The 57219-nt window shown below is 71.0% G+C and carries 47 protein-coding genes and 1 pseudogene (2 of these 48 cut by a window edge); 27 read left to right on the top strand and 21 right to left on the bottom strand.

The genetic code is table 11. From position 1 onward, the window contains the following. The 3 genes from glnII to AB0G47_RS01790 form a co-directional block, all read left to right on the top strand. Nucleotides 1–57, top strand: the 3' portion of a protein-coding gene (gene glnII / locus AB0G47_RS01800; protein WP_360762999.1) for a glutamine synthetase. 963 nt of this gene lie to the left of the window's left edge; the window shows 57 of its 1020 coding nt (coding positions 964–1020); its start codon lies off the left edge, out of view; its stop codon occupies nucleotides 55–57. A 335-nt stretch (nucleotides 58–392) separates the two neighbouring features. Then, nucleotides 393–971 carry a winged helix-turn-helix domain-containing protein gene (locus tag AB0G47_RS01795; protein WP_360762996.1) on the top strand — a complete coding sequence of 193 codons (579 nt, stop codon included), beginning with the start codon at nucleotides 393–395 and terminating at the stop codon, nucleotides 969–971. 84 nt (nucleotides 972–1055) lie between these two features. Continuing rightward, entirely contained in the window at nucleotides 1056–2051 is a 996-nt protein-coding gene (locus AB0G47_RS01790; RefSeq protein WP_360762993.1) for an NAD-dependent epimerase/dehydratase family protein, read from the top strand. A 111-nt stretch (nucleotides 2052–2162) separates the two neighbouring features. On the opposite strand, the gene AB0G47_RS01785 is transcribed toward AB0G47_RS01790, so the two are convergent. Beyond that, nucleotides 2163–4343 (bottom strand): MMPL family transporter, encoded by a 2181-nt coding sequence (locus AB0G47_RS01785; protein WP_360762990.1) that lies wholly within the window; start codon nucleotides 4341–4343, stop codon nucleotides 2163–2165. A 256-nt stretch (nucleotides 4344–4599) separates the two neighbouring features. Here AB0G47_RS01785 and AB0G47_RS01780 point away from each other — a divergent pair, with 256 nt between their 5' ends. The 3 genes from AB0G47_RS01780 to AB0G47_RS01770 all read left to right on the top strand — a co-directional run bounded on the left by AB0G47_RS01780 (nucleotide 4600) and on the right by AB0G47_RS01770 (nucleotide 8061). After that, nucleotides 4600–5871: a sensor domain-containing protein gene (locus tag AB0G47_RS01780; protein ID WP_360762987.1), complete on the top strand. Its 1272-nt coding sequence runs from the start codon at nucleotides 4600–4602 to the stop codon at nucleotides 5869–5871. After that, nucleotides 5856–6506, top strand: coding sequence for a response regulator transcription factor (locus AB0G47_RS01775; protein WP_266867722.1), 651 nt, complete (start codon nucleotides 5856–5858; stop codon nucleotides 6504–6506). The genes AB0G47_RS01780 and AB0G47_RS01775 overlap by 16 nt, the downstream gene beginning before the upstream one ends. A 64-nt stretch (nucleotides 6507–6570) precedes the next feature. After that, the gene (locus tag AB0G47_RS01770; RefSeq protein ID WP_360763920.1) at nucleotides 6571–8061 is read left to right on the top strand and encodes a DUF1996 domain-containing protein; all 1491 of its coding nucleotides are present in this window, start codon (nucleotides 6571–6573) and stop codon (nucleotides 8059–8061) included. A 40-nt stretch (nucleotides 8062–8101) separates the two neighbouring features. Here AB0G47_RS01770 and AB0G47_RS01765 read toward each other — a convergent pair whose 3' ends face one another. Further along, nucleotides 8102–8530, bottom strand: a complete 429-nt coding sequence (locus tag AB0G47_RS01765; RefSeq protein ID WP_360762984.1) for a hypothetical protein — start codon at nucleotides 8528–8530, stop codon at nucleotides 8102–8104. Between the two features lie 145 nt (nucleotides 8531–8675). Here AB0G47_RS01765 and AB0G47_RS01760 point away from each other — a divergent pair, with 145 nt between their 5' ends. Then, complete coding sequence (locus AB0G47_RS01760) at nucleotides 8676–11795, top strand: alpha-N-acetylglucosaminidase (protein ID WP_360762981.1); 3120 nt, start codon at nucleotides 8676–8678, stop codon at nucleotides 11793–11795. Nucleotides 11796–11865: 70 nt separating this feature from the next. After that, on the top strand, nucleotides 11866–13770 hold the full coding sequence (locus AB0G47_RS01755) for a hypothetical protein (protein ID WP_360763918.1): 1905 nt from the start codon (nucleotides 11866–11868) through the stop codon (nucleotides 13768–13770). A gap of 531 nt (nucleotides 13771–14301) precedes the next feature. Here the strand turns inward: AB0G47_RS01755 and AB0G47_RS01750 are convergent. Genes AB0G47_RS01750 through AB0G47_RS01735 form a run of 4 tightly spaced genes read right to left on the bottom strand, consistent with a single transcriptional unit; the run spans nucleotide 14302 to nucleotide 17594 of the window. After that, nucleotides 14302–14826, bottom strand: a complete 525-nt coding sequence (locus AB0G47_RS01750) for a GNAT family N-acetyltransferase (protein WP_360762978.1) — start codon at nucleotides 14824–14826, stop codon at nucleotides 14302–14304. 26 nt (nucleotides 14827–14852) lie between these two features. Further along, nucleotides 14853–15551 carry a TetR/AcrR family transcriptional regulator gene (locus tag AB0G47_RS01745; protein WP_360762975.1) on the bottom strand — a complete coding sequence of 233 codons (699 nt, stop codon included), beginning with the start codon at nucleotides 15549–15551 and terminating at the stop codon, nucleotides 14853–14855. A 56-nt stretch (nucleotides 15552–15607) separates the two neighbouring features. Continuing rightward, nucleotides 15608–16678, bottom strand: coding sequence for a PDR/VanB family oxidoreductase (locus tag AB0G47_RS01740; RefSeq protein ID WP_360762972.1), 1071 nt, complete (start codon nucleotides 16676–16678; stop codon nucleotides 15608–15610). A 1-nt stretch (nucleotide 16679) separates the two neighbouring features. Then, nucleotides 16680–17594: a metal-dependent hydrolase gene (locus tag AB0G47_RS01735; RefSeq protein WP_360762969.1), complete on the bottom strand. Its 915-nt coding sequence runs from the start codon at nucleotides 17592–17594 to the stop codon at nucleotides 16680–16682. A 180-nt stretch (nucleotides 17595–17774) separates the two neighbouring features. Between AB0G47_RS01735 and AB0G47_RS01730 the strand changes: the two genes are divergently transcribed. The 3 genes from AB0G47_RS01730 to AB0G47_RS01720 all read left to right on the top strand — a co-directional run bounded on the left by AB0G47_RS01730 (nucleotide 17775) and on the right by AB0G47_RS01720 (nucleotide 21434). After that, the gene (locus AB0G47_RS01730; protein WP_360762966.1) at nucleotides 17775–19424 is read left to right on the top strand and encodes a glycoside hydrolase family 13 protein; all 1650 of its coding nucleotides are present in this window, start codon (nucleotides 17775–17777) and stop codon (nucleotides 19422–19424) included. A 25-nt stretch (nucleotides 19425–19449) separates the two neighbouring features. Beyond that, a complete protein-coding gene (locus AB0G47_RS01725) occupies nucleotides 19450–20484 on the top strand; it encodes a LacI family DNA-binding transcriptional regulator (RefSeq protein WP_360762963.1) in 1035 nt (344 codons plus the stop codon). Between the two features lie 89 nt (nucleotides 20485–20573). Further along, nucleotides 20574–21434 carry a phosphatase PAP2 family protein gene (locus tag AB0G47_RS01720; RefSeq protein WP_360762960.1) on the top strand — a complete coding sequence of 287 codons (861 nt, stop codon included), beginning with the start codon at nucleotides 20574–20576 and terminating at the stop codon, nucleotides 21432–21434. Between the two features lie 72 nt (nucleotides 21435–21506). Here AB0G47_RS01720 and AB0G47_RS01715 read toward each other — a convergent pair. Together AB0G47_RS01715 and AB0G47_RS01710 are read right to left on the bottom strand one after the other, a co-directional pair. Continuing rightward, nucleotides 21507–21644 (bottom strand): annotated as a pseudogene (locus AB0G47_RS01715) (amidohydrolase); the annotation flags it as partial. 342 nt (nucleotides 21645–21986) lie between these two features. Beyond that, a complete protein-coding gene (locus tag AB0G47_RS01710) occupies nucleotides 21987–24980 on the bottom strand; it encodes a bifunctional [glutamine synthetase] adenylyltransferase/[glutamine synthetase]-adenylyl-L-tyrosine phosphorylase (RefSeq protein WP_360762957.1) in 2994 nt (997 codons plus the stop codon). 115 nt (nucleotides 24981–25095) lie between these two features. On the opposite strand from AB0G47_RS01710, the gene AB0G47_RS01705 reads away from it, so the two are divergent. Continuing rightward, entirely contained in the window at nucleotides 25096–25611 is a 516-nt protein-coding gene (locus AB0G47_RS01705; protein WP_360762954.1) for a pyridoxamine 5'-phosphate oxidase family protein, read from the top strand. 32 nt (nucleotides 25612–25643) lie between these two features. Next, nucleotides 25644–26078 carry a VOC family protein gene (locus AB0G47_RS01700; RefSeq protein WP_360762952.1) on the top strand — a complete coding sequence of 145 codons (435 nt, stop codon included), beginning with the start codon at nucleotides 25644–25646 and terminating at the stop codon, nucleotides 26076–26078. Between the two features lie 125 nt (nucleotides 26079–26203). On the opposite strand, the gene AB0G47_RS01695 is transcribed toward AB0G47_RS01700, so the two are convergent. Further along, on the bottom strand, nucleotides 26204–27565 hold the full coding sequence (locus AB0G47_RS01695) for a glutamine synthetase family protein (RefSeq protein WP_135335056.1): 1362 nt from the start codon (nucleotides 27563–27565) through the stop codon (nucleotides 26204–26206). 392 nt (nucleotides 27566–27957) lie between these two features. Beyond that, a complete protein-coding gene (locus AB0G47_RS01690; RefSeq protein WP_360763916.1) occupies nucleotides 27958–28929 on the bottom strand; it encodes a hydroxyacid dehydrogenase in 972 nt (323 codons plus the stop codon). 381 nt (nucleotides 28930–29310) lie between these two features. Here AB0G47_RS01690 and AB0G47_RS01685 point away from each other — a divergent pair, with 381 nt between their 5' ends. From AB0G47_RS01685 to AB0G47_RS01670, 4 genes are all read left to right on the top strand, one after another. Next, nucleotides 29311–30165 (top strand): ABC transporter permease subunit, encoded by an 855-nt coding sequence (locus AB0G47_RS01685; protein ID WP_360762949.1) that lies wholly within the window; start codon nucleotides 29311–29313, stop codon nucleotides 30163–30165. Nucleotides 30166–30233: 68 nt separating this feature from the next. Next, entirely contained in the window at nucleotides 30234–31097 is an 864-nt protein-coding gene (locus AB0G47_RS01680; protein ID WP_360763914.1) for a carbohydrate ABC transporter permease, read from the top strand. Between the two features lie 76 nt (nucleotides 31098–31173). Continuing rightward, on the top strand, nucleotides 31174–32811 hold the full coding sequence (locus AB0G47_RS01675; RefSeq protein ID WP_360762946.1) for an extracellular solute-binding protein: 1638 nt from the start codon (nucleotides 31174–31176) through the stop codon (nucleotides 32809–32811). 122 nt (nucleotides 32812–32933) lie between these two features. Beyond that, a complete protein-coding gene (locus AB0G47_RS01670) occupies nucleotides 32934–33983 on the top strand; it encodes a LacI family DNA-binding transcriptional regulator (protein ID WP_360762943.1) in 1050 nt (349 codons plus the stop codon). A 238-nt stretch (nucleotides 33984–34221) separates the two neighbouring features. Here the strand turns inward: AB0G47_RS01670 and AB0G47_RS01665 are convergent, their stop codons facing one another. After that, a complete protein-coding gene (locus AB0G47_RS01665; RefSeq protein WP_360762940.1) occupies nucleotides 34222–34986 on the bottom strand; it encodes an alpha/beta hydrolase in 765 nt (254 codons plus the stop codon). Further along, nucleotides 34983–35723, bottom strand: coding sequence for a DUF998 domain-containing protein (locus AB0G47_RS01660; RefSeq protein WP_360763912.1), 741 nt, complete (start codon nucleotides 35721–35723; stop codon nucleotides 34983–34985). The genes AB0G47_RS01665 and AB0G47_RS01660 overlap by 4 nt, the downstream gene beginning before the upstream one ends. A 72-nt stretch (nucleotides 35724–35795) precedes the next feature. On the opposite strand from AB0G47_RS01660, the gene AB0G47_RS01655 reads away from it, so the two are divergent. The 3 genes from AB0G47_RS01655 (at nucleotide 35796) to AB0G47_RS01645 (ending at nucleotide 40006) form a co-directional block, all read left to right on the top strand. Further along, nucleotides 35796–36317, top strand: coding sequence for a hypothetical protein (locus AB0G47_RS01655; protein WP_360762937.1), 522 nt, complete (start codon nucleotides 35796–35798; stop codon nucleotides 36315–36317). A 134-nt stretch (nucleotides 36318–36451) separates the two neighbouring features. Further along, complete coding sequence (locus tag AB0G47_RS01650) at nucleotides 36452–38137, top strand: multicopper oxidase family protein (protein WP_360762934.1); 1686 nt, start codon at nucleotides 36452–36454, stop codon at nucleotides 38135–38137. A gap of 117 nt (nucleotides 38138–38254) precedes the next feature. Beyond that, the gene (locus AB0G47_RS01645; RefSeq protein ID WP_360762931.1) at nucleotides 38255–40006 is read left to right on the top strand and encodes an NAD+ synthase; all 1752 of its coding nucleotides are present in this window, start codon (nucleotides 38255–38257) and stop codon (nucleotides 40004–40006) included. 18 nt (nucleotides 40007–40024) lie between these two features. On the opposite strand, the gene AB0G47_RS01640 is transcribed toward AB0G47_RS01645, so the two are convergent. The 4 genes from AB0G47_RS01640 to AB0G47_RS01625 form a co-directional block, all read right to left on the bottom strand. After that, on the bottom strand, nucleotides 40025–41236 hold the full coding sequence (locus AB0G47_RS01640) for an MFS transporter (protein WP_360762928.1): 1212 nt from the start codon (nucleotides 41234–41236) through the stop codon (nucleotides 40025–40027). A gap of 144 nt (nucleotides 41237–41380) precedes the next feature. Further along, entirely contained in the window at nucleotides 41381–42406 is a 1026-nt protein-coding gene (locus AB0G47_RS01635; RefSeq protein ID WP_360762925.1) for an endonuclease/exonuclease/phosphatase family protein, read from the bottom strand. A 173-nt stretch (nucleotides 42407–42579) separates the two neighbouring features. Further along, nucleotides 42580–43179: a TetR/AcrR family transcriptional regulator gene (locus tag AB0G47_RS01630; RefSeq protein WP_360762923.1), complete on the bottom strand. Its 600-nt coding sequence runs from the start codon at nucleotides 43177–43179 to the stop codon at nucleotides 42580–42582. Nucleotides 43180–43255: 76 nt separating this feature from the next. Then, nucleotides 43256–44848, bottom strand: coding sequence for an MFS transporter (locus tag AB0G47_RS01625; protein WP_360762920.1), 1593 nt, complete (start codon nucleotides 44846–44848; stop codon nucleotides 43256–43258). 195 nt (nucleotides 44849–45043) lie between these two features. On the opposite strand from AB0G47_RS01625, the gene panB reads away from it, so the two are divergent. The 3 genes from panB to AB0G47_RS01610 all read left to right on the top strand — a co-directional run bounded on the left by panB (nucleotide 45044) and on the right by AB0G47_RS01610 (nucleotide 48014). Beyond that, nucleotides 45044–45928, top strand: coding sequence for a 3-methyl-2-oxobutanoate hydroxymethyltransferase (gene panB / locus AB0G47_RS01620; protein WP_266867667.1), 885 nt, complete (start codon nucleotides 45044–45046; stop codon nucleotides 45926–45928). Between the two features lie 236 nt (nucleotides 45929–46164). Continuing rightward, a complete protein-coding gene (locus tag AB0G47_RS01615; RefSeq protein WP_360762915.1) occupies nucleotides 46165–47187 on the top strand; it encodes an ATP-binding cassette domain-containing protein in 1023 nt (340 codons plus the stop codon). Continuing rightward, nucleotides 47184–48014, top strand: coding sequence for an ABC transporter permease (locus AB0G47_RS01610; RefSeq protein ID WP_360762912.1), 831 nt, complete (start codon nucleotides 47184–47186; stop codon nucleotides 48012–48014). Before AB0G47_RS01615 ends, AB0G47_RS01610 begins: the two co-directional genes overlap by 4 nt. Before the next feature lie 29 nt (nucleotides 48015–48043). On the opposite strand, the gene AB0G47_RS01605 is transcribed toward AB0G47_RS01610, so the two are convergent. Beyond that, nucleotides 48044–51379 carry a BTAD domain-containing putative transcriptional regulator gene (locus tag AB0G47_RS01605; RefSeq protein WP_360762910.1) on the bottom strand — a complete coding sequence of 1112 codons (3336 nt, stop codon included), beginning with the start codon at nucleotides 51377–51379 and terminating at the stop codon, nucleotides 48044–48046. A 293-nt stretch (nucleotides 51380–51672) separates the two neighbouring features. On the opposite strand from AB0G47_RS01605, the gene AB0G47_RS01600 reads away from it, so the two are divergent. Next, nucleotides 51673–52476 (top strand): site-2 protease family protein, encoded by an 804-nt coding sequence (locus AB0G47_RS01600; protein ID WP_360762907.1) that lies wholly within the window; start codon nucleotides 51673–51675, stop codon nucleotides 52474–52476. A gap of 3 nt (nucleotides 52477–52479) precedes the next feature. Here the strand turns inward: AB0G47_RS01600 and AB0G47_RS01595 are convergent, their stop codons facing one another. From AB0G47_RS01595 to AB0G47_RS01585, 3 genes are read right to left on the bottom strand one after another with little or no spacing between them, the layout of a single operon-like run. After that, complete coding sequence (locus tag AB0G47_RS01595; protein WP_360762904.1) at nucleotides 52480–52728, bottom strand: hypothetical protein; 249 nt, start codon at nucleotides 52726–52728, stop codon at nucleotides 52480–52482. A gap of 13 nt (nucleotides 52729–52741) precedes the next feature. After that, nucleotides 52742–53446, bottom strand: coding sequence for an NADPH-dependent F420 reductase (gene npdG, locus AB0G47_RS01590; protein ID WP_360762901.1), 705 nt, complete (start codon nucleotides 53444–53446; stop codon nucleotides 52742–52744). 37 nt (nucleotides 53447–53483) lie between these two features. After that, entirely contained in the window at nucleotides 53484–54560 is a 1077-nt protein-coding gene (locus tag AB0G47_RS01585) for a sialidase family protein (protein ID WP_360762899.1), read from the bottom strand. A 79-nt stretch (nucleotides 54561–54639) separates the two neighbouring features. Here AB0G47_RS01585 and AB0G47_RS01580 point away from each other — a divergent pair, with 79 nt between their 5' ends. Then, nucleotides 54640–55242, top strand: a complete 603-nt coding sequence (locus tag AB0G47_RS01580) for a hypothetical protein (RefSeq protein WP_360762895.1) — start codon at nucleotides 54640–54642, stop codon at nucleotides 55240–55242. A gap of 43 nt (nucleotides 55243–55285) precedes the next feature. Continuing rightward, nucleotides 55286–56557, top strand: a complete 1272-nt coding sequence (locus tag AB0G47_RS01575) for an MFS transporter (protein WP_360762892.1) — start codon at nucleotides 55286–55288, stop codon at nucleotides 56555–56557. A 170-nt stretch (nucleotides 56558–56727) separates the two neighbouring features. Here AB0G47_RS01575 and AB0G47_RS01570 read toward each other — a convergent pair whose 3' ends face one another. Beyond that, entirely contained in the window at nucleotides 56728–56955 is a 228-nt protein-coding gene (locus tag AB0G47_RS01570) for a hypothetical protein (protein ID WP_360762889.1), read from the bottom strand. A gap of 58 nt (nucleotides 56956–57013) precedes the next feature. On the opposite strand from AB0G47_RS01570, the gene map reads away from it, so the two are divergent. Next, nucleotides 57014–57219, top strand: the 5' portion of a protein-coding gene (gene map, locus AB0G47_RS01565) for a type I methionyl aminopeptidase (protein ID WP_360762886.1). Its footprint extends 652 nt past the window's final position; 206 of the gene's 858 nt are visible here — the first part of the coding sequence; the start codon lies at nucleotides 57014–57016; its stop codon lies off the right edge, out of view.

Raw genomic sequence — 57219 nt, 5'->3', positions numbered from 1 at the left:
ACCCGACTGCTCGTCGACACCTGCTGCTCCGCCCTGGAGAAGGCCGGTCAGGTCTGACCCCATCCCGTACGTTCCTGAAGAGGGCGCCCGCCGATTCGGCGGGCGCCCTCTTCGGCACAGGGACCACGGGGAGCATGGGGAGACCGCTGCCCCTTCCCTCCGCCATCTGATTCAATGGGGGCATGGACAGCCACGGGAACGCAGCGACAGGTCGGCATCACGACCTCGAGCCGTTCTGGCCTTCCCGTCAGCACCATGACTTCGACCGGGTGTGTTGCCGCGCGATGAACGCGCGGGCCCTCTAAAGCCGTTCACCCGGCCTTCGCCTGACGCGCACGACGTACGTACGTCCTCGACGACTGACGACTCCTTCGCGCGAAAGCTGACCTCCCATGGCGAACTCCCGTTCCTTCTCCGCATCCACCGCCTCCTCCGCTTCTGTTTCGCCGCTCACCAGCCCCGCCCGTGGCCGGCTGCGGGCCGTCGATCCCGACGAGGTGGTGCAGCTCACCGACTTCCTGCCGCCGGGCGCGACCTGGCTGCCCGCACCCCAGCACACGCTGCCCACGCTGCCGGGCCAGCCACCGATGATCGGCTACCTGGTGCTCGTACCGGCCGGGCAGGAGGCCCCCGTCGTGGCCGAGCCCGAGGCGCGGCAGGAGGCGGCGGGGCCCGGGTCCGGGCCCGTGTGGATCGATCCCGTGCAGCGTGCCGCGCAGGTCGACGGGCGGCCGCTCGACCTCACCTATCTGGAGTTCGAGCTGCTCGCGCATCTCGTCGCGCACCCCCACCGGGTGCACACGCGCGACCAGTTGGTGACCACGGTGTGGGGGTACGGACACGTGGGCGACGGGCGGACCGTCGACGTCCACATCGCCCGCCTTCGGCGCAAGCTGGGTGCCGAGCACCGCACGACGATCCAGACGGTGCGCCGCGTCGGCTACAAGTACGCGCCGCCGGCACCGCGCTGACCTCCGGGTTCCCGTCCGGGGCCGGGCTCTGCCAGGAGCAGAACCCGGTTCCCACGGCGGCTCGCGGCGGGCAGAGTCGTCGCCATGAGACTTCTGATGCTTGGCGGTACGGAGTTCGTGGGGCGGGCCGTGGTCGATGCGGCGCTCGCGCGCGGCTGGGACGTGACGGTCTTCCACCGCGGGCGCCATGAGGCCCCCGCCGGTGTGACGTCCCTGCACGGGGACCGCACGGCCGACGACGGGCTCGCGGCGCTGTCCGCTTCCGACGCGGAGTGGGACGTCGTCGTCGACACCTGGTCGGGGGCGCCGAGCGCGGTGCGCGACGCGGCGCGGGTCCTCGCTGGGCGTGCGGGGCGGTACGTGTATGTGTCGAGCGGTTCGGTGTACCGATATCCGGGGGTCGCCGGGTCCGACGAGTCGTATCCGCTGGTGGAGGGCGATCCGGACGCGCAGTCCGTGGCGTACGCGGAGGACAAGCGGGGCGGGGAGCTCGCCGCCGTCGCGGAGTTCGGCGCTGAGCGGGTGGTCCTTGCGCGGGCCGGGCTGATCCTCGGTCCTTACGAGAACATCGGACGGCTGCCGTGGTGGCTGAACCGGGTGGCGCTGGGCGGGCCCGTACTGGCCCCCGGGCCCCGGGAGTCGGACATCCAGTACATCGACGTGCGGGACCTCGCCGAGTGGGTCCTGGACGCGGGCTTCGCGGGGCTGCACGGGCCGTACAACATCGTCTCGCCCATCGCGCACACCACGATGGGCGAGTTCCTGGAGGCGTGTGTCGCCGTGGCCGGTGCGGACGACGTGGAGCTGCGCTGGACCGAGCCCTCGGTGATCGCCGATGCGGGGATCGAGCCGTGGATGGAACTTCCCGTGTGGCTGCCGCCGGGGGAACTCCACGACACGATGCATCGCACCTCCACGGAGAAGGCGGTGGCCGCGGGGCTGCGGGCGCGGCCGGTCGCGCAGACCGTGGCGGATACGTGGGAGTGGCTGCGGTCGATCGGCGGGGTGGCCCCGCAGCGGCCGGACCGTCCGGTGGTGGGGCTGGCCGCGGAGAAGGAGGCGAAGGTGCTGGGGGTGTAGTCACCGGCTCCGCCGAGTTCGTCCTCAAACTCCCCCAAGCTCTTAAAGAGCAGGGAGGGACCCCCTCGACGGGCTGGATTTTCCATCCCGTCCGGCGTTTAAGGCCAGAAGCTACGCCCTGGCCGACGGCACCGGACGGGGCATCGGCTGGACCGAAGCCTCCTCGCCGTGCGAGATCCGCGGCAGCCACGAAAGCCAGCCCGGCGTATGCCAGTTGCGGTCCCCCAGGAGCGTCATCAGGGACGGCAGCAGGACCATGCGGACGAGGGTCGCGTCCAGGAGGACCGCCACGCCCAGGCCCACGCCCATCTGCTGCATGTCCTGCATGGACAGCGTCCCGAAGACCGCGAAGACCGCCACCATGATCACGGCCGCGCCGGTCACCGCGCCCGCGGTCCGTGTGATGCCCTCGCGGATCGCCGAGCGGTTGTCCAGGCCCCGGTCCCGCGCCTCGCGGATCCGGGAGACGACGAACACGTGGTAGTCCATCGACAGGCCGAAGAGGACGACGAGGACGAACAGCGGCATCCAGTTCTCGATCGCGCCGACCTTCTCCGAGCCGATCAGCTCCGCGCCCCAGCCGTGCTGGAAGACGGCGGTCATCACGCCGTACGCCGCGCCCACCGAAAGGAGGTTGAGGGCGATGGACGTCACCGCGATCACCACCGAGCGGAAGCTGAACAGCATCAGGAGGAAGGTCACCGCGGCGATGAAGACGAAGACCGGCACGATGCCCTTGCCGAGCTGATCGCTGAAGTCCTCGGACTCGGCCAGGTCACCGCCGACGTAGGCGTCGGCCGTGGGCACGCCGTCGAACGCCTCCGGCACGACGGTGTCGCGCAGCGAGCCCAGTGCCTTCTTCGACTCGGCGTCACTGCCGTTGCCGGGCAGCGGTACGTCGATCTCGGCGACGTCCGCGCCCTGGTGGACGGTGAGTTCGGCGCCGCGGCCCGCATCCCGCACCACCGCCGCGAGCGCGTCCCGCACCGGCTTCGCCTCGATGTCGTCCGCCTCGACGACCACCCGGGCGGGCGAAGGACCGCCGGGGAACTCCTCGGTGATCTTCTTGTACGAGACGGACAGCGGGGCGTCGGAGCCGAACTGCTTCTCCAGGCCGAGCTGTTCGGTCTTCATGCCGAGCGCGGGCGCGGCAAGCGCGAGCAGCAGCACCGTCGCGCCGACCGCGAAGAACTTCGGCCTGGCGAGGACCGGCCGAAGGAGCCGGCCCGCGATGCCGCCGCTGGCGTGCGCGCCCCGCTTGGAGCGGCGGTTCAGGAACGGGATGCGCCCGGCGTCGATGCGGTCGCCGAGCCCCGCGAGCAGCGCGGGGAGCACGGTCACCGAGCCGAGCATCGCCACGCACACCACGAGGATCGTGGCGACGGCGAAGCCCTTGAAGAGGAGGAGTCCGGACAGGAACATGCCGGCCATCGCGACCATCACGGTGAGCCCGGAGACCAGCACGGCACGGCCGCTCGTCGCCGCCGCTATCCGCAGCGCGGTGTCCGCGTCCGCCCCCGCGGCCCGCTCGTCCCGCTCGCGCCGCAGATAGAACAGGCAGTAGTCGACGCCGACGGCGAGGCCCATCAGGAACATCACCGAGTACGTCGTCTCGAAGAGGTGCAGTTGGTGGCTTGCGAGCGAGAGCAGGCCGAAGGCCGCCACGCACGCGGTCAGCGCGAGGCCCACCGGGAGCAGCGCCGCGACCACCGCGCCGAAGGCGACCAGGAGGATGCCCAGTGCCAGCGGCACCGCGGTGAACTCGGCCTTGGTGAGGTCGTCGGAGAGCAGGTCGCTCAGCTGCTTCTCGGAGCTCGCGTCGCCGAACTGGTAGACCGATACGCCCTGTCCGGCCCCGGCCTCGTCCGCCTTCTGCACAGCGTCGAGCACCGGCTGGACGCGGTCGGCTGCATCGTCGGACGCGCCCTTCATCTCGAAGCGGAGCAGCGCGTCCTTGCCGTCGTCGGAGGGCAGCGGCGCCTGGACGTCGCGTACATCCCCGGTCGCGGTCAGCGCCTTGGACAGGTCGCCCGCCACGTCCCGCCAGCCGTCCGGGGTCCGGGCGGCGACCATGACCAGCTCGCCCGCGGGCTCCTCGACCCCCGCCTCGTCGAGGATGCGTGCCGCCCGGCCCGAGTCGCCGACCCCCATCTCGTCGTCGGACGCGGTGACCATGCCCGAGGCCCCGCCGATGGTCGTGGCGAGCACGACGAACAGCAGCCAGCCCAGGATGGCCGTCTTGCGATGGTGTGCGCTCCACACACCCAGTCGTGCCGCGAGGTTTGGCCGCATGGCCTTTTCGCCCCCATAGGTAAGCGCCAGAAGCGCAAGCAAGTAAGCGTCGGATAAACCGCCTTGATGACGTCGACAACGCTAGAAATCCGGGGCGTCCCCACCCAGCCGCCGAAGCCCCCTCCCGCCGAAGCACAGGGCGAGGTGCGGGGGTGTCCTCAGGTACACCCCCTGCTCGGGTGCCGGACCCAATGACCCGCACCGATCTCAGCGGAGAGAATGTGGCCATGACGCTGGAAGAGATGGGGACGGAAAAATGACGAGGGTCCGTGAATCCGTGACAGCGGGAGCCCGAGGGCTCTACCTGTCGGTCATCATGCTCGCCGGTTCGATCACCCTCTTCGTGCTGTCGGTCCTGTCCATCGCTTTCATCCCGCTGGGGATAGGTGTCTTCACGACTCCGATGGCGCTGACCGGCGTGCGCAAGTGGGCCGACCTGCGCCGCGCCCAGGCCGGCGCGTGGTCGGACGTACGCATCCCGCGTCCTTACCGCCCCTTCCCCGCGGATCTGCGCTCCGGCGTCACCGGGCAGGTGGAGCGCACCACGCTGCTCCTGAAGGACCCGGCGACCTGGCGTGACCTGCAGTGGCTGCTCGTCGACATGACCGCCGGCTACATCACGGTGATCTTCGCGCCGATGCTGCTGCTCTACCCGCTGTACGGTTACGTCCTCGCCCTGGGCGTCTGGGAGCCGATCTACAACGCCGGCGGCGGCGACTGGTACGGCTTCGTCCACGTCACCTCGCAGGGCACCGCCAACTTGGCGGCCCTGCTCGGCACCGCCCTCGGTGTCATCGGCATCTTCGCCACCCCCGCCATCCTGCGCGGCCACTTCCTGCTCGCCAGGACCCTGCTCGCGCCGACCGCCTCCATGCGGGAGCGCGAACTGGCCCAGCGCGTGGACCGGTTGACCGAGACGCGGCACGACGCCGTGGACTCGTCGGCCGCCGAGCTGCGCCGCATCGAGCGGGATCTGCACGACGGCGCGCAGGCCCGTCTCGTGGCGATGGGAATGGACCTCGGCACCATCGAGGCGATGATCGAGAAGGACCCCGCGAAGGCCAAGGAGCTGATCTCCAAGGCGCGGCAGAACTCCGGCGAGGCGCTGACCGAGCTGCGCGACCTGGTGCGCGGCATCCACCCGCCGGTGCTCGCCGAACGTGGCCTCGGCGACGCGGTGAAGGCTCTCGCGCTGCGCCTTCCGGTGCGCACGGACGTCGACGTGGAGCTGGCGGGGCGGCCCGAGGCGCCGGTGGAGTCCGCCGCGTACTTCGCGGTCAGCGAGGCCCTGACGAACACCATCAAGCACGCGGGCGCGGACCACGTCTGGGTGGACGTGCACCACGCGCAGGGCATGCTGCGGATCGCCGTCACGGACAACGGCAAGGGCGGCGCGTCCATCGGGGCGGGGTCGGGGCTGAGCGGGATCGAACGCCGACTCGGTACATTCGACGGCGTACTGGCCGTCAGCAGTCCGGCGGGCGGCCCGACGATGGTGACCATGGAGATCCCTTGCGAGTTGTCCTAGCCGAAGATCTCTTCCTGCTGCGTGACGGTCTGGTCCGGATGCTGGAGGCATTCGACTTCGAGATCGCCGCCGCTGTCGAGACCGGGCCCGAACTCACCAAGGCCCTGGCCGAGTTGGAGCCGGACGTCGCCGTCGTGGACGTCCGGCTTCCGCCGTCCCACACGGACGAGGGGCTGCAGTGCGCGCTCGCCGCGCGGCGGGCACGGCCGGGGCTTCCCGTCCTGGTGCTCTCCCAGCACGTGGAGCAGCTGTACGCGCGCGAGCTGCTCGCCGACGGGAACGGCGGGATCGGCTATCTCCTCAAGGACCGCGTCTTCGACGCCGAGCAGTTCATCGACGCGGTACGCCGGGTCGCCGCCGGCGGCACCGCGATGGACCCGCAGGTGATCCAGCAGCTGCTCTCGCGGCGCTCGGCGGACCAGCCGCTCGGCAAACTGACGCCGCGCGAGCGCGAGGTGCTCGAACTCATGGCGCAGGGACGGTCGAACGCCGCGATCGCGGGGCAGCTCGTGGTGACGGAACGGGCGATCGCCAAGCACACGTCCAATATCTTCGGGAAACTGGACCTGCCGGTGTCCGACGACGACAACCGGCGGGTGCTCGCGGTCATCGCCTATCTCGATCAAGGCCGTTGAATCAGTCGTCGGAGAATTCCTGTTGTGATTGAACGCGGCGGACTCCTGTTGCGTACGTAGTCGCATGGGACGCACACCACGACGCACACAACGAAAACGATCAAAGCTCGCCGGGCGGGCGATCGCCGCATCGGCTGCGCTCATCCTGGGCGGCGGCGGAATGGTCGCGGTGAATGTCTACGCGAACGCCGAGGAAAGCACCGATCCACCTGTCTCCGCGCAGTCCGGCGAGCAGGGTTCCGGTCCCGGGTTTTCCACCATCAGCTGCCCGGATGTGGGAAATCAGCTGCCGGAAGTGCCGGACGGCGCTCGCGAGGACGTCGACCGGCGGCTCGCGGACCTGGACTCTCAGATCACCGCCGCCTACGAGAACTTCGCCGACGCGCAGGACGCCGAGCAGGCCCAGGCCGTGCTCGACCCGCTGGAGGAAGAGCGGCGGCCGGTCATCCAGGAGATCGGCTCCGCCATCGACCAGGCGGGCGGGCAGCCGCCCGACGGGCTCGACTCCATGGCGGCGTGCACCATGCGCGCCGGGGACGAGGGCGGGGACGGCGCCTGGGGCCAGCAGCCGCCCGAGGACGGGCAGGACGGCGGCGCCGAGCAGCCCCCGGAAGAGGGAGGTGACGGTGGACAGCAGCCGCCCGGTGACGGCGGGCAGCAGAACGGCAACGGTCCGGTGGCCGACGATTTCGTCGACATCAACTCCATTGAGCCCAATGTGAACCGCCCCGACAAGCAGGAGGGTGCATCGCGCGGAACGTTCACCACGAAATGCGGGACGAATGAGAACGGCAAGTTCAATCCGGACAATGTCATCGTCGCGCCCGGTGTGAGCAATGGCGCCCACCATATGCACGATTACGTCGGCAATCAGGCCAATGACGCCTTCGCAAGTGACGACGATCTCGCGAACGGCGACACCAGTTGCCAGAACCAGGGCGACAAGTCCACCTATTACTGGCCGGTCCTTCGACTGCAGAACGGACAGGACGAGGCCGACGCCGACGCAGATGGCGGCGGCAAGGACCAGAATGTCGGGGAGATCCAGACCCCGACGTCCGTCACCCTGAAATTCGTCGGAAGCCCGGTGGGCGACGTGGTCGAGATGCCGCGTTTCCTGCGCATCATCACCGGCGACGCCAAGGCGTTCACCAATGGTGACGCGAACGCCAACGCGTCCTGGAGCTGCACCGGGTTCGAGGACCGGCAGCTGAAGGACAAGTATCCGATCTGCCCCGACGGCAGCAAGGTCGTGCGGACCTTCAACTTCCAGAGCTGCTGGGACGGACAGAACACCGACAGCGCCAACCACCGTACGCACGTGGCCTTCGCCGACCAGGAGAGCGGCGCCTGTCCACAAGGGTTTCAGGCCATTCCGCAGCTGGTGCAGCGCATCGTGTACGACGTGCCGCCCGGCCCCGGATTCGCCGTCGACTCGTTCCCCGAGCAACTGCACAAACCCGTCACCGACCACGGCGACTTCATCAACGTCTTCGACGAGCAGTTGATGCAGCGCGTCACCGACTGCATCAACGAAGGTCAGCGCTGCACCTGATCCCGATCTGCCGCGCTGACCCCCCGTAACCGCTGCGCGGTCAGCTCGTGCGGTGACCGGAGTGGCCCGAGTGCCCCGGGCCAGAGTCCTCGTGATCCCCACCACCGCTACTCCCCGAGTGGTGCGAGGCCTCCTCCACCGTCCCGCCGAGCCGGCCGCGCAGCCGCGCGACCACCTTCTGGTCGCCGACGGCGATCCACTTCTTGCCGATGAGGTACGTGCCGCCGTAATCGGCCGCCTCGTCGAGCCATTCGGCCTGGCCACGGGCGTTTGTAAAGGTTACGAGGACATAGCGGCGGGCACCGTTCCCACAGGTGGCCTGCCGTAGTTCGGCCGCATCCGTCTGGATGTCGGGCTCGCACTGCGCTTTGGCCGCCAGTTGCTCCAGGCTGCCGCTCGCCGTCTTCGGTGCGTCGTCGCCGTCCGAGCCGCCGCACGCAACCAGCACCAGCAGCAGTCCCACACCCATGCCTCGCACACCCATGCCTCGCGCTGCCTTCATCGTCCCACCAGTCCCTTCAGGCGATGCGAACTCGCCTTCTCCGTATGCACCGTTGAGCACGGGCGACCGCACGGATACCGTGCGCCGCAGCATTCGACCCAGGGGGGTACACATGACCGACCCGTCCCGACGTTCCGTGCTTGGCACCGCCGGAGCCATCGGCATCGGCTGCGCCATCGGCGGTATGGCCGTTCCGTCCCACGCCGCCGAAGGGCCCGCCAAGGGCCCCGCCTTCGATACGGATTCCGCGCGCTCCGCGCTCAACAGACTCCTGCCGCATCACGCGGAACAGTTCCGCCTCAGACTGGTCCCCGCGCAGGGCGGGAGGGAACGCTTCCGCGTGACCGGTACCACCGGGAGCATCGAGGTCTCCGGTACGACGCCGGCCGTGCTGCTCACCGGGGTCCACTGGTATCTGAAGTACACGTGCGGCGCCCATATCACCTGGAACGGCAGCCAGTTGGACCTGCCGCGACGGCTGCCGGCGCCCGCGCGGCCGCTGGAGCGGTCGACCGGGCTGCCGCACCGGTTCGCCCTGAACGACACCAACGACGGGTACACCGCGCCGTACGCCGACTGGGCGTACTGGGAGCGCATGATCGACGTACTCGCCCTGCACGGCTGCAACGAAGTCCTGGTGATCGCCGGGGCGGAGGCCGTCTACCACCGGCTCCTGCAGGACTTCGGTTACAGCGACGCGGAGGCGCGCGCCTGGCTGCCCGCACCCTCGCACCAGGCGTGGTGGCTGCTGCAGAACCTGTCCGGGTACGGCGGCCCGCTCTCCCCCGAACTCATCGACAAGCGCGCCGAGTTGGGCCGCAGGATCGTGGACCGGCTGCGCGAGCTGGGGATGGCCCCTGTCCTGCCCGGCTACTACGGGCACGTCCCGGACGGCTTCGTGGCACGCAACGGCGGGGACGCGCGGGTGGTGCCGCAGGGCAACTGGCACGGCTTCAAGCGCCCCGACTGGCTCGACCCGCGGACTTCGTCCTTCGCCGAGGTCGCCGCCTCCTTCTACCGGCACCAGGAGCAACTCTTCGGCGCCGCCGAGCACTTCAAGATGGATCTGCTGCACGAGGGCGGCACCGCGGGCGACGTCCCCGTGCCCGACGCGGCGCGCGGCGTCGAGGCCGCCCTGCAGAAGGCCCGCCCCGGTGCGACCTGGGTGATCCTGGGCTGGGAGGCCAATCCGCTGCCCGAGCTGCTCGACGCGATCGACCGGCGCCGGATGCTGATCGTCGACGGGGTCTCCGACCGGTTCACCAGTGTCACCGACCGCGAGAAGGACTGGGGCGGCACGCCGTACGCGTTCGGGACCATCCCCAACTTCGGGGGGCGTACGACGATCGGGGCGCGGGCGCACATCTGGAACGAGAAGTTCTTCGCGTGGCGGGACAAGGGCGGCAGCGCGCTGGCCGGTACGGCGTTCATGCCGGAGGCCACGGACCGCGATCCGGCCGCCTTCGAGCTCTTCTCCGAACTGGCGTGGACCACACAGCGGTTGGACCTCAGGGCGTGGTTCGCGGACTACTCCGGCTTCCGGTACGGCGGCCGTGACCGGGACGCGTGGGCCGCCTGGCAGGCGCTGCACGACACCGCCTACCGGCACACCGCCGTCGAGCGCAGCGACCCGCACGACTCGCTGTACGCCGCCCGGCCCGACCTCGCGGCCAACCGCGCCGCCGAGTACGCGCCGCGCGCGCTGACCTACGACCCCGGGCGCTTCGACGCGGCGCTCGCCGGTCTGCTCGGGGTCGCGCCCGCGCTGCGGGGCAGCGCGGCGTACCGGTACGACCTGGTGGACGTGGCCCGGCAGGCGCTTGCCCATCGCAGCCGGCAGCTGCTTCCGCAGCTTCGGGCCGCGTACGGGAGGAAGGACCAGGAGACCTTCCGCGCCCTTTCGACGCTGTGGCTGCGGCTGATGCGCCTCTCGGACGACGTGACGGGCACCAACTCGGCGTTCCTGCTCGGCCCTTGGGTGGACGCCGCCCGGCGGCTCGGCACGAGCGACGCGGAGCGCGCCGAGTTCGAGCGGACCGCGAAGGTCCTGATCACCGTGTGGGGCGACCGGCCCACGTCCGACGGCGGGAAGCTGCACGAGTACGGCAACCGTGAATGGGCGGGCCTGATGGCCGACTTCTACGTCCCGCGCTGGCAGAAGTGGCTCGACGAGCTGGCCGACGCGCTGGCCGCGGGGCGGGAGCCGAAGGCGGTCGACTGGTTCGCGGTGGAGGAGCCGTGGACCCGCGAGCGCAAGGACTATCCGCTGCGGGCCACCGGCGATCCGTACCGGACCGCGGGGCGGGCCCGTGACGTCCTGGCCCGTGCCCCGTACCAGGGCTCCCTCGACGTGTCCGCGACACCGCCCGCCTTCCCGCCCGGCGGGCACGCGCGCGTGGAGGCCGTGTTCCGGAACGTCAACGGGCTGCGGGACACCGGCCGTGTCGACTTCGAGCTCACCGGGATCGAGGCGGAGCCGGAGGGCTCGGTGTCGCTGCCGCGGGTCGAGGCAGGGGGCTCCGGGAAGGTGGCCTGGCGAGCACGGGCTTCGGGCGAACCCCTGGACCAGCCCTTGCGGGCACTGCCGTACGAGATCGCCGTGCGGTACGGGCCACGGGGCGAGCCGCGGGTGCGGTCCGTCCACGAGGGGACGCTGTACGAGGCGGGTCCCGTGGGGCCGGCCTGGAAGACGTACACGAACAACGGCGCGGTCTTCGGCGAGCTGGAAGGGCGGTACGCGATCAACGGGGGCGGGGCCGACCTGTGGAAGGGCACGACGGAGTTCGGGGCGCTGTACCGGGAGGGGGCGCTGCGGGACGGGGCCTCGGTGACGGTCCGGGTGGACGCCCAGGACGCGACCGGTCCATGGGCCAGAGCGGGACTCATCGCCCGCAACAAGCTGGGCGATGCGGGCTCGCAGGGCTTCGTCAACCTCGCCGTGACACCGGCGAACGGGGTTGTGCTCTCGTACGACACCAATGGCGACGGGACGCTGGACACCTACAAGCGCATCACGGGGATCAAAGCGCCGGTGCTGCTGCGGCTCAGCAGGTCGGGGGACGTGGTGACGGGGGCGTGCTCGACGGATGACGGGGCCAGTTGGCGGGTGGTGGCAGGCGTGACGGTGACGGGTGTCGCGGGGGCGCAGGATGCAGGTCTGTTCATGAGCGCGACCAACGGGGGTGACGGGAGGCGCGGGACGGTGGAGTTCAGCGGGTGGGGGGTTGCTTGACGGGCCATGCCTCGCGGGGTAAAGCTCCGACGACAAGTGACCATCTGAGGATTCGCTCGTTTTGCTGAACGTGTCGTCGCATGTGCAGTCCTCGCCCCAGGATGCCCCCGGCATCGTAGATGTCGAGCAGGCCGAAGCCGCCCTCGTCGAGCACTACCCGCGTCTTGTGCGCCTCGCCTACCTGGTGCTGCCGCCCAGCCTCGGCCGCAACCGGCGGGTCCTGACCGCCCATTCGCTCACCCAGCGCGCCCTGCCCCGCAGCCGCACGTCGGAGGACGAGGCGGCCGTCCCCGCACAGCGCGGGAAAGACGGCCGCCAGGGCAATCCGGGATACGCGTGCGTACGCCTGCGCGTCGTGCGCACCGCCCTGGAGGCGGGTCTTCCGCTGCGCTGGACGGCCCTCCCCAAGCGCTCGCAGTTCCCGCCGCTGCTGCTCCAGGTCCGGGGCCTGCGCCTCTTCCCCCGCTCGGGAGGCGCGGACGAACTCGCCCTGGACCAGCGGCTTTCCACCCTCTCCGGCGCGGCCCGCGCCGCATACCTGCTGCGCGGCCTCGAGCGCCTGGAGGACGGCGACGTACGCAAGGTGCTCGACGCGGCGGGCGTCGACGACCCGGGCGCCGCGCTCGCCGAGGCCGACGGTGTCGAAGCCCGGTACGAACTGCTCGCATCGCCCGAGTTCGACCCCTGCTCCCTTCAGGCGCGGCCCACCGATCTGATGCGGCGCAGGCAGCACATGAAGGCCGCGGGCGTGGCGGTGGCCGCCGCGCTGGTGTGCGGGGCGCTGCTCGGGCTCCCGGGCGACGGCTGGGCGCCGGACGGGGCCGCCGCTCCCCCGTACGCGAAGAATCCCGCAGGGCAAGCCGCCCTGCATCCGGGGAAGTTGACATTGATCGGGGCCACCGAGTGGAAGCGCTCCGCAAGGACCGACTTCTCCGTGTGGCCCGCCCGGGGTGAACTGACCGACGACAAGGCCCTGTTGCGCCGCGCCCTCGCGGTGTGGGCGCGCCCCGGCGAGTCGGTGCAGGTGTCCGCCACGCCCGGCACGGCGGCCGGCGCTCCTCCCGGCCCCGCGCAGCTGCTCTTCGCGGGCGAGGTCGACTCGGCCCGGGTCGTGCTCCTCTACGACGGTCTTCGCATCGTGCGGTACGCCGAGCCGAAGGACGGCACCAGCGGCGCCGTGCTCGACTTCGCGCGCGTGGACGGCGCGGACAGCGCGGAGGCCGGCGCCGTGATCGCCAACCGCACCGACGGCAACGTCCGCTATCTGACGGCACCTTGGGTGAAGGGTGCGGCAGTGCGTGATCTGATCAAGAGGTCCGCCGCAACCACCCTCAAGCGGGACAAGTCAGGCGTCACTGAACCCTTCGCCAGCCCTGCGCAGGCGAGTTCGTGCACGTCCTGGAACGCGCTGCAGCTGCGGGACAACTCCGGCACGGACCGCCTCGCCACCGACCTGGGCGAGCTCGTCCCCGCCCACCTGACGGCCGGCCGCCCGCAGGCCCCGCGCGAGGCCACCGCCGCGGACTGGTCCGCGACCGCGTGCTCGCTCTCCGCGGCGCGGTCGAACGGGGTGCGGACCGTGCACGCGTGGGCGTACGCGCGCCAGGCACTGCCCGAGGGCAACGGCCTCGCCCAGTGGGTGTGCACGCGGGCCGACACCTGGCGGGGCGGCGGCAGCCGGCTGCTCGCGCAGTTCCGGGCGCCGGGGACGGCGGCAGCCTCCGTCGTGGCGAAGGCGGAGGACACACCGGCCTGCGGCGGGCGCGAGCCCGCGGTGCTCGCCGGGGTGCGCTGGAAGTCACGGGGCGGGACCTGGTACCTGCTGGGCGCCGGCAGCAAGGAGGTCGCGTCGGTCACCGCGTCGGACGGCACAAAGGCACCAGGCAACACCCTGGCCGCACCGCTCGGGCGAGGCGCCCAGGCGGGCCTGAGCGGCAGGCTCACCGACGGCGGCAAGATTTCTACGCTGGGCTGAGGCGTGCCCGGCATGGTCCGGGGGCAAGCCTCGAACGAGACGGGCACGCCTTGGTCCCGCCGGACAGCCGCCCAGGCCCCGCCGGTCTCGTCCGGGGCAAGCATCGGCCAAGACGGGTACGCCCCCGGCCCCACCGACCAAGACACGTCCACCCCGGCCCCACCGACCAAGACACGTCCACCCCGGCCCCACCGACCAAGACGCACACGCCCCGGCCCACCGGCCGACACGGGTAAGCCCTGATCCCCACCGGGCAGCCGTCCAGGCCCCGCCGATTTCGTCCGGGGCAAGCATCGGCCAAGACGGGTACGCCCCCGGCCCCACCGACCAAGACACGTCCACCCCGGCCCCACCGACCAAGACACGTCCACCCCGGCCCCACCGAGCGACACGGGTAGGCCCTGCCCCCCCATCGGGCAGCCGTCCCGGCCCCCGCCGGAGCCGCTGCTCCCGTCCAGCCGGATGCTGCCGCCGCCCCTCCGGACCGGGCGCGCCTGCCGGAACCGCGGCCCCAGCCCGTCGGGCCACCCTTCACCCCAGCCGCTTCTCCAGCAGCAGCACCCCATACGTGCTCCCGTCCGCCGCCACCTTCCCCGGCAGCTCCCCCACCACCGCGTATCCCGCCGCCTCGTAGTAGTCGCGCAGCCGGGGGTTGGACGTCACGCAGTCCAGGCGGCAGCGGTCGAGGCCCGTCTCGGCGATCCGCTGTTCCGCGCGGGCCAGCAGCGCGCGCCCCGTGCCGGCCGGGGCGCCGCGGCGGGTCATCAGCCGGTGCACATACCCGGCGACCGGCGGCTGGACGCCCCAGGCGGGCTCGTCCGCCCACCAGATCTCGTACGCCCCGGCGACGGACGCACCGTCGTACGCGAGCCAGACCTCGTCCGACGCGATCCGCTGCCGGAAGTGCTCCGCGCCCTTCCCGCCCGGCTTCCACTGGTCGATGCCCCGCTCCAGCATCCAGCGCGCGGCACCGTCGTAGAGGGCGACCAACGTGGGGATGTCCCCCTCGTCGGCCGGGCGGTGGGTCAGCCGCGCTGCGGCGTCCGTCGTCGTCATGGGGGGAATGTACGACGGGCGGCAGGTCAGGACTGCTGCGGGGCCAGTTCGATCAGGCGGGTGATCAGCTCGGCGAACAGGCCGTCCGCCGGTTCCTCGACGAGCACGGCGCGCAGGATGTCCGCCATCTCCTCGTCGAACGCCGCGCTCACCGCGGTCAACGCCGCGAAGTCGTGGACCAGTTGGAGTTCGAGCTCGGCTCGCGGGATGCGGCGCCCGTCCAGCCAGATCAGTGCCGTGGACTCGGCGAGCGAGATCCAGGAGCGGATGACCAGCTCGAGTCGCGCGGGCGGGTCAGTGACACCCAGGTGGGCGAGGATCTGGACGTACGCGGCCTGGCGCACCGAGTCGATCAGCGCGTTCGTCGTCGACGAGCCGACCGCGGGGCCGCCGCGCATCAACGCGGAGAAGCCGGGACCGTGGCCGTCGACGAAATCGAAGAAGCGGCCCATGACGCGCAGCAGACGAGACCCCAGCGGGCCCTCGCGCGGCTCCACGAAACGCTCGGCGAGGTCGTCGGCCGCACGCTGCAACGCCGCTTCGTACAGGCTGAGTTTGCCCGGGAAGTAGTGGTAGACCAGCGGTCGCGAGATGCCCGCGGCCGCCGCTATCTCGTCGATGGACACATCGTCGGGCGAGCGGTGGCTGAACAGGTCGAGGGCGACCCCGATCAGCTGCTGCCGCCGCTCTTCGACACCCATTCTGCGGCGCACCCCGGTAGTCATGCGAACACCTTACCGAGCGGATCCGGCCGTCCAAGGGGCCGGTCCGCCCCAACTGTTCACATGTCGAGGACGATGCGGCCGCCGCTCGCCCGCGACACGCAGATCAGCATCGAGTCGGCTCGCTCCGCGTCCGTCAGGAGCTCGTCCCGGTGGTCGATCTCCCCTTCCAGGACCCGCTGTTGGCACGTTCCGCAGAAACCCTGCTCGCAGGAGTACAGGGTGTCGGGCAGCTCCGCGCGCACCGCGGCGAGAACCGTGGAGTCGGCGGGCACCTCGATCGTCCGTCCGCTGCGGCGCAGTTCGACCTCGAAGGATGCGTTGCCGTCCATGGACGTGTGCGGCGTGAACCGCTCCAGGTGCAGGTCGCAGCCCTCGGGGAGCTGCTGCGCGACCGCCTCCATCAGACCCTCGGGTCCGCACACATGGACGGCGGCGCCGGGCCTCGTCCCCGAGAGGAAACCGGCCAGGTCAGGCTGTCCGCCCTCGTCGTCGGCGGCGACCGTGACCCGGCCGTCCACCGCCCCGCCCAGCTTCTCGACGTCCTCAAGGAAGGGCATGGAGGCACGGGACCGGCCCGCGTAAAGGAGCCGCCAGTCGTGTCCCGCCGCGTCGACGGCCCGCAGCATCGGCAGGATCGGCGTGATGCCGATGCCGCCCGCGACGAAGACGTACCGCTGCGCGTCGGCGAGCGGGAAGCGGTTGCGCGGCCCGCGGATCTCGACCTCCACCCCCTCCTGAAGCTGCTCGTGCACCTCGCGCGAGCCGCCCCGGCCGCCCTGCTCGGCGCCGATCAGACGGGTCGCGACGGTGTACGAGGAGGTGTCCTCGGGGTCCCCGCACAGCGAGTACTGCCGGACGAGACCCGACGGCAGCACGAGGTCGAGGTGGGCGCCCGGCTCCCACGGAGGCAAGTCGTCACCTTCCAGGCGCAGTTGTACGACACCGTCGGCGACCGTCTCGTGCCGGGTGACCAGGAGCCGCAGCGCGCGCGAGCGCGGGCGTCCCGATATCGGCTCCTCCAGGGCGGGCAGCGGCCACAGCGGCGATGCGTCGATGCGGCGCCGCATGGCCCGCCTGGCGAGGACCGCCGCGCCCGTGACGAGCAGGACGGTGCGGATGCGGGGCATGTCAGCGGGCTCCGTTCGTCGCGGCTTCGGCGGCGGTCGCCGCGGGCGATGAGGCGAGATAGGCGAGAGCCTGCTCGGTGCTGCCCTCCTGGGAGGGGTGGTAGTCGCGGCTCAGATAGCGCGGGATGGAGCGGATCATGTCCGGGGTCGTCGGCAGCGTGCCCTGCCGGCCGCTCTTGTAGAAGTCCTTGAACGAGGCCTTGCCGCCGATCAGCGTCGGGTCGTTCTCCATGAAGAACCGCGCCCCGCGCTGCCAGAGGAACACCAGGGCGGTGAAGGCCGTGGCCCAGGTCCTCGCACGCCGCCGGTAGCTGCCGTCGACGTGCATGAACAGCTCGAAGGCCACGGAGCGGTGCTCGACCTCCTCCGCACCGTGCCAGCGCAGCAGATCCAGCATGGTCGGATCGGCACCGCGCCGGTCCAACTCCTCGGCGTTCAGGACCCAGTTGCCGAGGAAGGCGGTGTAGTGCTCGATCGCCGCGATCATCGCGACGCGCTCCATCAGCCACCACTTGCGGGCCTTGCCCGGCGGCAGCGTCTTGTCGCCGAGCAGCTTCTCGAAGAGCCAGTCGACCTGGGCGGTGTACGGCGTCGGGTCGAGGCCCTGCTCCTTGAGGTGGGGCAGCACCTCGTCGTGGGCCTGCGAGTGCATGGCCTCCTGGCCGATGAAGCCGATCACGTCCTCGCGGAGCCGCTCGTCGCGTATGTACGGAAGGACCTGCTTGTACACATGGACGAACCAGCGTTCGCCGGCGGGCAGCAGCAGGTGGAGGACGTTGATCGTATGCGTGACGAAGGGGTCGCCCGGCACCCAGTGGAGCGGGGTGTTCTCCCAGGAGAAGGAGACTTTGCGTGCCTTGAGCGCGGTGTGCTCGGACGCGACGGGCTCGGGCGCCCGGCTCTGCGTATTAGACATGGCGTCAATGTACTGATGGGTAAGTCTTCGGGTACAGGTGTGTGCGGGGGATTCTTCGGCGATTGTGGGTGGAGGCCCGATGACAGCCGTCGGGGCCGCACCGCGATGCCGCCCTCGTGACCTTCGCCTTCCGCGCGGCGTTCACCGAAGTGTCCGCACCCCGTATCCCCGAGGGACTTCATGACCCAGCACGTCACGGCCGCCCTTCCCGCCGATGCCTCGCCCGACGCCGCCGAGCGCCGCGACTGGTGGCGCGAGGCCGTCATCTACCAGGTCTATCCGCGGAGTTTCGCCGACGGCAACGGCGACGGCATGGGCGACCTGCCGGGCATCACGACGCGCCTCCCGCATCTGCGGCGGCTCGGCGTCGACGCCGTGTGGCTCTCCCCCTTCTATGTGTCCCCGCAGGCCGACGCCGGGTACGACGTGGCCGACTACCGCGCGGTCGACCCGATGTTCGGCACGCTGCCGGACGCCGACGATCTCGTACGGGAAGCGCACGCGCTCGGCCTGCGGGTGATCGTCGACGTGGTGCCCAACCACTGTTCGGATCAGCACGATTGGTTCACGCGGGCGCTGCGCGAGGGACCGGGTTCGCCATGGCGGGAGCGCTTCCACTTCCGTCCCGGCAAGGGTCCCGACGGCTCCGAGCCGCCCAACGACTGGGAGTCCGTCTTCGGCGGCCCGGCCTGGACGCGGGTGGCGGACGGCGACTGGTATCTCCACCTCTTCGCGCCCGAGCAGCCCGACTTCAACTGGGAACACCCGGCGGTGCACGAGGAGTTCCGCTCCGTCCTGCGCTTCTGGCTCGACCTCGGCATCGACGGCTTCCGCATCGACGTGGCGCACGGCCTGATCAAGGCGGCCGGGCTGCCCGACATCGGCCACAGCGAGCAGGTGAAGCTGCTCGGCAAGCAGGCGGTGCCGTACTTCGACCAGGACGGCGTGCACGAGATCTACCGCGAGTGGCGCCAGATTCTTGACACGTACGCAGGTGAGCGCGTTGCCGTCGCCGAGGCGTGGACGCCGACGGTGGAGCGCAGCGCGCTGTACATCCGCCCGGGCGAACTGCACCAGGCCTTCAACTTCGAGTATCTGACCACAGGGTGGGACGCCACCGCCCTTCGCGCCGTCATCGACCGCTCCCTCGACGCGATGAACGCCGTGCACGCGCCGGCGACCTGGGTGCTCTCCAACCACGACGTCGTACGGCACGCCACCCGCTTCGCCGACGGCGACGCGGCCCGCGGCCTGCGCCGGGCCAGGGCGGCGACGCTCCTGATGCTGGCGCTGCCCGGCTCCGCCTACCTCTACCAGGGCGAGGAGCTGGGCCTGCCCGAGGTCACCGAGCTGCCGGACGAGGTGCGCCAGGACCCCGCGTTCTTCCGGACGGCGGGGCAGGACGGGACGCGGGACGGGTGCCGGGTGCCGCTGCCGTGGTCCGGGGAGCGGGCGCCGTTCGGCTTCGGTCCCGTCGAGGGCGGCCCGAGCTGGCTGCCGCAGCCGGACAGCTGGAAGGACCTGTCCGTGGCGGCCCAGGAGGGCGACCCCGGCTCCACCCTGGAGCTCTACCGCCGTGCGCTCGCCGTGCGCCGCGAGCACCCGGCGCTCGGCGCGGGCCACCAGGTCGAGTGGCTCGACGCCCCCGACGGCGTCCTTGCCTTCCGCCGCTCGACGCCCGGCGGCACGTTCGTCTGCACGGTGAACCTCACCTCCGAAGCCGTCACCATCCCTACGCCGGGCACCGTGCTCCTGTCGAGCGCGGACCTGGATCCTGCCTCCGCCGAAGCGAGCGTCCCGGCGGATTCGGCGGTCTGGTGGGCAGCCTGAGATGTGACCGGTACAGTCCAATCCTGTGACCGCGCGACTGGCCGACATCGCAGCGCAGGCGGGGGTCAGCGAGGCAACGGTCAGCCGGGTGCTCAACGGCAAACCGGGTGTCGCCGCGGCCACCCGCCAGTCCGTGCTTGCCGCACTCGACGTGCTCGGCTACGAACGTCCGGTGCGGCTGCGGCAGCGCAGCGCGGGTCTCGTCGGTTTGATCACCCCGGAGCTGGAGAACCCGATATTCCCCGCGCTCGCCCAGGTCATCGGGCAGGCCCTGACCCGCCAGGGGTACACACCGGTCCTCGCGACGCAGACCCCGGGCGGCTCCACGGAGGACGAGCTGACGGAGATGCTCGTGGACCGCGGCGTCAGCGGCATCATCTTCGTCTCGGGCCTGCACGCCGACACCACGGCCGACATGGGGCGCTACGACCAGCTGCGCGCACAGGGCGTGCCGTTCGTCCTGGTCGACGGCTTCTCCCCCAAGGTGCGGGCGCCCTTCATCTCGCCGGACGACCGCGCGGCGACCCGCCTCGCGGTCACCCACCTCGTCTCCCTCGGTCATACGCGCATCGGGCTCGCCCTGGGCCCGAAGCGGTTCGTGCCCGTACAGCGGAAGATCGAGGGCTTCGTACGCACGATGCGGGACCAGCTGGCGCTGCCCCCCGATGCGGTCGAGTCGGAGCTCGTCGAACACTCGCTGTACACGCTGGAGGGCGGACAGGCAGCGGCGTCCGCGCTCCTGGACCGCGGCTGCACGGCCGTCGTCTGCGCCAGCGACATGATGGCGCTGGGGGCGATACGGGCGGCGCGACAGCGCGGCCTCGAGGTCCCGGACGACGTCTCGGTGGTCGGTTTCGACGATTCGCCCCTGATCGCGTTCACCGATCCGCCGCTGACCACGGTGCGCAAACCGGTGCCGGCCATGGGCCAGGCGGCGGTGCGTACACTCCTCGAGGAGATCGGCGGCACCCCCGCTCCGCACAGTGAATTCGTGTTCCTTCCCGAGCTGGTGGTTCGAGGTTCAACAGCCTCTGCCCCTGGGGGACGAAATCGTCCATAGGGCGTAGGGAATGCGACCTGAACCAGACCTTGGGATGATCGGTCATAGGGTGGGAATCTGGCAGACTCTGTGCCTATGGGTGAGATGACGTGACGACACTGGAAGGCCGGGAGCGGCCCACCACATCACCCAATGCGGGCGAGGAGACCGACCGCACGGGGCGGGCGTTCCTGGGCCGGTTGCGCACACCGCGGCGCCCGCGGCTCTGGTTCGAGATCCTGCTGATCGCGGTGAGTTACTGGACGTACTCCCTGATCCGCAACGCCGTGCCGGAACAGAAGTCACAGGCCCTGCGCAACGCCGACTGGATCTGGCAGGTGGAGCAGAGCCTGGGTCTTGCCGTGGAGGAGAGCGTCAACCACGCGGTGAACTCGGTGACATGGCTCATCGTCGGCATGAACTACTACTACGCGACGCTGCACTTCGCGGTGACGCTGGGTGTCCTGGTGTGGCTGTTCCGCAACCATCCGGGACGCTACGCGGCCACCCGCCTCGTGCTCTTCGCGACCACCGCGGTGGCCCTGGTCGGCTACTACCTGTATCCGCTCGCACCGCCGCGCCTGATGAACGGCAACGACTTCATCGACACGGTCCTGGTCCACCAGACCTGGGGCTCGATGGCCTCCGGCGACCTCAAGCACATGTCGAACCAGTACGCGGCGATGCCCTCGATGCACATCGGCTGGTCCCTGTGGTCCGGCCTGACGATCTTCGCCCTGGCGTCGGTGCCGTGGGCGAAGGTGCTCGGCCTGCTCTACCCGACGGCGACGCTGGTCGTGATCGTGGCCACCGCCAACCACTTCTGGCTGGACGCGGTGGGCGGCATGATCTGCCTCGCGTTCGGCTTCGCGGTGGCGTGGGTCTGGTACGGCAGCATGCCGTACGCGCTGCCGAGGCAGATCGCGGCGCGGGGCGAGCAGGCTTCCCTCGCCCCACCCCTGAAGCCCTGAGGCCGGGCCTCAGGGCTCCCGGTGTGTGATGTGGCCACCGCCCCGCCACCGCCGCCTCGCCCGCGGCGATCCGATGTGCTCGATCCGGTGCGCGAGGCGCCCGCTCGGGCCGAGCCCCGCGACGGTGTCGAGCACGTGCCGCACGGCGTACGCGTACGCATCCGGGTCCGGCCAGAAGGCGTCGGTCCCCTGTCCGTGGCAGTGCGCGTGCCAGTGGCTCCGTTCGGGGGGTGGTTGCGGTGCGGGCGGGTTCATTTCCCCAATCCCGCCCCTTCCCGAAACTTTCCGGCTTCGCCGGCCGCGAGGTGACCGTAGATCACCGCCTCCGGCGAGTTCGTCCTCAACGCCGGACGGGCTGAAAGGGTGGGCGGGCGGGAAACTTCGCCGCGAAGCGGCGGTACGGCGGCGCAGCCGACGACGGCGCGTGGGCAGACCGGGGCCGCTGCCGGGCAATCGGGTGGGTGGGCGGGAAAGGATCCGCCGCGAAGCGGCGGTCTTGAGCGGGGTCTGGGGCGGCGCGCGGTCACGCTCTGACCTCGAAGGCGCCCGGGGTCACGCCCCGTAGAAGCGCTCCTCCACGACGGCCCGCGCCCGCCGCGTGATCCTGCGGTAGTCGTCCAGCATGTCGCCCACATGCCCGGGGTCGTAGCCCAAGTACCGTGCCACGGCAGCCAGTTCGCGGCCGTCCGAGGGGAAGGTGTCTCCCGCGCGGCCACGGACCAGCATCACCGCGTTGCGCACCCGCGTGGCAAGCACCCATGCCTCGTCGAGGATCGCCGCGTCCTCGACCGGGATCAGCTCGGCCGCGCAGGCCGCCGCCAGGGCCTCACGGGTGCGGGTGGTGCGCAGGCCGGGTTCGGCCCAGCCCTCCTCCAGCTGTAGGAGCTGGACGGTCCATTCGACGTCCGAGAGGCCGCCGCGGCCCAGCTTGGCGTGGAGCGTCGGGTCGGCGCCGCGCGGCATCCGCTCGGCCTCCATGCGGGCCTTGAGGCGGCGGATCTCACGGACCGCGTCTTCGCCGAGGCCCTCGGCCGGATAGCGCAGGGGGTCGATCAGGTCGATGAAGGCGCGGCCCAACTCGGCGTCGCCCGCGACCGGTTCGGCCCGAAGCAGCGCCTGGGACTCCCAGACAAGGGACCAGCGGCGGTAGTAGGCCTCGTACGACTTGAGCGTACGCACCAGGGGGCCGCTCCTGCCCTCCGGGCGCAGGTCCGCGTCGATGAGCAACGGCGGGTCGGATGAGGGAAGTTGGAGCAGTCGGCGCATCTCGGAGACCACCTTGGCGGCGGCCTTCGCGGCCTCCTGCTCGTCGGCTCCCTCGCGGGGCTCGTGGACGAACAGGACGTCGGCATCCGAGCCGTAGCCCAGTTCGTGGCCGCCGAAGCGGCCCATGCCGATGACCGCGAAACGGGTGGGCAGCTCGTCGCCCCAGCCCTCGCGGACCACAGCCCGCAGGGTGCCCGCGATCGTCGCCGCCGTCAGGTCCGAGACCGCGTCACCCACCAGGTTCACCAGCGCGCCCGGGTCGGCCTCCGCGGGGCTCTCCTCGGTGCCGTACGAGCCGATGATGTCGGCGGCGGCGGTGCGGAACAGTTCACGGCGGCGGACGCCACGAGCCGCCGTCACCGCCTGTTCGGCGCCGTTCGCACGGCCCACGGCGGCGAGGACCTCCTGCTCCAGGTGGGCGTGGTCGCGCGGTTCCAGGCCTCGGGGGTCGCCGAGGAGGGCGACCGCCTCGGGGGCGCGCAGCAGGAGGTCGGGGGCCAGGCGCCCCGCGGACAGGACACGGGCGAGGTTCTCGGCCGCCGCGCCCTCGTCCCTCAACAGCCGTAGGTACCAAGGGGTCTTGCCAAGCGCGTCGGACACCTTGCGGAAGTTGAGCAGGCCCGCGTCGGGGTCCGCCGAGTCCGCGAACCAGCCGAGCAGGACCGGAAGCAGGGTGCGCTGGATCGCCGCCTTGCGGGTGACGCCGGAGGCGAGCGCCTCCAGGTGGCGCAGGGCCGTCGAGGGGTCCGCGTAGCCGAGGGCCACCAGGCGTTCGCGGGCCGCCTCTGCGCTCAACCGGATCTCGCCGGGGGCGAGTTGGGCCACCGCGTCGAGGAGCGGGCGGTAGAAGAGCTTCTCGTGCAGGCGCCGCACGACCGTCGTGTGCCGCTTCCAGGCGCGGTTCAGCTCGGTGATCGGTTCCGTCCGCATGCCCAGGGAGCGGCCGATGCGCCGCAGGTCGGCGTCGTCCTCCGGGATCAGATGCGTGCGCCGCAGCTTGAAGAGCTGGATGCGGTGCTCAAGGGAGCGCAGGAAGCGGTAGGCGTCGTCGAGCTGGACGGCGTCGACCCGGCCCACATAGCCGCCGGCGGCCAGCGCGCCGAGCGCCTCCAGGGTCGAGCCGCTCCTCAGCGACATATCACTGCGTCCGTGCACCAACTGCAGGAGCTGTACGGCGAATTCGACGTCCCGCAGGCCGCCGGGCCCCAGCTTCAGCTCCCGGTCGACCTCGCCCGCCGGGATGTTCTCGACGACCCTGCGGCGCATCTTCTGCACGTCGGGGACGAAGTTGTCGCGCTCCGCCGCGTGCCAGACGAGCGGCGCGAGCGTGGCGACGTACTCCGCACCGAGCTCCAGGTCGCCGGCGACCGGGCGGGCCTTGAGCAGCGCCTGGAACTCCCAGGTCTTGGCCCAGCGCTGGTAGTAGGCGAGGTGGCTGCTGAGCGTGCGCACCAGCGGACCGTTGCGCCCCTCCGGGCGGAGGTTGGCGTCGACCGGCCAGATCGTGCCCTCGACCGTGGTCTCCGAGCAGATCCGCATCATGTGCGAGGCGAGCCGCGTGGCGGCCTGCAGCGCCTTGCCCTCGTCGGCGCCATCGGCTGACTCGCCCACGAAGATCACGTCGACGTCCGAGACATAGTTCAGCTCGTGGCCGCCGCACTTGCCCATCGCGATGACCGCGAGCCTGCACTGCGCCGCGTCCGCGGGCGCCGCCGCCCTGGCCATGGCAAGGGCCGCACGCAGCGTCGCCGTCGCCAGGTCGGCGAGCTCGGCGGCGGCCTCGGCGACGTTCGTCGTGCCGCAGACGTCACGGGCCGCGATGGCGAGCAGACAGCGGCGGTAGGAGACCCGCAGCGAGACCGGGTCGGTGGCGTCGGCGAGGCCGCGCTCGAACTCCTCGACGCCGGGGTGCAGATCGGCCGCCTCGTATGTGACAAGGGCCTGCCAGTCACCGGGGTGCCGGGCCAGGTGGTCGGCGAGGGCCTCGGACGCGCCGAGCACGCCGAGCAGCCGGTCGCGCAGCGGCTTGGCGCTGACCAGGGTGTCGAGCAGTTCGCGGCGGCTCGTCTCGTCCGGCTGCGCCTCGACGAGCCGGACCAGACCGAGCAGCGCCAGGTCCGGGTCGGCGGCCACGCCCAGGGCGTCGAAAAGCAGCGGGTCGGAGCGCAGCGCGGCCAGCTCGGGGGCGCCGAGCAGCCGCTCGGCGGCCGACGGGTCGGTGAAACCATGCCGCAGCAGCCGCGTGAACGTACTGCTTCTGCGCCCTTGCGGCACCGTCATGCGCGCCTCCGTTCGATCACTCCTCGCCCGAGCCTACGGCCTCACCGATGAGTTCCGCCCGCGTGCGCGGTCCGTACTTGGACGGGAGCATGGTGGCGGTGACAGGAGGCGGATCATGACCGGCAGGGAACCGCGTACCGAACTGGACACCCGGTACAGCAGCGAGGGCGCGTCCGCGACGCCGTGGCCCGACGCGCTGCGGCAACTGCGGGCGGCGGAGCTCTTCTGGATCTCGACGGTACGTCCCGACGGGCGCCCGCACGTCACCCCGCTGCCCGCGGTGTGGCTGGACGGCGCCCTGCACTTCGCGACGGGCCCCGACGAGCGCAAGGCGAGGAACCTCGCGGCCAACCCGGAGGTGGTCCTCACCACCGGCGTCAACCTCTGGGACAAGGGCCACGACCTGGTCGTCGAGGGCCCCGCGGTCCGCGTGACCGACGAGGACCGGCTGCGGGTGCTCGCGGCGGCCTGGGAGGAGAAGTACGGCAGCTTCTGGCACTACGAGGTGCGCGACGGCTGCTTCCACCACGGGGCCGGCCACGCGTACGTCTTCGAGGTGGCACCCCGCACCGCCTTCGGCTTCGGCAAGGGCGAGCCCTTCAGCCAGACGCGGTGGCGTTTCGAGCGCTGACAGCGGGGCCAGTCCCTGCTGTACTGCCGCACATGGAATACACACTCGAGGTGATCCCGCTCCCCGTCAGCGACGTCGACCGGGCCAAGGAGTTCTACCGCGACAAGCTCGGCTTCCATGTGGACATCGACACGGAGGTCATGCCGGGCATGCGCATCGTCCAGCTGACCCCGCCGGGCTCCGGCTGTTCCATCGCCCTGGCCGACACGCTCTGGGACACGATGGACGGCCCGACGCCGGCCGCGGGCTCGTACCAGGGCCTGCAGCTGTGCGTCTCCGACGCGAAGGCAGCACACGCGGAGCTGACCGCACGTGGTCTTGACGTCACGGAGCCGGTGGCCCATGCGCCGCAGGACGGCGGCACGTTCATGTACTTCAAGGATCCCGATGGCAATGGCTGGGCGATCCAGGAGTATCGCGTACGGGCGACCACGCCTCTGCGGGAGGCGATCGTCAGCGCCCCGTAAGGGGCGCGGGGAACTGCGCGCTCAGCGCACGAAAAGCCGCAGTCGCGTCTGGCGAGTACCGCGCAGACGCGACTGCGGCTTTTCCATGGTTGCTCGCGCAGTTCCCCGCGCCCCTTTCAGGGGCTCTACAGCACCGGGAGGTTCTTCCTCAGCTCAAAGGCTGTCACCTCTGACCTGTACTCCTCCCACTCCTGCTTCTTGTTCCGGAGGAAAAAGTCATAGACGTGCTCGCCGAGCGTCTCGGCGACCAACTCACTGCGCTCCATCAGCGCAATCGCCTCGCCGAGGTTCTGCGGCAACGGCTCGATCCCCATCGCGCGACGCTCGCCGTCACTCAGCGCCCATACGTCGTCGTCGGCGCCCGGCGGCAGCTCGTACCCCTCCTCGATGCCCTTGAGGCCCGCGGCGAGCAGCACGGCGTACGTCAGATAGGGGTTCGCGCCCGAGTCGATCGAGCGGACCTCGACCCGCGCCGAGCCCGTCTTGCCGGGCTTGTACATCGGGACCCGGATCAGCGCCGAGCGGTTGTTGTGGCCCCAGCAGATGTACGAGGGTGCCTCGCCGCCCGCGCCCGCGGTGCGCTCCGAGCCGCCCCAGATGCGCTTGTAGGAGTTCACCCACTGGTTGGTGACCGCGGAGATCTCGGCGGCGTGCTTCAGGAGGCCCGCGATGAAGGAGCGGCCGACCTTGGAGAGCTGGTACTCGGAGCCGGACTCGTAGAACGCGTTGCGGTCACCCTCGAACAACGACAGGTGCGTGTGCATACCGCTGCCCGGGTGCTCGGAGAACGGCTTCGGCATGAAGGTGGCCTGCACGCCCTGCTCCAGGGCGACCTGCTTCATGACCAGGCGGAAGGTCATGATGTTGTCGGCCGTGGAGAGCGCGTCCGCGTAACGGAGGTCGATCTCCTGCTGGCCCGGAGCCCCCTCGTGGTGGCTGAACTCGACCGAGATCCCCATGGATTCGAGCATGGTGATGGCCTGGCGGCGGAAGTCCATGCCCACGTTCTGTGGGGTGTGGTCGAAGTAGCCGGAGTTGTCGGCGGGGGTGGGCCGCGAGCCGTCCAGCGGCTTGTCCTTCAGGAGGAAGAACTCGATCTCGGGGTGGGTGTAGAAGGTGAACCCGAGGTCCGAGGTCTTGGCGAGGGCCCGCTTGAGGACGTAACGCGGGTCCGCGAAGGACGGCGATCCGTCCGGCATCAGGATGTCGCAGAACATCCGGGCGGTGCCGGGGGCCTCCGCGCGCCAGGGCAGGACCTGGAAGGTCGAGGGGTCCGGCTTGGCGATCATGTCCGATTCGTACACCCGGGCGAAGCCCTCGATGGCCGAGCCGTCGAAGCCGATGCCCTCGTCGAAGGCCTGCTCCAGCTCGGCGGGTGCCACCGCGACCGATTTCAGGAAGCCGAGGACATCCGTGAACCACAGGCGTACGAACCGGATGTCGCGCTCCTCCAGAGTCCGGAGCACGAATTCCTGCTGCTTGTCCATCTTCCGCTTCCACCCATCCTTGCTGGTCAGGCCGCCTGCGTCCGCGCTTGTTCACGCTGTGTTCGTACCTGCGGACACATCGGGGCTCATGAGCATCCCACCACACGGTTTCGAGCGCGTTGCGTAGCTCGTGCCGCCCTGTGCCCATAGTGCCTGCTGATCGGCGCCCCCGTAACAGCGGGCCGCCCCTGACTGCGCGTGGCGCAAAGCGGTAGCTCTTCCCCGGCCCCGCTCAAGGCCGCCGCTTCGCGGCGGATCTTTTCCCGCCCGCCCCATCAGCAGGGCTCCCAGCCCGGCCGCAGTTCTTTCAGCCCGTCGAGGGGGTCCCCCCTGCTCTTTAAGAGCTTGGGGGAGTTTGGGGACGAACTCGCCGGAGGCGGTGATCTACGGCCCTACGCCAGCCTCGGCAACTCCTCCCGCCGCAGCTGCCCCCACATCGGCACCCCCGCGACAAACCGCTCGACCTCCCCCACCGCGTACTCCCCAAGCCTGCGCACCTCACTCCCCTGAGCCCCCGCGATATGCGGGGTCACCAGCACGTTCGGCAGGGCAAGCAGCGGATGCCCCGCCGGCAGCGGCTCGGGATCCGTGACGTCCAGGAAGGCGTCGAGGCGCCCCACCCTACACTCATCGGCCAGCGCCTCCGTGTCGACGAGCGAGCCCCGCGCCGTGTTGATCACCGTCCCCCCGTCCGGAATCAGCTTCAGCATCTCCGCGCTCACCATCCCCCGCGTCTGGGGCAGTTGGGGCGCATGGACGCTGACGATCGAGCTGCGGCGGCACAGCTCGGACAGTTCCACCAGCTCCGCACCGAGCCCGGCCGCCTCGTCCGCGGTGACGTAGGGGTCGGTGAGCAGCACGCGCCACCCCACGTCGGACGTCCGCAGCGCCGCGATGACCCCGCGCCCGATCCGGGACGCCCCGATGACGCCGACGGTACGGGCGTCCGCGCCCACCCGCCCGGTGAACGGCGGCCACCCCGCGCTGTAGCCGGCGGCGGTGGACAGCGCCCCCTTCGCGGCGAAGGTGATCGCGGCGAGCGTGTACGCGACGACGGGGCCCGCGTTGGCGTCGGCCGCCGACGACACCACCACGCCGCGGTCCCAGAGCGCGTCCGTCACCACGGGTTTCACCGACCCGGCGGCATGCACGAGGGCCCGCAGCCGGGGCGCGTGCGCGAGCACCTCCGCCGTGAGGGGCGGGCAGTTCCAGCCGGTGACCAGGATCTCCGTCTGCGCGAGCACCGCCCGTGCGTCGGGACCGGTGAGCGACCCGGTGAGCAGGGCGGGCGCCAACTCCACGCTGTGGGCGAGCCGTTCGCGGATGTCCGGTGCGAACACCCGCTCCGCCACATCGGCACTCATGGCAAGCGCCGTGATCGGCGTGGCCGACAACCGGTCCGCCAACTGGCCCGTCAGCTCTGCCTGGTCTGCCTGGTCTGCCACGCGTGACCGCCCCCTCGTAGTAATCGGTTACCCAACAGCGCCTGGAGGCTAGGCCGAAGTCGGGACGGGGGTCAAGAGATCGCGGGGCCAAGGGGGTTGACCGGGGTTAGTAACCGCTTTAGATTCCGGTCACCTTGTTCCGACAACGGAGGGGCTGCCGTGTCAGCGGTGACGAAGGACCGGACGGAAACCGAGGCGGTGAAGCCGCCCGGCAAGCGCAGCATCAGGCCAAATGGCAACAAAACCAGGCGCGATGAGCGATGGAAACGGTTTCGCGCCTCGCGGGTCCTGCTACTGCTCATGGCTCCGGGCGTCGCGTACTTCCTGGTCTTCCACTACGGCGCGTTCATCGGCAACGCCGTCGCCTTCAAGGAGTACGTCCCCTTCGACGGCCTGTGGGCCAGCCCCTGGGTCGGCCTCGAGAACTTCGACCGGATGTTCGGCGACCCGGACTTCTGGCACGCGACCTGGAACACCCTCTTCCTCGCGGTGCTCCAGCTGGTCTTCTTCTTCCCGGTCCCGCTCGGCCTCGCCCTGCTCCTGCACAGCCTGACGTCGGACCTGACGCGGCGCTTCGTGCAGTCGGTGGTCTATCTGCCGCACTTCCTGTCGTGGGTCATCGTCGTCGCCCTGTTCCAGCAGGTGCTCGCCGACACCGGACTGCTCAACTCCGTCCTTGGGCAGGCCGGTCTGCACTCCGTCGACATCATCGGCAACCCGGACGCGTACCCCGCGCTCGTCGTCGCGCAGGTCGTCTGGAAGGACGCCGGCTGGGGCACGATCATCTTCCTCGCCGCGCTGATGCAGGTGGACGAGCAGCAGTACGAGGCCGCCGCGATCGACGGCGCGGGGCCCTGGCGCCGCTTCTGGCACGTGACGCTGCCCGCGATCCGGCCGGTCGTCATCCTGCTCCTCATCATGCGGCTCGGCGACATCCTCTCCGTCGGCTTCGAACAGATGCTGCTGCAACGGCAGTCGGTCGGTCCCGAGGCCGGAGAGGTCCTGGACACCTTCGTCTTCTGGCAGGGCATCGTCGGCGGCGACACCGGATACGCCGCGGCAGCCGGCCTGTTCAAGGGCGTGGTCGGCGCGATTCTCGTCTTCGCGGCCAACAAGGTCGCCCATCGCCTCGGCGAGCAGGGGGTCTACAAGTGAGCACGACGACCGTGAAGTCCGCCCGAGCCACGAAATCCGCCGCGGCACGCCCCCTGCGCCCCGCCTGGATGGAGCGGCCGAAGCCCGTCACGCAGGTGGCCAAGGTCCTTGCGATCGCCACCATCCTGCTCCTGGTCTTCGTCCCCTTCCTCGTCATCATCTCGACGTCCTTCGCCTCGAACCGCGAGGTCGTCGCCAACGGCGGCTGGGTCCTGTGGCCCGAGCACCCGACCCTGCGCGCCTACGAGCAGGTCTTCGCCGGCGGCATCGTCTCCAAGGCGCTCGGGGTGAGCGCCGGGGTGACGATCATCGGCACGCTCGCCTCGCTCGCGTGCACCACGTTCCTGGCGTACGCACTGAGCCGCCCGAACGTGTACGGCGGCAAGCCGATCCTCCTCGTCGTCCTGTTCACCTTCCTCTTCCCGCCCGGCATGATTCCCGCGTTTCTGCTGGTCAAGGGCGCGGGAATGCTGGAGAGCTACAGCGCCCTGATCGTCCCGGTGCTCATCAACGTCTTCAATCTGGTCGTGCTCCGCGGCTTCTTCCAGGGCATTCCCGAGGAGATGTACGAGGCGGCGCGGCTCGACGGCGCGGGCGACTGGCAGATCCTGTGGCGGATCGTTCTTCCGCTCTCCAAGGCGGCCCTCGCGGTCGTCGGCCTCTTCTACGCGGTCAGCTACTGGAACGCCTGGTTCCATGCCTCGATCTATCTGGAGTCCGACCACTGGCCGCTCCAGCAGGTCCTTCGTACGTACGTCATGGGCGGCTCCCAGATAGCCGACACCGGCCTGAGCGACGCCTCGAACGTCTCGGCCCCGCAGACGATGCAGATGGCCGTCCTGGTGATCGCCACCGTGCCGATCCTGATCGTCTACCCCTTCCTGCAGAAGTACTTCACCAAGGGCGTGCTCACCGGCGCCATCAAGAGCTGAGCCACCACCTCCCGCATCCAGAGCTGAGCCAACTCCCGTGCTCCCCCGAAAGGTTGACACTGTGTCCGGTTCCTCGATGTCGCGCCGTACGCTGCTGCGCTCCATAGCCGTCGGCGGTGCCGCCGTCGCCGCGCCCTCCCTGCTCACCGCCTGTTCCACCGAATCCGGCGGCGGCGGTTCGGTCTCCAACGCCGACAAGAAGGCGGCGCCCTGGCCGACGTACACACCCGCCAAGGGCCCGAAGCCCGATCTCGCGCCGAGCGCCGACGGCGTACAGCCCGGCTTCACGAAGTACCCCCAGAAGCTGATCGAGGCGACCGCCGAGAAGCCGGGCACCGGCAAGCAGAAGATCAAGGTCATGACCATCACCTACGGCACCCCGCCGAAGCCGGTCGGATCGAACAAGTACTGGCAGGCGATGAACGAGGCGCTCGGCGTCGAGGTCGAGTTCTCGGTGGTGCCGGACGCGGACTTCCGCTCCAAGATGTCCACGCTGATGTCGGGCGACGACCTCCCCGACATGATCAACTTCGGTGGCGGGTACGTCCTGCCGCGCGAGTCGCAGTTCGTGAAGTCGCGCTGCGCGGACCTCTCGGAGCACCTCTCCGGGGACGCGGTCAAGGACTACCCGAACCTCGCCAACATCCCCACGTACGCGTGGGAGGGCATGGGCCGGGTCGCCGGGCGCATCTACGGCCTCCCGATCGAGCGCGCCAAGGTGCAGGGCGCGATGTTCATCAACCGCGAGGCCTTCGACAAGGCGGGCTACAAGCCGGGCATGGCGGCGGCCGACTTCCAGACGATGGCCAAGGAGGCCTCGCAGAACAAAAAGTACGCGCTCGGCGCATCCTCGGTCGGCTTCTTCGGCTACCTCTACCACGCGATGTGGCACGGCGCGCCGAACCAGTGGCAGATCAAGAACGGCAAGCTCACCGACATGTACGGGACCGACGAGTTCAGAGCCGCGCTCGAGTTCATGTCCAAGATGCGCAGGGCCGGTTCGTACAACTCCGACGCCACCTCGATCTCCCAGGTGGACCTGAAGACGCAGTTCTACAACGGCACGGTCCGCTCGATGACGGACGGCTGGGGCGCGGTCATCTCCAATGCGCAGGGCATCAAGGACGAGTTCACGCTGGACGCCGCCGTGCCGTACGTGGTCGACGGCGCGACGCCGGTCTACCAGCAGAACCGCGGCTGTTTCGGCTACACCGTGATCAAGAAGGCCTCCAAGGACCGCGTCAAGCTGATGCTGCGGGTCCTGGACTGGCTGGCGTCCCCCTTCGGCTCGAAGGAGTACGAGCTGATGCACTCGGGCGTCGAGGGCACACACTTCGAGTACGACAGGAACGGCGACCCCATCCCCAACTCCCTCGGCCTGGTGGAGAACAGGACCAACCTGCCGTTCGCCTACCTCATGGACGCGCCGCAGCCGCTGTACTTCCCCGGCTTCCCCGACCTCACCAAGCGGCTGCACACCTGGGAGCAGGCGGTCGTGCCGAACCTCGTGCGCGACGACCACTGGGGCCTGATGTCGGACACGTACAACCGGCAGGGCGCGTCGATGCAGCAGATCATCGAGGACGGTGTCACGGCGATCGTCTCCGGCCGCAAGAAGCTGTCGGACTGGGACGCCGTCTACGCGAAGTGGCAGGCGCAGGGCGGCGAGAAGTCCCACGAGGAGTTCGCCAAGGAGTACGAGGCCGCGCACTGACGCGGGGCGCAGGGGCGGGATGATGGTCCGGGGCGGGTTGTCGTGGTTCTCGTGGGGGGAACCTGGCCCCGGACTCTGCCACTTGAGGCACTGAGGCACTGAGGCGTATATGAGGAGACACTGTGGGTGAGCGGGTCACCATCCGTGATGTGGCGGCGCGCGCCGGCGTCTCCGTCGCGACCGTCTCGCGGGTGCTCGCGGGCAACTATCCGACGTCCACGGCGTCGCGTGCCAAGGTCCTGCGGGCCGTCAAGGACCTCGACTACGTCGCCAACGCGCACGCGCGCGCGTTGGCGGGCGCGGGCCGCAAGACGGTCGCGGTGCTCACCTTCGACGTGGTGAGCTCCTTCTTCGCGCATGTCGCGCAGGGCGTGGAGATGGAGGCCGCCCAGCGCGACAGGCTCACCCTGGTCGCATCGACGGGCAACGATCCGGCCCGTGAACTGGCCTTGGTCCAGATGATGCGCGAGCAGGCGGCCGAGGCTGTGATCCTGGTGGGCGGGGTCATCGAGGACGACGAGTACCGCGAGCGGATGGCGCGGTACGCGGAGGCGCTTGCGGCGGCCGGCTCGCGGCTCGTCCTGTGCGGTCGTCCGGCGCCGGTGCCGGACGTTCCCGCGCTGGTCGTCGAGTACGACAACGAGGCGGGCGCGTACGCGATCACGAGCCATCTGCTCGGGGCGGGCCACCGCAAGATCGCCCTGATCGGCTACCAGCCCGGCCACACCACGGGCGAGGACCGGGTCGCCGGCTACCTTCGTGCGCTGTCCGACCACGGGGTGCCGCGCGAGGAGGCGATCCTGCACGGGATCGGCTTCGGGCAGCACAACGGGTACGAGGCGATACGCGATCTTCTGGACAAGGCGGACGGGCGGCCGGAGTTCACCGCGGTGTTCGCGGGCGACGACGGGGTGGCTGCGGCGACGGTGGTGGCCCTGCGGGAGCGGGGGCTTCGGGTGCCGGATGACATCTCGGTGGTCGGCTACAACGACGACCCCGTGGCGGCGGACATCACTCCCGGGCTCACCACGGTCCATATCCCCGCGGAGGAGATGGGCCGCACGGCCGTGCGACTTGCGTTGAGCGGGTCGCCCCGGGCGGGGCAGGAGAGGCATCTCCTGGGGACGCATATTGTGATCCGGGAGAGTGTGCGGGGGCTGCGGGTGGGGTGAGGCCCGCAGCTTCGCCTGCACGAACGGGCCTTTCCCACCCACCCGCCCGATCACCCCGCAGCCTCACCTGCACGAACAAGCTTTCCCACCCACCCACCCGATTACCCTGCGGCTGCCTGCCCGCCGTCCCCGTTGTGCCCACCCGTTCCGCGCGGCGAGTGGGGTCTCCCCTGCTCGAGCGAAGCCGAGAGCTTGGGGAAGGGTGGGCACAACGCCAACGCTGCCGGGTGCCGAGGAACTAAGCGGGGCGCACCGCCAGTACCGCCTCCGCCACGTCCTCCGGGCTGTCCCGCATCACCAGGTGGCCCGACGGCTCCGCGACGCGGAACGTCGCGCCGAGGGTCGCCGCCAGGCCTCGCTGCCGGTAGAGCCACCGCATCGACCCCCGGGCGTACGCGGCGAGCACCGTCACCGGCACCCCCTCCGGGAGGGGGAACTCCCCCCGCAGAGCGGCCAGTTCGCGAGCTACGTCGCCATACGTCGCGTACTCCAGAAGCGCCCCCTGCACCAAGAACCTCCGCACCCCCACCGGCCCCACCGCCCGGGAAACCCCCACCCCCCGCAGCACGGCCCCACCCACCCGCGCACCCCCCACCCGCACCACGCGAGGAACCCGCACATGCCCCGGCCGCTCCTCGATGCTGGAGTCGACAAGCACGAGCCCCGCCGTACGCTCCGGATACAGCCGCGCGAACGCCTCGCCGTGGAACCCGGCGAGCGAGTGCCCGACCACCGTGACCGGCCCCGGGAACTCCAGCGCGTCCAGAAGCCCGGCGATCCGCCCCGCCTCACCCGCCAGGGAAGACGGCACGCGCGCGTGCCCGCTGAGCCCGAGCCCCGGCCGGTCGAAGCGGACGACGGTCCGCCACGGGGACAGCAGCTCCGCCACCGCGTCCCAGTCGGCCGAGACCAGGCCGAGCCCCGCGCTCAGCACACACACCGGCCCCCGCCCGGCCACCTCCACGTGATGCCGCACTCCCCCGATCCCGACGAACGACCTCACGAGAGCACGCGCCCGCGCCCGTGCCCGCCCCGCGCCACCGCCCTGGCGAGCAGCCCCAGCCACAGCGCGATCAGCAGCACCTGAAGCCGCTGACCGAGCCCCAGCCCCCACGTCCCGTGCCCCGCGTCGAACACGGCGACGGCGGCCAACGTCCAGGCGGTGGCCGCCAGTTCGAGAAGGACAAGGACGAGGCCGAGGGGGCCCGCCAGGGACGGCGGGATCCCGTACCGGCGGGAGGCGATCGTCAGCAGGACCATCCCCGCCAGCGCCCCCGCCACGGCGACCCCGCTGCTGCCCACGTGCGCGGCATGCGTCCAGGGCACGAGCCCCGCCCGCTCCCTGGCCGCGCACGCCGCGTCGGCGGTCGGCGTACAGCTCAGCGGCAGCCGCGAGTCGACGGCGGTGGCGGCCCCGAAGAGCGCGAGCCCCGCCCACCCGAGGGCGGCGAGCCGCCCGCGCGGCAGCCGCCGCAGCGCACAGACCGCTCCGGCGAGGATCAGCACCCCGGCGACCAGGTCGGTCGTCCGCAGCAGCGTCCCGTAGGGCTGGTCCCGGGCGGCGAGTTCGCTCACGTACGAACTGACCGGCGAGAGCTCCGTGTCGAGGGGGATTTCGAGCAGCCACGCGCTGTAGGCGATCGCGCCGAGTGCCAGCGGGAGCGCGACGGGAGCGGTACTCCTGGGTCTTTCGGTGCCGGGCTCCGCCGACCGGGTCCGCAGCGGCTTGCCCGTAATCATCATGGGCCCATGATCAGTGGAGTCCCGGGGGCCCGCATGTCGCGTCATACCCGCCGGGGGTAGGGTTCGCCCATGGCGACGACGAGGAGACCGGCGAAGGGCGGACAGCTCCTGCTGCTCGCCGCGCTCCTCCTCGGCATCGTGACCATGCATACGCTGGGTCATCCGACGGGGCACGGGAGCGGGGCCGAACAGGGATCCGCCCAGGCGTCCGTCCAGCATGAGGCGCGGGGCGCGACCGCCGCTCAGGGCATGGGCCAGTCCCATGACCAGGCCCAGGGCCAGTCCTATGACCATGGCCAGTCCTCTGGCATGGGCCAGGCCCACGACATGGGCACGGAGCCGGTTGCCCGCGCCGCCGATGACACCGTCACCGCGTCCTCCCCCGCCGGGCTCCACGGGATGGATCCGCTGTCCGTGTGCCTCGCGGTGCTCGGCGCGTTCACCCTCGTCCTGCTCCTGAAGGCCGGCCTGCTGAGGCCCGGCGGCTTCGCCGTCCCCTCGCGCGCGCTCGCCCGGCTGCTCGACGGCCTGCGGCCCAATCCGCCGCCGCCCCGCATACTCCTCGCCCGTCTTTCGGTGCTGCGCATTTAGGCCGGCGCACCGGCTGCTTCGCGCTGCCCGCGACCGGTGGATGCCCGATGGGAACCTCCGGGCGCCGAGCGGTGTATCAGAAGCAGCAGATGCGCCCATCTGCACGCACCACCAAGACGAGGTGTTACTCAGCCATGCGCACTCAACCCCTGCGCACTCAAGCCTTGCGCGCCCCTTCGCGCCGTGCCCTGCTCGGCGCCGCGACCGCCGTCGCCGGTTCGGGAATCCTGACGGCCTGCTCCGGTTCCGGTTCCGGCGCGGGCCACGGCGGTCACGGCGCCGGTGAGGGCGGCGGTTCCGCGCCCGAGGGTTATGTCGACCCGTCCGGCAAGGAAGTCGCCGCCGCGGAGAAGAAGCGGGCCGGCGGTGCGGTCCGCGAGGTGAAGCTGATGGCTATGAAGGCCAAGCTCGACCTCGGCGGCCGCTCGGTAAGGACCTGGGCGTACGGCGACCGGCTGCCCGGCAAGGAAGTCCGCGTCACCGCGGGCGACACCCTCGCCCTCACGCTGGCCAACCATCTCCCCGAGCCCACGTCGCTGCACTGGCACGGCCTGGCCCTGCGCAACGACATGGACGGCGTCCCCGGCCTCACCCAGCAGGCGATCAAGCCCGGCGCGGACTTCACCTACCGCTTCGCGGTGCCGCACCCGGGGACGTACTGGTTCCATCCCCACTCGGGCACCCAGCAGGACCGCGGTCTGTACGCCCCACTGATCGTGGAGGACCCCAAGGAGCCCTTGAAGTACGACAAGGAGTGGGTCGTCGTCCTCGACGACTGGGTGGACGGCGTCGACGGCTCGACGCCGGACGCCGTCCTCGCGGAGCTCAGCAAGGGCATGGGCGGCCATGACATGGGCGGGGACGGCGAGGAGGAGAAGGGAGGGGGTGACACGGGCGGCATGGACCACGGCGGCCACGACATGTCGAACATGTCCAACATGTCGATGCGCACGGACAAATCCCCCAAACCGTCCAGCACCTCCGGCCCCTCCCGCATGATGATGGGGGCCAAGAGCGACCTGCTCGGCGGCGACGCGGGCGACGTGGCCTACCCGCACTACTTGATCAACGGCCGTACGCCGGACGCGCCTTCGTCGTTCAGGGCCCGCCCCGGCGACCGCATCCGCCTGCGCATCATCAACGCGGGCGGCGACACGGCCTTCCGGGTGGCGCTCGGCGGCCACGAGATGACGGTGACGCACACGGACGGCTTCCCCGTGGAGCACGCGAAGACGGACGCGCTGCTTCTCGGCATGGGCGAGCGCTATGACGTGCTCGTCACCGCGGGGGACGGCGTGTTCCCGCTGACCGCGGCGGCCGAGGGCAAGAAGGCGGCGGCGCTCGCGGTCCTGCGCACGGGCGGTGGCTCGGCGCCCTCCGCCTCGGTCCGCCCCAAGGAGCTCAAGGGCCGTCTCCTGACGGCGGACAAGCTGCGGGCGGCGGAGTCGGTCGCGCTCCCGTCCCGCAAGCCGGACCGCACGATCAGGATCCGCCTGACGGGCGGGATGGCCAAGTACGACTGGGCGTTCGACAAGAAGCCCTACGACCCCGATGAGCGCCACCCCGTCCGGGCGGGCGAGCGCGTCCGGCTCGTCTTCGCCAACTCCACGTCGATGTGGCACCCGGTGCATCTGCACGGCCACACCTTCGCCCTGGCTAACGCGGCGGGCGGCCCCCGCAAGGACACCGCGGTCATCCTGCCGAACGGCACGCTGACGGTGGACTTCGAAGCCGACAACCCGGGCCTGTGGATGATCCACTGCCACAACGTGTACCACTCGGAGGCCGGGATGATGACGGTCCTCGGCTACCGCCGCTGACACCTCGGCGGGCCCGGCACTCCGAGGGAGACGCCGGGCCCGCCGGGCCGCCGACGTGGGGCGCCCCACACCCGCCGGAGGGGGCATCGCGTCGCTTTGACGATTACACTGGGCCGCGTGCCTCAACTACGCCTCGCCCTGAATCAGATCGACTCGACGGTCGGCGATCTCGCCGGGAACGCCGAGGCGATCGTCCATTGGACCCGGCACTCCGCCGAGCAGGGGGCGCACCTCGTCGCGTTCCCCGAGATGGCGCTGACCGGCTACCCCGTCGAGGACCTCGCGCTGCGGCCGTCCTTCGTGCAGGCCTCGCGGGACGCGCTGCGCGCGCTCGCCGCGCGTCTTGCCGACGAAGGCTTCGGAGAGCTGCCGGTCGTCGTCGGCTATCTCGACCGCACCGAGGAGGCCAAGCCGAAGTACGGCCAGCCGGCGGGCGCCCCGCGCAACGCCGCCGCCGTGCTGCACCGCGGCGAGGCCGTGCTCACCTTCTCCAAGCACCACCTCCCCAACTACGGGGTCTTCGACGAGTTCCGCTACTTCGTGCCGGGCGAGACCCTGCCGATCGTGCGGGTGCGGGGCGTCGACGTGGCGCTGGCGATCTGTGAGGACCTCTGGCAGGACGGCGGCCGCGTGCCGGCGACGCGCACCGCGGAGGCGGGCCTGCTGCTCTCCGTCAACGCCTCGCCGTACGAGCGCAACAAGGACGACCAGCGGCTGGAACTCGTCCGCAAGCGCGCCCAGGAGGCGGGCTGCACCACGGCGTATCTCGCCATGATCGGCGGCCAGGACGAGCTCGTCTTCGACGGCGACTCGATCGTCGTGGACCGGGACGGCGAAGTCATCGCGCGGGCGCCGCAGTTCGCCGAGGGCTGCGTCGTCCTCGACCTGGACCTGCCCGCGGCCGGTGCCGTGCCGTCGGGCGTCGTGGACGACGGCCTGCGCATCGAGCACGTCACGGTGTCTCAGGAGCCTCTCCCCGCGTACGAGCCCGAGCTCACCGGCGGGTACGCGGAGCGGCTCGACGACGACGAGGAGGTGTACTCGGCGCTGGTCGTGGGCCTGCGGGCGTATGCCGCGAAGAACGGCTTCAGCACCGTCCTGATCGGGCTGTCCGGCGGCATCGACTCCGCGCTCGTCGCGGCGATCGCCTGCGACGCGCTCGGCGCGCAGAACGTGTACGGCGTGGCCATGCCGTCCCGCTACTCCTCGGACCACTCCATCGGCGACGCGGAGGAGCTGGCCCGGCGGACGGGGCTGAACTTCCGGACCGTGCCGATCGCGCCGATGTTCGACGCGTACATGGGGTCGCTCGGCCTGACCGGGCTCTCCGAGGAGAACCTGCAGCCGCGGCTTCGCGGCACGATGCTGATGGCGATCTCCAACCAGGAGGGCCACATCGTGCTGGCACCCGGCAACAAGTCCGAGCTGGCGGTGGGCTATTCGACGCTGTACGGCGACTCGGTCGGGGCGTACGGGCCGATCAAGGACGTGTACAAGACCCTGATCTTCCGGCTCGCCCAGTGGCGCAACCGCGCGGCGGTCGAGCGGGGCCAGACCCCGCCGATCCCGGAGAACTCCATCACCAAGCCGCCGAGCGCCGAGCTGCGTCCGGACCAGGTGGACACGGACTCGCTCCCGGACTATCCGGTCCTGGACGCGATCCTGGAGATGTACGTCGACCGGGACCAGGGCGCGGACGCGATCGTCGCCGCCGGGTACGAGCGGGAGCTGGTCCTGAAGACCCTGCGGATGGTCGACACCGCCGAGTACAAGCGCCGCCAGTACCCGCCGGGCACGAAGATCTCCGCCAAGGGCTTCGGCAAGGACCGCCGCCTCCCGATCACCAATCGCTGGCGGGAATCGGTCTGAGCCTGGGGGCCTGCGGGCCTACCGGTGGGACGGCTCCGGGTGCGGGCAGTGGGAGGCGACGAGCCGCTCGCTGCCCGCCACCGGCGCCCGCAGATCCACCAGGTACGCCACCCCGGCCACCCCGAGGCCGAGAACAGCCAGCGCCGCGCCCGTCACCGCAGGGGACGTCACCCCGAAGCCCGCGGCCAGCGCGAGGCCGCCGATCCACGCGCCCCCGGCATTCGCGAGGTTGAACGCCGCCTGGTTGGCGGAGGAGGCCAGGGACGGGGCGGCCGACGCCTTCTCCATCACCATCAGCTGCAGCGGCGAACCCGTCGTGAACGCCGCCATGCCAAGGAGCATCACGGCCAGCGCGGCGCTCCACGCGGCGCCCATCAGCAGCGGGAACAGCGCGAGGACGACCACCAGCGACGCAAGGCCGCCGAACAGCGTCCCCCGCAGCGAGTGGTCCGCCAGGCGCCCGCCCAGCAGATTGCCCGCGGTGGCGCCGACACCGAACAGCGCGAGCAGCAACGTAACGCTGGATTCGGCGTAGCCCGCCGCGTCCGTGAGCATGGGCGTCACATAGCTGTACGCCGAGAACAGCGCCCCGAAGCCCGCGACGGTCGTGCCGAGCGCCAGCCACACCGGAACGCTGCCGAGCGCCCTGAGCTCTCCGCGCAGGCCGCCGCGCTCTCCGTGGCCGTGGTCGGCGGGGACGAGCAGGGCGAGCGCCGCTATCGCCGCGATGCCGATCGCGCTGACCGCGAGGAACGTCGCGCGCCAGCCGAGCTGCTGCCCCATCGCGGTGGCCACCGGCACGCCCACGATGTTGGCGACGGTCAGGCCGAGGAACATCAGGGAGACCGAGCGGGCCTTGCGCTCGGGGGCGACGAGCCCAGTCGCGACGACCGCGCCGACGCCGAAGAACGCGCCGTGCGGAAGTCCGCTGAGGAAGCGGGCCGCCATCAGCCAGTGGTAGTCGGGGGCGGCGGCCGACAGCGCGTTGCCCGCCACGAAGAGGACCATGAGGCCGATCAGGACACGACGGCGCGGCATCCGCGCGGTGACCGCGGCGAGCAGCGGGGCGCCGATGACGACGCCGAGGGCGTACGCCGAGACCAGGTGTCCGGCGGTGGGGATGGAGATGTCCAGGTCGTCCGCGACATTGGGCAGCAGGCCCATCATCACGAACTCGGTCGTACCGATGCCGAAGGCGCCCACGGCTAGGGCGAGCAGGGCCAGGGGCATGAAGAACCTTCCGGGGGAGCGCAGGAGGGGGATGTGTTCCGTAAGTTTACGTACGGAACAAAGCCTCTCAGGCCCGGTATTCCGTGAGGTTAAGAGCGGATGTGCGGTGCACTAAAGGGGTGCACCAAAGGGGTGCACCAAAGGCTAAAGGTCGACCCGCGCCGCGATCGGCAGATGATCGCTGCCCGTCTCCGGCAGCGTCCACGACGACACCGGCTCGACGCCCTTGACCATGATCTGGTCGATCCGCGCCATCGGGAACGACGCGGGCCAGCTGAACCCGAAGCCGTCGCCCGCCGCGCCCTGCGTGGAGCGCATCTGGGAGGTGACCGCGTTCAGGGCGCGGTCGTTCATCGTGCCGTTCAGGTCGCCGAGCAGCACGACCTTGGAGACCTGCTCGTCGGCGATCGCCTCGCCGAGCGCGTCCGCGCTCGCGTCACGCTGGTTGGCGGTGAAGCCCGCGTCCAGCTTGACCCGCACCGACGGCAGATGGGCGACGTACACGGCGACCTCGCCCTTGGGGCTGTTGACCGTGGTCCGCATCGCGCGGGTCCAGCCGAGCTTGATGTCGACGGGCTTGGTGCCGGTCAGCGGATACTTGCTCCACAGGCCGACCGTGCCCTGCACCGAGTGGTACTTGTAGGTGCCGGCCAGGGCCTTCTCGTACGTCGGGACGGCGTCCGCCGTGAGTTCTTCGAGGGCCACGACGTCGGCGCCGGACGCGGCGACGTCACGGGCGGTGCCCGCCGGGTCCGCGTTCTCCGCGTTCACGTTGTGGGTGGCGACGGTGAGGTCGCCGCCGGTGCCGGAGGACTTGGTGGTGATCAGACCGCCGAAGGAGCCCGTCCAGATCACCGCGGGCAGCAGCACGGCGATCAGCGCGGTCGCGGACTTGCGGACGATGCCGATGACGAACAGCACGGGGATCAGCACGCCGAGCCAGGGCAGGAACGTCTCGATGAGGCTGCCGAGGTTGCCGATGCCGTTCGGGATCTGTGCGTGGAAGAGCATCACCAGGGTGAGCAGCACCGCGACCGCCGCGGTGACGATCCCGCGCCGCCAGATGCCCGGGTCACCGCGCCACCCGTCGACCAGGCGCCGGAGCCGGGACCCCTGGCGGCCGGGCTCCGAGCCGCCGCTGCCCGTCTCCGTCACATACGCCTGCGCCATACGCTCGTCGCCTCAACTCTGCCGTGCAACCGTCTTCGCCCCTGAAACCCTAGGCGATGATCGGGTGTCCTCCCCGCCGTCCGTGACGGCCGTACGGGACGAGGACGAGCGGCGCGGCACGGCAGGTTCCACATCCCCCCGCACAACGGGCCGCTGTGACGAAACGCGCACATTCACCCCGTGGGCCGCAGCCCGTCGAGAACGGCGTCGACCATCCGCTCGGCGAGGTCCTCGTCGAGCGGCGCGTCGGAGCGCATGACGGTGCGCACGAGCATGGGTCCGACGAAGAGGTCGTTGGCGAGCATGATGTCGACGTCGGCGCGCAGTTCGCCGTTCTCGACACCACGCCGCAGCACGTCGAGCATGACGCGGCGCTGCGGCGCGACGACGGTGGCGTGGTAGGCGTCCCACAGCTTCGGCAGGCTCTTCATCTGCGCGAACACGTTGTGCAGCATGGCGGATGCGCGCATGTTCACGCCGCGCCTGCGCATGTGGTCGAGGAGGGTGATGAGATCGCCGCGCATCGATTCGCCCGCCAGCTCGGGCGGCGGGTCGTCCACCGAGCGCAGGATGTCGACGAAGAGCTCCTCCTTGCCGTTCCAGCGCCGGTAGATGGTGGCCTTGCCGACGCCGGCGGTGCGGGCGATCCGCTCGATGGAGAGCTCCGCGAGCGGCACGCCCTCCTCGATCAGCTTCAGTACGCCCTCGATGATGGCCCGCTCCACGGCCTCGCTGCGGGGACGCCCCCGGACACCTCTGGCTGTGTGGACCACATCTGCTCCGTCTCTCGTATCCGGCGTATCCGGCGTACCGCCAGGCCGATTGTCCCTTCCCGGCCCGGCGCCCCGGTCAACGCCCCGCGCCCACCGGCTCCGCCTCCTTGTGCTCCGCCTCCGGCTCCCGCGGTGCGCGGCCCGGCAGGAACAGGGCGGTGATCACGACGCCGAGCAGGGCGACGCCCGCGCCGCAGAGCGCGGTGATGTGCATGGCGTGCAGGAAGGAGTCGTGGGCCGCGGACACCAGCGGTTCGCCGCGCGGGCCGAGCTCGGCCGCGACGCCGAGCGTGGCCTCGATGGACTCGCCCGCGGTGTGCCGCACCCCGGCGGGCAGCAGGGTGAGCTTGTCCTCGACGCCGCTGCGGTAGGTGGCCGAGAGGACCGAGCCCAGGACGGCGATGCCCAGGGCGCCGCCCACCTGGCGGAAGGTGTTGCTGAGCGCGGAGGCGGAGCCCGCCTTCTCGCGGGGCAGCGCCTGCATGATGACGACGCTCGCAGGCGTCATGATGTGCGCCATGCCGGTGCCCATCAGGAAGAAGATGACCTCCAGGATCCAGATCGGCGTATCGGCCTCAAGGACCGTGAAGGCGGCGAGCATCGCGGCGATGGTGAGCAGCCCGCCGGTACAGACGGCGCGGACGCCGAAGCGGTCGACGACGAGGCGGGCGCGCGGCGCGAAGATGAGCTGGGCCGCGGCGAGCGGGAGCATCAACAGGCCGGTCTGCAGCGGTGAGTAGCCGCGCACACTCTGGGTGTAGAAGACGGCGAAGAAGGTCACGCCCATCAGCGCGAAGAAGACGAGCGCGAGGGCGCTGATGGCCGCCGAGAAGACCCGGTTCTTGAAGTACGAGATGTCGATCGACGGGTGGTCGCTGCGCTTCTCGTACAGGACGAAGACGACGAGTACGGCGAGGCCCGCGGCGACCGTCGCCAGGACCGCGGGGTCGGTGAAGTCGGCGAGCTGGCCGCCCTTGATGATGCCGTAGACGAGCAGCACGAGGCCGACGATGGACAGGCCCACGCCGACCAGGTCGATACGGCCCGGCTTGGGGTCGCGGGAGTCGGGCACGAGCCAGATCATCAGCCCGATCGCGAGGATCACGATCGGCACGTTGACCAGGAAGACCGAGCCCCACCAGAAGTGGTCGAGGAGCACGCCGCCGGTGATGGGGCCGATCGCGATGGCGAGGCCGACGCCGCCCGCCCAGATGCCGATGGCCTTCGGCTGCTCGTCGCGCTCGAAGACGTTCATCAGGACGGCGAGCGTGGCGGGCATCACGAAGGCGGCGCCGAGGCCCATCACCGCGCGGAACAGGATGAGTTGGACGGGCGAGCCGGACTCGGCGGCGAGCGCCGAGCCGATGCCGAAGACGGCGAGGCCCGCGATGAGGACCTTCTTGCGGCCGATGCGGTCGCCGAGCAGTCCGGCGGTGAAGAGCAGTCCCGCGAAGACCAGCGTGTAGGAGTTGATGGCCCATTCCAGGTCGCCCTGGGTGGCGCCGAGGCCGGTGGGGGCCGGGGTCGAGATCGTCTTGATGGCGACGTTCAGGATCGAGTTGTCGAGCACCACGATCAGCAGGCTCAGCATCAGGACACCGAGGATCGCCCAGCGGCGCCGGTGCACGGCTTCCGGTATGCGAGGGGTGGTGACGGCAGGAGAAGTCATGTCCCTCACCCTAGAACCATTTCGATACGAGACCGTCTCGTATTGGAAAGAATTTACCCGCGGCCCGGTGCGCGCCGCCCGGATGGGCCGGATCACGCGGGGGTGCACTAGCCGCCGGGCGGCACACGGTGCCACCATGGAGGTGATCCGGGGACGCCGTGAGGGCGCCTCGAGATGAGAGAAGGAGCCGTTGCGATGACGCAACTTTCGGCTGCCCAGAAGCCGGCAGAGGGTGCCGCCCAGAAGTCCGACAGCAGCAAGGCGCTGTACGGGGGCAAGAGCACCCGCCGCATCACCGTCCGGGACATCACCGCCGCCAAGGAGCGCGGCGAGAAGTGGCCCATGCTCACCGCGTACGACGCGATGACCGCGTCCGTCTTCGACGAAGCCGGCATTCCCGTGATGCTGGTCGGCGACTCGGCGGGCAACTGCCACCTCGGCTACGAGACGACCGTGCCCGTCACCCTCGACGAGATGACCATGCTGTCCGCGGCCGTCGTACGGGGCACGTCACGTGCCCTGATCGTCGGCGACCTGCCCTTCGGGTCCTACCAGGAAGGCGCGGTCCAGGCCCTCCGTTCGGCGACCCGCCTGGTCAAGGAGGCCGGGGTCGGCGCGGTGAAGCTGGAGGGCGGCGAGCGCTCGCTCCCCCAGACCGAGCTGCTCGTCTCATCGGGCATCCCCGTCATGTCCCACCTCGGCCTCACCCCGCAGTCCGTGAACACCATGGGCTACCGCGTGCAGGGCCGCGGCGACGAGGCGGCGCACCGGCTGCTCAGCGACGCGAAGGCCGCGCAGGACGCGGGCGCGTTCGCGGTCGTCCTGGAGCTGGTCCCCGAGGAACTGGCCGCCGAGGTCACCCGCTCCCTGCACATCCCGACCGTCGGGATCGGGGCCGGCGCCGGGTGCGATGCGCAGGTCCTCGTCTGGACGGACATGCTGGGCCTCACCGGCGGCAAGATGCCGCGCTTCGTGAAGCAGTACGCGGATCTGCGGGGCGTCATGAGTGGCGCTGCGCGGGCGTTCGCCGAGGACGTGGTGGGCGGTACGTTCCCCGCGGCGGAGCATGCCGTGCACTAGAGCCATCGCGGCACCACCGGCAGCCCGTCGATCATCCCCCGTCGACGGGCTGTCGCATTTCTTTCGCCGCTTCGCGGCGGTTTTCCCGCCCACCCACCCGATTGCCCGGCGTCGGCCAAGGGGACGGATGCCGGTGAACCGGTGGGTGGGCGGGAAAGATCCACCGCGAAGCGGCGGCACAGGCGCTGTCGGCAGCCTGTCGGTGGTTTGTCGGTGGCGGATGGCACCTTGAGTGCATGACGCGAATCGACAAGAACCCCGGAGGCGCAGCGAGCGCCATCACCGTGCGGGGGCTGGTCAAGCACTACGGCGAGACCAAAGCACTGGACGGCGTGGACCTCGACGTACGCGAAGGAACGGTCGTCGGCGTGCTCGGGCCCAACGGCGCCGGCAAGACCACCCTCGTACGCTGCCTGTCCACCCTCATCACCCCGGACTCCGGCCTGGCCCACGTCGCCGGGTACGACGTGGTGAAGCAGCCCCGCCAGCTCCGCCGGGTCATAGGCCTCACCGGCCAGTACGCATCGGTGGACGAGAAGCTCTCCGGCCGCGAGAACCTGTACATGATCGGGCGGCTGCTCGACCTGTCCCGCAAGGACGCCAGGTCAAGGGCCGACGGCCTGTTGGAGCGGTTCTCGCTCACCGAGGCCGCAGGACGCCAGGCCAAGACGTACTCCGGCGGCATGCGCCGCCGCCTCGACCTCGCCGCCTCGATGATCGGCAGCCCGGCCGTCCTCTACCTGGACGAGCCGACGACCGGCCTCGACCCCCGCACCCGCAACGAGGTGTGGGCCGAGGTCAAGCGCATGGTCGGCGACGGCGTCACCGTGCTGCTCACCACGCAGTACATGGAGGAGGCCGAGCAGCTGGCGTCCGAGCTGACGGTCATCGACCGCGGCAAGGTCATCGCCAACGGCCGCATCGACGAGCTGAAGGCGAAGGTCGGCGGCCGCACCCTGCGCATCCGCCCGGCCGACCCACTGGAGCTGCGCCCGCTGGCGAACGCCCTTGACGACCTGGGCCTGACCGGCCTCGCCACCTCGACCGTGGACACCGAGACCGGCACGGTCCTGGTGCCGATCCTCAGCGACGAGCAGCTGACCGCGGTGGTCGGCGCGGTCACCGCGCGCGGCATCGTGATCGGCTCGATCGCCACCGAACTGCCCAGCCTGGACGAGGTGTTCCTCTCCATCACCGGCCAGAAGGCCAGCACCCCGCAGGACGCCCGTCCCGCCGAACTCGAGGAGGTCACCGTATGAGTGCCACCACCGCAACGGCCCCCCTCCCCGGGGCCGGCCAGGCCGACGGCCGCATAGGCCTGCGCGGCCACGTGCGCCACACCGGCGCCCTGGTCCGCCGCAATCTGCAGTGGATCCGGGCCGATCCCGAGTCGATGTTCGACGCGGTGCTCATGCCCATCGTCTTCACGCTGCTGTTCGTGTACGTCTTCGGCGGCTCCATCGGGCAGGCGCTCGGCGGCGGTCAGGACGCGTATGTGCAGTACGTGGTGCCGGGCATGATGGCGATGATGTCCCTGAACATCGCCATGGCCGTCGGCACGGGCTTCAACCAGGACTTCCAGAACGGCATCATGGACCGCTTCCGGACCCTGCCGATCGGCCAGGGCTCGGTCCTCTTCGCCAAGATCGTGGTGGAGCTGATGCGGATGCTCGTCGCGACGACGATCATGATGATCGTCGGTGTCCTGGTGGGCTTCGACATCACCAACTGGAGCGGTCTGTTCGCCGCCGTGGGCCTGACCGCGCTCTTCGGCTCGTCCGTCATGTGGATCTTCCTGGTCCTCGGCGTCACCATGAAGAGCGCCCAGTCCGTGCAGGCGATGGGCTTCCTGGTCCTGATGCCGCTGCAGTTCGGCTCGTCGATCTTCGCGCCGACGCAGTCCATGCCGGGCTGGCTCGAGGCCTTCACCGACTACAACCCGCTGTCCACGCTCGCGGACTCCGCGCGCGGCCTGATGGTGGGCGGCCCGGCCGCACACGACGTGTGGGTGACGATCGGCTGGGCGGTGGGGCTCACGCTGGTGATGGCACCGATCGCGATCCACAAGTTCCGTACGAAGAGCTGAGCGACACAGAGCGCTGAGCGCGCGGCGCCTCAGTCGATGTATGTGTCGCAGAGGGCGGCGGCTTCCTCGATGGAGAGGCCGCCGCCCTCCGCGTACGCGGCCTCGTACGCGGCGTCACCCAGCGCGGTGCGCGCCGCCTGGACGGCGGCGGCCGTGATGTCGCGCTCCAGAGCGGCCGGGAAGTGGCCGGGCGGCAGGTCCCGCTGGGCCGCGCCGATCAGCCGGGCGGCGTCGCGGGCGTGCCGGCCGCCGTCGACCCCGGCCAGGGCGCGGGCCGCGATGGTGAGGTGAAGGGACGTCACATGCGGCGCGATCATCTTGGTCAGCGGGTCGATGGACTTCTCCACGGCCACCCGCGCCGTGGCCAGGCCCTTGGTGTGCAGGCCGTCCTGGGTGTCGAGCCAGGCCTCGGCGCCGAGCATGAAGCTGTCGAAGACCGCGAAGTCGGCGACCTTGAACTCCTCGCGCAGCAGCCTCAGTTGCTCGCGGGCCTCGGCGGTGCGGCCGGTGCGGCCGAGCAGGTCGACGAGGAAGAAACGGGCGGTGGGCATGGACTCGGAGTGACCGCCCTTGGCGTCGCGGTCCGTCACCCCCCACAGCAGTTCCTCGCCCCGTTCCGGCTGGCCCGCCTCGACGAGGACCGCGCCGAGGCGGGCCGTGAGCACGGTCGCCTGCGCGGGCGCGCCGAGCTGCTCCGCATACTCGATGGCGGCGCTGAAGTCCTCGGCGGCGCGGTCGAAGGCGCCCCGCCGCTCGTGCGCCTCGCCGCGCGAGGAGAGCGCCTCGGCCATGCCCCACACATCGCCGAGCCGGGTGAAGATCTCAAGGGACTCGTCGGCGTCACGGCCCGCGGCGCCGGCCCGGTCCGTTCGGTTGGCGAGGATGTTGGCGCGCTGCTGCAGCGCCGAGGCGAGCTCCCACTCATAACCGCGCTCCCGGCAGGTGGCTATGGTCGCGTCGCTGATGGTGTGCAGCTGGGACGCGTCACCACCGAGCAGCACCGCGAAGAACCAGAAGCTCCCCGGCGACCAGCAGGTCTGCGGAAGGCCCGGCCGGTACGCCTCCCTGATGCCCGCCAGCTTCTCGGCGGCCTCGGGGGTCTGCCACGCCTCCAGGTTCATGTCCATGCAGGAGAGCTGGATGAGATGCACCCCGCGCCGCGCCTCCGCGAGCACCTCGGGGCGCATGGGGAGCGGGGCGTCCGTGCACCGTTCGTAGAGCGGCTCCACGGGTGCGACCGGGCGGGCGAAGGGGTCAGGCCCCAGAGCGACGACATCGCGGGACCAGTTGCGGGTCTCGATGCGCAGATCGCGTATCTGCCAGAACCAGGACAGCGAAAGGACGAGACAGAGCGCCTCCTGCTCGTCCCGCGCGGCGACGGCGTGCCGCAGGGCGGTGCGCAGATTCTCGTACTCGCACTCGAGCCTGTCGACGGCCGCCCGCTGGCCGCTGCCGCGCAGCAGCGGTTCGGTGACGCGGGCGAACTCCCGGAAGTACACCAGATGCGCCCGCTCGGCGGCCGCCCGGTCCCCGGCCTCGTCGAGGCGCTCCGCCGCGTACTCGCCGACGGTCTCCAGGAGCCGGTAGCGCATGCCGCCAAGCGGCGCGGGGGCGGCGACGACGAGGGACTTGTCGACGAGGGAGCCGAGCACGTCGGCGACATCGGCGGGATGGCTCCCCGGGACACCGGCGATCGCCGCGCACACCGCCTCCGCCGCCGCCAGGTCGCAGCCGCCCGCGAAGACGGAGAGGCGGCGCAGGACGGTCCGCTCGGGTTCGTCGAGCAGGTCCCAGGACCAGTCGACGACCGCGCGCAGGGTCTGCTGGCGGGGCAGGACCGTGCGGGCGCCGTTGGTGAGGAGGCGGAAACGGTCGTCGAGGCGGTCGGCGATCTGCCGCGGGGTGAGCATCCGCAGCCGGGCCGCCGCCAGTTCGATGGCCAGCGGAAGGCCGTCGAGCCGTCGGCAGATCTCGGCCGCCGCCGACCGGTCGTCCTCGATGCGGAAGCCCGGCCGTGCCGCCGCGCCGCGGTCGGCGAGCAGCCGCAGCGCCGTCGGCTCCGGGAGGGGTTCCACGGGGCGCAGCAACTCCCCCGGCACGCCCAGGGGTTCACGGCTGGTGGCGAGGACCGTGAGGCCGGGGCAGTGTGCGAGCAGCTGCTCCGCGAGGCGGGCCGCGGCGTCGATGACGTGCTCGCAGTTGTCGAGGACCAGGAGCATCCGGCGGGGCGCGCAGTGCTCGGTGAGGCGTACGACGGGGTCGTCGCCGTGCCGGTCGGACACCGCCCGCATCTCCTCGGCGCCGGCGCCGCGCAGCACCGTCTCGCGGGCGCCGAGCGCGGTCAGGACGGCCTCGGGCACCGCGTCCGGGTCCTCCACCGGGGCGAGCTCGGCCAGCCATACGCCGTCCGGCTCCGTGTCGGCGACGGACTCCGCGGCCTCCTGCGAGAGCCGGGTCTTGCCCGCGCCGCCGGGCCCGAGCAGCGTGACGAGGCGGGCCCGCTCCAGGTCGCCGCGGATGGCCTCGATGTCGGCCTCCCTGCCGACGAAGGAGGTGAGCCTGGCGCGGAGGTTGCCGGGGGTGTGCGGGCGGCTCGCGGGTGGCTGGGTCCGGGGCGGTTCGGTCCCCGGCGCCGTGTAGTGCAGCAACTCCTCGTGGAGGGCGCGGAGTTCGGGTCCCGGGTCGGCGCCTATGCGGTCCGCGATGAGGCGGCGTACGCCGTCGTAGGCCGCGAGGGCCTGAGCCGGGCGGCCCGCGTCGCGCAGCGCCCGCAGCCGCAGGGCCTGCAGCGGCTCGTCCAGGGGGTGGCTCTCGCACAGGGCGGTCAGCTCGGGCAGTGCCTGCTCGGGCCGGCCGAGCGCGAGCGCCGCCGTCAGCCGGGCGCGGCGGGCGTCGAGGCGGCGGGCCTCCCAGCGGGACGCCTGCGCGGTGCGGTCGGGCAGATCGGCCAGGGGCGTGCCGCCCTGCCAGAGCGCCAGCGCGTCGTCCAGGGCCGTCGCCGCCTTCTCGGCGTCGCCGTCCTCGAGCGCGCGGGTGCCTTCGTCGGCGAGGCGCTCGAAGCGGTACAGGTCGATGTCGTCCGGGGCCGCGGCGAGGCGGTAGCCGCCGTCGGCCGAGGTGATCGCGGCGGCGCCGATGGCTCTGCGCAGGCGGCCGATCAGCGCCTGCAGCGCGGCGGGGGCGTCCGCGGGCGGGTCGCCGTCCCACACCTCGTCGACCAGGGCGGATACGGGGACGGTGCGGGGGGCTCGTAGGGCGAGGACCGTGAGGAGGGCGCGCAGCCTTGGCCCGCCGATGGGGGCCTGGGTCCCGTCGGTGTGGAATGCCTGGGTGGTGCCGAGGATTCGGTAGCGCACGGGGTCCATTGTCTCTGGTGTCTTGGGTTGCGGTGGCGGTGGCGGGTGCCGGGCCGTGGGTGGGGCCTCCGGCGGTTCCTTCCCCAACCCCGCCCCTTCCCGAAGATTCCGGCTTCGCCGGCCGTGTGCGTACCGCAGATCACCGGCTTCGCCGAGTTCGTCCTCAAACGCCGGACGGGCTGAAAAATTCAGCCCCTCACCCTCCCCGGAACTCCCCACCCCGCGCGAGTCGTTTTCGGCGTGTGCCGGGGTACGGTCCCGTACGACAACCGGCCCCACCGCCATCCCAGGAGCCCCGCCCCATGACCACCGCTCCCGCCCGACGCAGTGACTCGCGGATCAGTCCCGTCTTTCTCGGGATCGCCGCCGTCACCGCGGTCTCCGGCTGGGCCGCCTGGACCGGATTCGCCGACAACCCGGGGCTCGCGGTCTTTCTCTTCGTGACGGCCGCCTGGATCGTCTCGCTCTGTCTGCACGAGTACGCGCACGCCCGCACCGCCCTGCACAGCGGCGACATCTCCATCGGGGCGAAGGGGTATCTGACCCTCAACCCGCTGAAGTACACGCACGCCCTGCTGAGCATCGTGCTTCCGGTGCTCTTCGTGATCATGGGGGGCATCGGCCTGCCCGGCGGGGCGGTCTTCATCGAGCGGGGCCGGATCAGGGGGAAGTGGAAGCACAGCCTGATCTCTGCCGCGGGGCCGCTGACGAACGTGCTCTTCGCCGTGGTCTGCACGGCGCCCTTCTGGCTGGACGCGCTCTCCGGCGTCCCGGACACCTTCCGGTACGCGCTGGGCTTCCTCGCCCTGCTCCAGGTGACGGCCGCGATCCTGAACTCGCTGCCCATCCCGGGCCTCGACGGCTACGGCGTCATCGAGCCGTGGCTTTCGCACAAGATCCGCCGTCAGGTGGAGCCGTTCGCGCCGTTCGGCCTGATCGCGGTCTTCGGCATCCTGTGGATCCCCGAGGTCAACGTGGCCTTCTTCGACGCGATCGACGCGATCCTGCGCGGACTCGGCGTCAGCGAGTGGGACACGTACTGGGGCCTTGAGCTGTACCGCTTCTGGGACGGGGCGCCGGACATCCCGGAGGTCGCCGGCCCGTAGCCGTCAGCCCGTGGCGGCGGCGTCCCGCTCGATCTTCGCGCGCCGCAGGTAGTACCACGCCATGTTCGACGAGAGCCCGGCGATCAGCACCCAGACGATGCCGAGCCAGTGGCCCTGGACGAAGGAGACCACGGCCGCGACGACGGCGAGGGCGCAGACCGTGAGGGCGTAGAGAGCGAGGCGGGGCATGGGGGTCGGCTCCTGATCGGATGTCGGGGTGCGTCGTGACGTACGCCCTCCAGTGTCCCCCATGCCCGTCGGCGTCCTAGACGTCGGTGACCCGCAGCCCCGCGTGCGCCTTGTAGCGGCGGTTCACGGAGATCAGGTTGGCCACGAGGGACTCGACCTGGTGGGCGTTGCGGAGACGGCCCGCGAAGACTCCCCGCATGCCGGGGATGCGGGCGGCGAGCGCCTGGACGATGTCCGTGTCGGCACGGGCCTCGCCGAGCACCATCACATCGGTGTCGATCTCCTCGACGGCCGCGTCCTGGAGCAGGACCGCCGACAGGTGGTGGAAGGCGGCCGTGACGCGGGAGTCCGGCAGCAGGGCGGCGGCCTGCTCGGCGGCGCTGCCCTCCTCGGGCTTCAGGGCGTAGGCGCCCTTCTTGTCGAAGCCCAGCGGGTTCACGCAGTCGACGACGAGCTTGCCCGCCAGTTCGTCGCGCAGGGACTCCAGGGTCTTCCCATGTCCCTCCCACGGCACGGCGACGATCACGATGTCGCTGCGCCGCGCGCACTCCGCGTTCTCGGCGCCCTCGACGCCCAGGCCGAGCTCGTCGGCCGCGGTCTGCGCACGCTCGGCCGCGCGGGAGCCGATGATCACCTTCTGGCCGGCGCGGGCCAGGCGGTAGGCGAGGCCGCGGCCCTGGTCGCCGGTGCCGCCGAGCACGCCGACGACGAGCCCGGAGACGTCGGGCAGCTCCCAGGGATCCTTGGCGGGAGCCTTCTGCACACTGTCGTTAGAGGTCATACGGCCGACCTTACTCACCGCCGATGTGCGGCCTCCGTCAGGCCAGTGCCTCCACCGGTATCCGCCGGAAGGTGATCGTCTCGTACGCGCTGAAGTCGCCCGTCTCATAGAGGAGTCCGACGGTCCCGTCGTCGACGCGCACGAGATCGGAGTACGCGGCGGGCAGCCCGTCCACGGTGTGGGCGTCCCGCCAGGTGGTGCCGCCGTCCCGGCTGCGGCGCACCGTCATCAGGGCGCGGAAGCCGGGGTCGGCGGGCCCGGAGAACAGCAGCACGTCGGGCGTACGCAGCTGAAGGACGCTGCATTCGACGACGGGGCCGACGAGCCCGGCCTGCGGCCGGAAGGGCTTGACGAGGCTCTGGCCGCCGTCGCGGGAGTGGGCGTCGGCGCGGGTGCCGGGGGACGGCGAGTCGTTGCGGGTGTTGAAGTAGAGCCGCCCGTCGGGGAGTTCGGCCGCGGTGGTCTCGTTCACGTTCACATAGCCGTCGGTGTTGTCGTCGATGTAGCCGATCCGCCAGTTCTGGCCGAGGTCGTCGCTGAGCAGGCAGTGGCCGCCGTTGTACTTGCCCTCGGTGCCGTTGTCCGTGCCGGCGGGCGGCAGGGAGTGGTTGGCGGGGACGACGACCCGGCCCGTGCTGGTCTGCACGGCATGCCCGGGGGTGGTCGCGTACCACCGCCAACTCGCCTTCTTCACCTGCCCGGTGATCTCCCGGGCCGCCGACCAGGTCAGACCGTCGTCGTCGCTGTGCTGCACCCAGATCCTGCGTCCGTTCGCCGCGGAGACCTTGCCGCGGCGGATGGCGTCCTCGGTCGCCGCGGCGGCGTTGCGGACGTGGACGAGCAGGACGCGTCCGGTGGCCAGGACGACGGGGGCGGGGTTGCCCGCGAGGTCGGCGCCGTTCTTGGCGACGACCTGGAGCGGGCCCCAGGTGCGGCCGCCGTCGGTGGACCGCTTCATGACGACGTCGATGTTGCCGAAGTCCTCCTGCGAGCCGACCCTCCCTTCGCAGAAGGCAAGCAGGGTGCCTGAGTTCGTACGGACGACGGCGGGAATCCGGAAGCTCGCGTACCCCTCGCGCCCCGCCCGAAAGGGAACAGTTGTCTCATCAGCCATCCCGGGTCACTCCCCACCCGGGGCGAATTCCCGGTGAACTCCACCTAACGAGTGGCTTGTTGGGGCAGGATGCGGCCTCATGGACGCAGTAAGGGTCGCGCTGCTGCGCGAAGTGCTCGCCGGAACCGAGTGGCCGAGCGCCACCCGCCGCTTCGCGAAGACGCTGCGGTCCTCCGTGGTGCCGCACGGCGGCGGGCTGCTCCTGGTGGGCACGGAGGAGTACGAGCCCTGGCATCTGGCCGCGCATCTCGTGGACGAGGCGGCGTGGTCCGGGACGCCCGAACTGACGCCCACGCTCGTACGGCACCGGGTGCGGGCGGGCGACCCCGCCCACCTGTCCACCGGGCTCGGGCGGATCGAGGCGGCGCGGCGCGGCGAGACGCTGCTCGTGGTGGCGCCGGACGCGCCGGGCGCCGGGCTCCTTGAGCGGGTGCACGACGCACGGGCGGCGGGGGCGACGGTCCTCGCGCTCGACTCCGGGGACCGCGAGCTGCACTCCATGGCGCACGAGGCGCTGACCGTCCCGGACTCCCCCGACCTTGACCTCGACACGGTCCAGCACCTGGTGAGCGCGGCGTCCGGCGAGAACTCGCTGCCGGCGGCGCGGGGCAGACGCCGGCTGCGCGACCGCCTCTCCCGCCTCGCCGACCAGCTGACGGCGCCGCCGCCGGCACGGTGGTAATTCGGTTGCCGGTACGCGGGCCAGGCGCTGAGCATGGCTTTCCGTGTCCCTCTCCTCCTCCTCGATACTGCCCGACCTCTCGCCGTGGCGATCCACCCGTGATTTCCGGCTGCTGTGGGTCCAGGGTCTCGTCACCAACTTCGGCAGCTTCATGGCGCTGGTCGCCCTGCCGTTGCAGATCAAGGAGCTGACGGACTCGCCGCTCGCGGTCGGCGCGATGGGGGCGGTCGAGCTGGTGCCGCTGATCGTCTTCGGTCTGTACGGGGGTGCGCTCGCCGACGCCGTGGACCGCCGCAAGGTGATCCTTCTGACGGAGGCGGGCCTCGGCCTGCTCGCCGCGATCCTCTTGGTGAACGCGCTGCTGCCGGAGCCGATGCTGTGGCCGCTGTACGTCGTGGCGGCGGGCGTATCGGCGCTCGCGGGCCTCCAGCGCCCGGCACTGGACTCGCTGATGGCCCGCATCGTGCCGCACGACCAGCTCACGGCGGCGGCCGCGCTGAACTCGCTGCGCTGGAACGTCGGCGCGATCGCGGGCCCTTCGCTCGCGGGCCTGGTCGTGGCGTTCGCCGGACACGCGTCCGCGTACGCGGTGACGGTCGTCGGCTTCGCCGTATCCGTGGCCCTGTGCGCCCGCATCGCGCCGGCGCCCGCCGCGCACGACGCGGAGAAGCCGTCGCTGCGGGGCCTTGCGGAGGGTGCGCGGTACGCGTGGTCGCGGCCGGTACTGCTCGGGACGTACGCGATCGACATGGCGGCGATGTTCTTCGCCTTCCCGAACACGATCTTCCCGTTCCTCGCGGAGGATCTTGACGCGGAGTGGTCCCTTGGTCTGATGTACGCGGCCGGGGCGATCGGTTCGCTGCTGCTCAGCCTGACCAGCGGGTGGACGTCACGGGTGCGGCGGCACGGGCTGCTCGTCGTGTTCGGGGCGGCGGGGTGGGGGCTCGCGATCACGGCCGCCGGGTGGTTCTCGAATGTGTGGCTGGTGCTTGCGTGCCTGGCCCTGGCGGGTGCGGGCGACATGCTGAGCGGGCTCGGCCGCTCCACCATCTGGAACCAGACGATCCCGGACGAGCTGCGGGGCAGGCTCGCCGGCATCGAGGTCCTCTCCTACAGCGTGGGCCCCCAGCTGGGCCAGGTCCGTGCGGGGGCCGCCGCCGGCTGGACGGGGACGCGGACTGCCGTCTGGTCGGGCGGTCTTGCCTGCGTGGCGGCGGTGGGGGCGCTGACCGCGGCGCTGCCGAAGCTGGTGTCGTACGACGCGAGCACGGACGCGGACGCCATCCGCCGCCGGAAGCTGTCTGCCACGGCGTAGGGCTTTGCTGGACGGGGCGGGGCCTACTCCGTGGCGGGGGGGGGGGGGGGCGAGTCGGCTGACCCCGCGTCGGCGGCACCGTCTTCCGCCGCTTCGCGGCGTTTCCCGCCCGCCCACCCATTACCCCAGGGCGAACGGGTGGGCGGGCGGGGAACCACCCCCGGCAGGGACTAGTCCTCGCCCTCGCGGGAGGGGGCGTCATGCCACCTGGGGTCCGTCTCCCACTCCAGGTTCCGCTCGGCGGCGGTCTGCATCGCCCGCTCGGCCTCCTCCCGGGAGCCGTAAGGACCGAAGCGGTCCTTGCCCGGACAGTCGGGGCCCTCCTCGACCCTCTGATGCTCCAGGCAGTAGTACCACTCACCCGGTTTGCCGACAGTCCGCTTCTTGAACAGAGGCATGGTCTGCTCCTCTCTCTCCCGCCATGCTGCCCCACACCACCTGGTTAGACTCGCTGGCATGTCTGGCCAGTCACTGCTCGTCCCAGGGGAGCTCTCCCCCATCCGCCCCGTTCCGGGAAACATCAGGCGCCCGGAGTACGTGGGGAAACCCGCACCCACCCCGTACACGGGGCCCGAGGTGCAGACCCCCGAGACCATCGAGCTGATGCGCACCGCGGGCCGTATCGCCGCGCGCGCGATGGCCGAGGCCGCCAAGCACATCGC

It is taken from the genome of Streptomyces sp. NPDC021622 (genome assembly GCF_040640795.1).
Lineage (GTDB): Bacteria > Actinomycetota > Actinomycetes > Streptomycetales > Streptomycetaceae > Streptomyces.
This window is presented reverse-complemented; position numbering and strand designations above follow the sequence as displayed.

Coding starts and splice junctions, on each gene's coding strand:
- AB0G47_RS01795 (WP_360762996.1), top strand. CDS start 393: ATGGCGAACTCCCGTTCCTTCTCCGCATCCACCGCCTCCTCCGCTTCT.
- AB0G47_RS01790 (WP_360762993.1), top strand. CDS start 1,056: ATGAGACTTCTGATGCTTGGCGGTACGGAGTTCGTGGGGCGGGCCGTG.
- AB0G47_RS01785 (WP_360762990.1), bottom strand. CDS start 4,343: ATGCGGCCAAACCTCGCGGCACGACTGGGTGTGTGGAGCGCACACCAT.
- AB0G47_RS01780 (WP_360762987.1), top strand. CDS start 4,600: ATGACGAGGGTCCGTGAATCCGTGACAGCGGGAGCCCGAGGGCTCTAC.
- AB0G47_RS01770 (WP_360763920.1), top strand. CDS start 6,571: ATGGGACGCACACCACGACGCACACAACGAAAACGATCAAAGCTCGCC.
- AB0G47_RS01765 (WP_360762984.1), bottom strand. CDS start 8,530: ATGGGTGTGGGACTGCTGCTGGTGCTGGTTGCGTGCGGCGGCTCGGAC.
- AB0G47_RS01760 (WP_360762981.1), top strand. CDS start 8,676: ATGACCGACCCGTCCCGACGTTCCGTGCTTGGCACCGCCGGAGCCATC.
- AB0G47_RS01750 (WP_360762978.1), bottom strand. CDS start 14,826: ATGACGACGACGGACGCCGCAGCGCGGCTGACCCACCGCCCGGCCGAC.
- AB0G47_RS01745 (WP_360762975.1), bottom strand. CDS start 15,551: ATGACTACCGGGGTGCGCCGCAGAATGGGTGTCGAAGAGCGGCGGCAG.
- AB0G47_RS01740 (WP_360762972.1), bottom strand. CDS start 16,678: ATGCCCCGCATCCGCACCGTCCTGCTCGTCACGGGCGCGGCGGTCCTC.
- AB0G47_RS01735 (WP_360762969.1), bottom strand. CDS start 17,594: ATGTCTAATACGCAGAGCCGGGCGCCCGAGCCCGTCGCGTCCGAGCAC.
- AB0G47_RS01730 (WP_360762966.1), top strand. CDS start 17,775: ATGACCCAGCACGTCACGGCCGCCCTTCCCGCCGATGCCTCGCCCGAC.
- AB0G47_RS01710 (WP_360762957.1), bottom strand. CDS start 24,980: ATGACGGTGCCGCAAGGGCGCAGAAGCAGTACGTTCACGCGGCTGCTG.
- AB0G47_RS01705 (WP_360762954.1), top strand. CDS start 25,096: ATGACCGGCAGGGAACCGCGTACCGAACTGGACACCCGGTACAGCAGC.
- AB0G47_RS01700 (WP_360762952.1), top strand. CDS start 25,644: ATGGAATACACACTCGAGGTGATCCCGCTCCCCGTCAGCGACGTCGAC.
- AB0G47_RS01695 (WP_135335056.1), bottom strand. CDS start 27,565: ATGGACAAGCAGCAGGAATTCGTGCTCCGGACTCTGGAGGAGCGCGAC.
- AB0G47_RS01690 (WP_360763916.1), bottom strand. CDS start 28,929: ATGAGTGCCGATGTGGCGGAGCGGGTGTTCGCACCGGACATCCGCGAA.
- AB0G47_RS01685 (WP_360762949.1), top strand. CDS start 29,311: ATGGCTCCGGGCGTCGCGTACTTCCTGGTCTTCCACTACGGCGCGTTC.
- AB0G47_RS01680 (WP_360763914.1), top strand. CDS start 30,234: ATGGAGCGGCCGAAGCCCGTCACGCAGGTGGCCAAGGTCCTTGCGATC.
- AB0G47_RS01675 (WP_360762946.1), top strand. CDS start 31,174: ATGTCGCGCCGTACGCTGCTGCGCTCCATAGCCGTCGGCGGTGCCGCC.
- AB0G47_RS01660 (WP_360763912.1), bottom strand. CDS start 35,723: ATGATTACGGGCAAGCCGCTGCGGACCCGGTCGGCGGAGCCCGGCACC.
- AB0G47_RS01655 (WP_360762937.1), top strand. CDS start 35,796: ATGGCGACGACGAGGAGACCGGCGAAGGGCGGACAGCTCCTGCTGCTC.
- AB0G47_RS01650 (WP_360762934.1), top strand. CDS start 36,452: ATGCGCACTCAACCCCTGCGCACTCAAGCCTTGCGCGCCCCTTCGCGC.
- AB0G47_RS01640 (WP_360762928.1), bottom strand. CDS start 41,236: ATGCCCCTGGCCCTGCTCGCCCTAGCCGTGGGCGCCTTCGGCATCGGT.
- AB0G47_RS01635 (WP_360762925.1), bottom strand. CDS start 42,406: ATGGCGCAGGCGTATGTGACGGAGACGGGCAGCGGCGGCTCGGAGCCC.
- AB0G47_RS01625 (WP_360762920.1), bottom strand. CDS start 44,848: ATGACTTCTCCTGCCGTCACCACCCCTCGCATACCGGAAGCCGTGCAC.
- panB (WP_266867667.1), top strand. CDS start 45,044: ATGACGCAACTTTCGGCTGCCCAGAAGCCGGCAGAGGGTGCCGCCCAG.
- AB0G47_RS01615 (WP_360762915.1), top strand. CDS start 46,165: ATGACGCGAATCGACAAGAACCCCGGAGGCGCAGCGAGCGCCATCACC.
- AB0G47_RS01610 (WP_360762912.1), top strand. CDS start 47,184: ATGAGTGCCACCACCGCAACGGCCCCCCTCCCCGGGGCCGGCCAGGCC.
- AB0G47_RS01605 (WP_360762910.1), bottom strand. CDS start 51,379: ATGGACCCCGTGCGCTACCGAATCCTCGGCACCACCCAGGCATTCCAC.
- AB0G47_RS01600 (WP_360762907.1), top strand. CDS start 51,673: ATGACCACCGCTCCCGCCCGACGCAGTGACTCGCGGATCAGTCCCGTC.
- AB0G47_RS01595 (WP_360762904.1), bottom strand. CDS start 52,728: ATGGGGGACACTGGAGGGCGTACGTCACGACGCACCCCGACATCCGAT.
- npdG (WP_360762901.1), bottom strand. CDS start 53,446: ATGACCTCTAACGACAGTGTGCAGAAGGCTCCCGCCAAGGATCCCTGG.
- AB0G47_RS01585 (WP_360762899.1), bottom strand. CDS start 54,560: ATGGCTGATGAGACAACTGTTCCCTTTCGGGCGGGGCGCGAGGGGTAC.
- AB0G47_RS01580 (WP_360762895.1), top strand. CDS start 54,640: ATGGACGCAGTAAGGGTCGCGCTGCTGCGCGAAGTGCTCGCCGGAACC.
- AB0G47_RS01570 (WP_360762889.1), bottom strand. CDS start 56,955: ATGCCTCTGTTCAAGAAGCGGACTGTCGGCAAACCGGGTGAGTGGTAC.